The organism is Coprobacter fastidiosus (genome assembly GCF_030296935.1).
In the GTDB taxonomy this organism is placed as follows: Bacteria; Bacteroidota; Bacteroidia; order Bacteroidales; family Coprobacteraceae; genus Coprobacter; species Coprobacter fastidiosus.
Genome location: NZ_AP028032.1, coordinates 1,557,130 through 1,614,800, shown reverse-complemented (window position 1 = coordinate 1,614,800; position 57,671 = coordinate 1,557,130). Strand labels below are relative to the sequence as shown.

The 57,671-nt window shown below is 40.6% G+C and carries 54 protein-coding genes and 1 pseudogene (1 of these 55 running past the window's edge); 35 read left to right on the top strand and 20 right to left on the bottom strand.

Features of this window, described 5'->3' with window-relative positions:
• From QUE35_RS06455 to asnB, 9 genes are all read left to right on the top strand, one after another.
• Positions 1-131: the 3' end of a DUF4922 domain-containing protein gene (locus QUE35_RS06455; RefSeq protein ID WP_022600444.1), read on the top strand. 826 nt of this gene lie to the left of the window's left edge; only the last 131 of its 957 coding nucleotides appear in the window; the start codon falls outside the window, past its left edge; it ends in the stop codon at positions 129-131.
• 8 nt (positions 132-139) lie between these two features.
• Entirely contained in the window at positions 140-2,002 is a 1,863-nt protein-coding gene (locus QUE35_RS13745) for an MFS transporter (RefSeq protein WP_031258277.1), read from the top strand.
• A gap of 84 nt (positions 2,003-2,086) precedes the next feature.
• Positions 2,087-3,373 (top strand): UDP-N-acetylmuramoyl-tripeptide--D-alanyl-D-alanine ligase, encoded by a 1,287-nt coding sequence (locus QUE35_RS06445; protein WP_022600449.1) that lies wholly within the window; start codon positions 2,087-2,089, stop codon positions 3,371-3,373.
• Positions 3,370-4,011, top strand: a complete 642-nt coding sequence (locus QUE35_RS06440) for an HAD family hydrolase (RefSeq protein WP_022600450.1) — start codon at positions 3,370-3,372, stop codon at positions 4,009-4,011. The genes QUE35_RS06445 and QUE35_RS06440 overlap by 4 nt, the downstream gene beginning before the upstream one ends.
• 7 nt (positions 4,012-4,018) lie before the next feature.
• Positions 4,019-5,194: a M24 family metallopeptidase gene (locus QUE35_RS06435; RefSeq protein ID WP_022600452.1), complete on the top strand. Its 1,176-nt coding sequence runs from the start codon at positions 4,019-4,021 to the stop codon at positions 5,192-5,194.
• A 302-nt stretch (positions 5,195-5,496) separates the two neighbouring features.
• Positions 5,497-6,810: an aminotransferase class I/II-fold pyridoxal phosphate-dependent enzyme gene (locus tag QUE35_RS06430; RefSeq protein WP_031258281.1), complete on the top strand. Its 1,314-nt coding sequence runs from the start codon at positions 5,497-5,499 to the stop codon at positions 6,808-6,810.
• Positions 6,811-7,023: 213 nt separating this feature from the next.
• The gene (locus QUE35_RS06425; RefSeq protein ID WP_022600456.1) at positions 7,024-7,254 is read left to right on the top strand and encodes an acyl carrier protein; all 231 of its coding nucleotides are present in this window, start codon (positions 7,024-7,026) and stop codon (positions 7,252-7,254) included.
• Positions 7,255-7,429: 175 nt separating this feature from the next.
• Positions 7,430-8,110, top strand: coding sequence for a glycosyltransferase family 2 protein (locus QUE35_RS06420; RefSeq protein ID WP_122329713.1), 681 nt, complete (start codon positions 7,430-7,432; stop codon positions 8,108-8,110).
• A 174-nt stretch (positions 8,111-8,284) separates the two neighbouring features.
• A complete protein-coding gene (gene asnB, locus QUE35_RS06415; RefSeq protein ID WP_022600460.1) occupies positions 8,285-9,982 on the top strand; it encodes an asparagine synthase (glutamine-hydrolyzing) in 1,698 nt (565 codons plus the stop codon).
• Positions 9,983-10,100: 118 nt separating this feature from the next.
• Here the strand turns inward: asnB and QUE35_RS06410 are convergent, their stop codons facing one another.
• The 5 genes from QUE35_RS06410 to QUE35_RS06390 all read right to left on the bottom strand — a co-directional run bounded on the left by QUE35_RS06410 (position 10,101) and on the right by QUE35_RS06390 (position 13,811).
• The gene (locus QUE35_RS06410) at positions 10,101-10,919 is read right to left on the bottom strand and encodes an aldo/keto reductase (protein WP_284697449.1); all 819 of its coding nucleotides are present in this window, start codon (positions 10,917-10,919) and stop codon (positions 10,101-10,103) included.
• An 8-nt stretch (positions 10,920-10,927) separates the two neighbouring features.
• Positions 10,928-12,007, bottom strand: a complete 1,080-nt coding sequence (locus QUE35_RS06405) for an alpha/beta hydrolase (protein ID WP_022600464.1) — start codon at positions 12,005-12,007, stop codon at positions 10,928-10,930.
• Between the two features lie 21 nt (positions 12,008-12,028).
• Entirely contained in the window at positions 12,029-12,787 is a 759-nt protein-coding gene (locus tag QUE35_RS06400; protein ID WP_244925452.1) for an aldo/keto reductase, read from the bottom strand.
• 476 nt (positions 12,788-13,263) lie between these two features.
• Positions 13,264-13,419 (bottom strand): hypothetical protein, encoded by a 156-nt coding sequence (locus QUE35_RS06395; protein ID WP_022600469.1) that lies wholly within the window; start codon positions 13,417-13,419, stop codon positions 13,264-13,266.
• A gap of 8 nt (positions 13,420-13,427) precedes the next feature.
• A complete protein-coding gene (locus QUE35_RS06390; protein WP_031258286.1) occupies positions 13,428-13,811 on the bottom strand; it encodes a nuclear transport factor 2 family protein in 384 nt (127 codons plus the stop codon).
• A gap of 171 nt (positions 13,812-13,982) precedes the next feature.
• Here QUE35_RS06390 and QUE35_RS06385 point away from each other — a divergent pair, with 171 nt between their 5' ends.
• Complete coding sequence (locus tag QUE35_RS06385; protein WP_022600473.1) at positions 13,983-14,330, top strand: winged helix-turn-helix transcriptional regulator; 348 nt, start codon at positions 13,983-13,985, stop codon at positions 14,328-14,330.
• Positions 14,331-14,428: 98 nt separating this feature from the next.
• On the opposite strand, the pseudogene QUE35_RS06380 reads toward QUE35_RS06385, so the two are convergent.
• The 3 genes and pseudogenes from QUE35_RS06380 to QUE35_RS06370 all read right to left on the bottom strand — a co-directional run bounded on the left by QUE35_RS06380 (position 14,429) and on the right by QUE35_RS06370 (position 16,955).
• A pseudogene (locus QUE35_RS06380) lies at positions 14,429-14,886 on the bottom strand (GNAT family N-acetyltransferase).
• A gap of 31 nt (positions 14,887-14,917) precedes the next feature.
• The gene (locus tag QUE35_RS06375; protein WP_031258290.1) at positions 14,918-15,733 is read right to left on the bottom strand and encodes an AraC family transcriptional regulator; all 816 of its coding nucleotides are present in this window, start codon (positions 15,731-15,733) and stop codon (positions 14,918-14,920) included.
• A 262-nt stretch (positions 15,734-15,995) separates the two neighbouring features.
• On the bottom strand, positions 15,996-16,955 hold the full coding sequence (locus tag QUE35_RS06370; RefSeq protein ID WP_031258292.1) for a DUF3089 domain-containing protein: 960 nt from the start codon (positions 16,953-16,955) through the stop codon (positions 15,996-15,998).
• Between the two features lie 448 nt (positions 16,956-17,403).
• Between QUE35_RS06370 and rfbC the strand changes: the two genes are divergently transcribed.
• Complete coding sequence (gene rfbC, locus QUE35_RS06365; protein WP_022600480.1) at positions 17,404-17,952, top strand: dTDP-4-dehydrorhamnose 3,5-epimerase; 549 nt, start codon at positions 17,404-17,406, stop codon at positions 17,950-17,952.
• An 81-nt stretch (positions 17,953-18,033) separates the two neighbouring features.
• Here rfbC and QUE35_RS06360 read toward each other — a convergent pair whose 3' ends face one another.
• Complete coding sequence (locus QUE35_RS06360) at positions 18,034-18,993, bottom strand: ROK family protein (protein ID WP_031258294.1); 960 nt, start codon at positions 18,991-18,993, stop codon at positions 18,034-18,036.
• Between the two features lie 301 nt (positions 18,994-19,294).
• Between QUE35_RS06360 and QUE35_RS06355 the strand changes: the two genes are divergently transcribed.
• Positions 19,295-20,152: an enoyl-ACP reductase FabI gene (locus tag QUE35_RS06355; RefSeq protein ID WP_009318687.1), complete on the top strand. Its 858-nt coding sequence runs from the start codon at positions 19,295-19,297 to the stop codon at positions 20,150-20,152.
• 87 nt (positions 20,153-20,239) lie between these two features.
• Here QUE35_RS06355 and QUE35_RS06350 read toward each other — a convergent pair whose 3' ends face one another.
• Positions 20,240-22,612 carry a TonB-dependent receptor gene (locus tag QUE35_RS06350; protein WP_022600482.1) on the bottom strand — a complete coding sequence of 791 codons (2,373 nt, stop codon included), beginning with the start codon at positions 22,610-22,612 and terminating at the stop codon, positions 20,240-20,242.
• A gap of 210 nt (positions 22,613-22,822) precedes the next feature.
• On the opposite strand from QUE35_RS06350, the gene QUE35_RS06345 reads away from it, so the two are divergent.
• From QUE35_RS06345 to QUE35_RS06330, 4 genes are all read left to right on the top strand, one after another.
• A complete protein-coding gene (locus tag QUE35_RS06345) occupies positions 22,823-23,374 on the top strand; it encodes an RNA polymerase sigma factor (protein WP_009318689.1) in 552 nt (183 codons plus the stop codon).
• 39 nt (positions 23,375-23,413) lie between these two features.
• Positions 23,414-23,764: a hypothetical protein gene (locus tag QUE35_RS06340; RefSeq protein ID WP_022390330.1), complete on the top strand. Its 351-nt coding sequence runs from the start codon at positions 23,414-23,416 to the stop codon at positions 23,762-23,764.
• A 29-nt stretch (positions 23,765-23,793) separates the two neighbouring features.
• Positions 23,794-24,246 carry a hypothetical protein gene (locus tag QUE35_RS06335; RefSeq protein ID WP_022390329.1) on the top strand — a complete coding sequence of 151 codons (453 nt, stop codon included), beginning with the start codon at positions 23,794-23,796 and terminating at the stop codon, positions 24,244-24,246.
• 379 nt (positions 24,247-24,625) lie between these two features.
• Positions 24,626-25,105 carry an SPOR domain-containing protein gene (locus QUE35_RS06330; RefSeq protein WP_009318692.1) on the top strand — a complete coding sequence of 160 codons (480 nt, stop codon included), beginning with the start codon at positions 24,626-24,628 and terminating at the stop codon, positions 25,103-25,105.
• Between the two features lie 111 nt (positions 25,106-25,216).
• Here the strand turns inward: QUE35_RS06330 and QUE35_RS06325 are convergent, their stop codons facing one another.
• Positions 25,217-26,359 (bottom strand): glycerate kinase family protein, encoded by a 1,143-nt coding sequence (locus tag QUE35_RS06325; RefSeq protein WP_022600485.1) that lies wholly within the window; start codon positions 26,357-26,359, stop codon positions 25,217-25,219.
• Positions 26,360-26,676: 317 nt separating this feature from the next.
• On the opposite strand from QUE35_RS06325, the gene trpB reads away from it, so the two are divergent.
• Genes trpB through trpA form a run of 7 tightly spaced genes read left to right on the top strand, consistent with a single transcriptional unit; the run spans position 26,677 to position 33,036 of the window.
• Positions 26,677-27,864: a tryptophan synthase subunit beta gene (trpB, locus tag QUE35_RS06320; RefSeq protein WP_009318694.1), complete on the top strand. Its 1,188-nt coding sequence runs from the start codon at positions 26,677-26,679 to the stop codon at positions 27,862-27,864.
• Positions 27,865-27,872: 8 nt separating this feature from the next.
• Complete coding sequence (locus QUE35_RS06315) at positions 27,873-29,279, top strand: anthranilate synthase component I family protein (RefSeq protein WP_022390327.1); 1,407 nt, start codon at positions 27,873-27,875, stop codon at positions 29,277-29,279.
• 5 nt (positions 29,280-29,284) lie between these two features.
• Complete coding sequence (locus QUE35_RS06310; protein WP_022390326.1) at positions 29,285-29,854, top strand: anthranilate synthase component II; 570 nt, start codon at positions 29,285-29,287, stop codon at positions 29,852-29,854.
• 13 nt (positions 29,855-29,867) lie between these two features.
• The gene (gene trpD, locus QUE35_RS06305) at positions 29,868-30,863 is read left to right on the top strand and encodes an anthranilate phosphoribosyltransferase (RefSeq protein ID WP_022600492.1); all 996 of its coding nucleotides are present in this window, start codon (positions 29,868-29,870) and stop codon (positions 30,861-30,863) included.
• A gap of 7 nt (positions 30,864-30,870) precedes the next feature.
• Complete coding sequence (gene trpC / locus QUE35_RS06300) at positions 30,871-31,668, top strand: indole-3-glycerol phosphate synthase TrpC (protein WP_022390324.1); 798 nt, start codon at positions 30,871-30,873, stop codon at positions 31,666-31,668.
• The gene (locus tag QUE35_RS06295) at positions 31,658-32,266 is read left to right on the top strand and encodes a phosphoribosylanthranilate isomerase (protein ID WP_022600494.1); all 609 of its coding nucleotides are present in this window, start codon (positions 31,658-31,660) and stop codon (positions 32,264-32,266) included. The genes trpC and QUE35_RS06295 overlap by 11 nt, the downstream gene beginning before the upstream one ends.
• A complete protein-coding gene (gene trpA, locus QUE35_RS06290) occupies positions 32,263-33,036 on the top strand; it encodes a tryptophan synthase subunit alpha (RefSeq protein ID WP_022600495.1) in 774 nt (257 codons plus the stop codon). Before QUE35_RS06295 ends, trpA begins: the two co-directional genes overlap by 4 nt.
• A 141-nt stretch (positions 33,037-33,177) precedes the next feature.
• Here trpA and typA read toward each other — a convergent pair whose 3' ends face one another.
• Positions 33,178-34,974 carry a translational GTPase TypA gene (gene typA / locus QUE35_RS06285; RefSeq protein WP_009318701.1) on the bottom strand — a complete coding sequence of 599 codons (1,797 nt, stop codon included), beginning with the start codon at positions 34,972-34,974 and terminating at the stop codon, positions 33,178-33,180.
• A gap of 330 nt (positions 34,975-35,304) precedes the next feature.
• Between typA and rpsO the strand changes: the two genes are divergently transcribed.
• Positions 35,305-35,574: a 30S ribosomal protein S15 gene (rpsO, locus tag QUE35_RS06280; RefSeq protein WP_009318702.1), complete on the top strand. Its 270-nt coding sequence runs from the start codon at positions 35,305-35,307 to the stop codon at positions 35,572-35,574.
• A 97-nt stretch (positions 35,575-35,671) separates the two neighbouring features.
• Here the strand turns inward: rpsO and QUE35_RS06275 are convergent, their stop codons facing one another.
• The 3 genes from QUE35_RS06275 to QUE35_RS06265 are packed head-to-tail and all read right to left on the bottom strand — an operon-like array spanning position 35,672 to position 37,864.
• Positions 35,672-36,181, bottom strand: a complete 510-nt coding sequence (locus QUE35_RS06275; RefSeq protein WP_022600498.1) for an IbrB-like domain-containing protein — start codon at positions 36,179-36,181, stop codon at positions 35,672-35,674.
• 2 nt (positions 36,182-36,183) lie between these two features.
• Positions 36,184-37,473 (bottom strand): DUF3440 domain-containing protein, encoded by a 1,290-nt coding sequence (locus QUE35_RS06270; protein WP_022390320.1) that lies wholly within the window; start codon positions 37,471-37,473, stop codon positions 36,184-36,186.
• Positions 37,445-37,864: a hypothetical protein gene (locus tag QUE35_RS06265; RefSeq protein ID WP_022390319.1), complete on the bottom strand. Its 420-nt coding sequence runs from the start codon at positions 37,862-37,864 to the stop codon at positions 37,445-37,447. The genes QUE35_RS06270 and QUE35_RS06265 overlap by 29 nt, the downstream gene beginning before the upstream one ends.
• Before the next feature lie 561 nt (positions 37,865-38,425).
• Here QUE35_RS06265 and QUE35_RS06260 point away from each other — a divergent pair.
• A complete protein-coding gene (locus QUE35_RS06260) occupies positions 38,426-39,025 on the top strand; it encodes a YqgE/AlgH family protein (protein ID WP_022600500.1) in 600 nt (199 codons plus the stop codon).
• Here the strand turns inward: QUE35_RS06260 and QUE35_RS06255 are convergent.
• The 5 genes from QUE35_RS06255 to QUE35_RS06235 all read right to left on the bottom strand — a co-directional run bounded on the left by QUE35_RS06255 (position 39,018) and on the right by QUE35_RS06235 (position 44,547).
• Entirely contained in the window at positions 39,018-39,539 is a 522-nt protein-coding gene (locus QUE35_RS06255) for a GNAT family N-acetyltransferase (protein WP_022600502.1), read from the bottom strand. The two genes, QUE35_RS06260 and QUE35_RS06255, sit on opposite strands and share 8 nt — an antisense overlap.
• A gap of 12 nt (positions 39,540-39,551) precedes the next feature.
• On the bottom strand, positions 39,552-40,301 hold the full coding sequence (locus QUE35_RS06250; protein WP_022600504.1) for a glycosyltransferase family 2 protein: 750 nt from the start codon (positions 40,299-40,301) through the stop codon (positions 39,552-39,554).
• Positions 40,302-40,309: 8 nt separating this feature from the next.
• Positions 40,310-41,746 carry a B12-binding domain-containing radical SAM protein gene (locus tag QUE35_RS06245; protein ID WP_022600506.1) on the bottom strand — a complete coding sequence of 479 codons (1,437 nt, stop codon included), beginning with the start codon at positions 41,744-41,746 and terminating at the stop codon, positions 40,310-40,312.
• Between the two features lie 77 nt (positions 41,747-41,823).
• Positions 41,824-42,447, bottom strand: a complete 624-nt coding sequence (gene recR / locus QUE35_RS06240; protein WP_022600508.1) for a recombination mediator RecR — start codon at positions 42,445-42,447, stop codon at positions 41,824-41,826.
• 117 nt (positions 42,448-42,564) lie between these two features.
• Positions 42,565-44,547, bottom strand: a complete 1,983-nt coding sequence (locus tag QUE35_RS06235) for a fructose-bisphosphatase class III (protein WP_031258301.1) — start codon at positions 44,545-44,547, stop codon at positions 42,565-42,567.
• 131 nt (positions 44,548-44,678) lie between these two features.
• Between QUE35_RS06235 and yihA the strand changes: the two genes are divergently transcribed.
• The 10 genes from yihA (at position 44,679) to QUE35_RS06185 (ending at position 57,356) form a co-directional block, all read left to right on the top strand.
• Complete coding sequence (yihA, locus tag QUE35_RS06230) at positions 44,679-45,284, top strand: ribosome biogenesis GTP-binding protein YihA/YsxC (protein ID WP_031258303.1); 606 nt, start codon at positions 44,679-44,681, stop codon at positions 45,282-45,284.
• 155 nt (positions 45,285-45,439) lie between these two features.
• A complete protein-coding gene (locus tag QUE35_RS06225; RefSeq protein WP_087879943.1) occupies positions 45,440-45,910 on the top strand; it encodes a nucleoside deaminase in 471 nt (156 codons plus the stop codon).
• A gap of 435 nt (positions 45,911-46,345) precedes the next feature.
• Positions 46,346-47,494: a hypothetical protein gene (locus QUE35_RS06220; RefSeq protein WP_147404870.1), complete on the top strand. Its 1,149-nt coding sequence runs from the start codon at positions 46,346-46,348 to the stop codon at positions 47,492-47,494.
• A gap of 236 nt (positions 47,495-47,730) precedes the next feature.
• Positions 47,731-51,012, top strand: a complete 3,282-nt coding sequence (locus tag QUE35_RS06215; protein ID WP_022600518.1) for an RHS repeat protein — start codon at positions 47,731-47,733, stop codon at positions 51,010-51,012.
• Positions 51,009-54,329: an RHS repeat domain-containing protein gene (locus tag QUE35_RS06210; RefSeq protein WP_022600519.1), complete on the top strand. Its 3,321-nt coding sequence runs from the start codon at positions 51,009-51,011 to the stop codon at positions 54,327-54,329. The genes QUE35_RS06215 and QUE35_RS06210 overlap by 4 nt, the downstream gene beginning before the upstream one ends.
• Positions 54,330-54,339: 10 nt before the next feature.
• A complete protein-coding gene (locus tag QUE35_RS06205; protein ID WP_122329712.1) occupies positions 54,340-55,032 on the top strand; it encodes a hypothetical protein in 693 nt (230 codons plus the stop codon).
• A gap of 109 nt (positions 55,033-55,141) precedes the next feature.
• Positions 55,142-55,885, top strand: coding sequence for an RHS repeat-associated core domain-containing protein (locus QUE35_RS06200; RefSeq protein ID WP_286262952.1), 744 nt, complete (start codon positions 55,142-55,144; stop codon positions 55,883-55,885).
• 6 nt (positions 55,886-55,891) lie between these two features.
• A complete protein-coding gene (locus tag QUE35_RS06195; RefSeq protein WP_122329749.1) occupies positions 55,892-56,470 on the top strand; it encodes a hypothetical protein in 579 nt (192 codons plus the stop codon).
• A 3-nt stretch (positions 56,471-56,473) separates the two neighbouring features.
• The gene (locus tag QUE35_RS06190; protein ID WP_022602304.1) at positions 56,474-57,118 is read left to right on the top strand and encodes a hypothetical protein; all 645 of its coding nucleotides are present in this window, start codon (positions 56,474-56,476) and stop codon (positions 57,116-57,118) included.
• Positions 57,102-57,356, top strand: a complete 255-nt coding sequence (locus QUE35_RS06185) for a hypothetical protein (protein ID WP_031258861.1) — start codon at positions 57,102-57,104, stop codon at positions 57,354-57,356. The genes QUE35_RS06190 and QUE35_RS06185 overlap by 17 nt, the downstream gene beginning before the upstream one ends.
• Positions 57,357-57,671: the final 315 nt, after the last annotated feature.

The following is a 57,671-nucleotide window of genomic DNA, read 5'->3' as shown; positions in this document are numbered from 1 at the left end:
GAGTCGTTCCGTTACCTCGTAAATCCGATTTCGAACGATTTACAAAAGAAGAGATTATAGATATATTTATGCAAGTGTCTTTAACTTCAGAAGAAACAAACCGAATATGCAAGGAATGGCGTAAAATATAAGAGCCGATATGTCACTGAGAAAAATAAACAGACGGTCACCGTGGTGCTGGATTCCGACGCTTTATTTTGCAGAAGGAATACCTTATGTCGCAGTAATGACTATTGCCGTGATTCTTTATAAGCGCATGGGAGTATCCAATACAGAGATTGCCTTATACACCAGTTGGTTGTATCTGCCGTGGGTGTTGAAACCTTTGTGGAGTCCTTTTGTCGATATTTTAAAAACCCGGCGCTGGTGGATAATAATGATGCAGTTATTGGTCGGTGCCGGACTTACCGGGATTGCATTTACGATCCCCGCCTCGTTCTTTTTGCAGGTTACGCTTGCGTTTTTCTGGTTGCTGGCATTCAGTTCGGCCACCCATGATATTGCTGCCGATGGATTTTATATGATTGCTCTTACACCTCATGAGCAATCCCTTTATGTCGGCATTCGCAGCACTTTTTACCGCATTGCCATGATTACGGGGCAAGGTCTGTTGATTATTCTTGCCGGGTGGCTTGAAATCGTTTCGGGATATTCTCCTGTGGAATTTAAAGTGATGAATTCACCTGTTCCGGAAAATGAACGATTCATTACGAGTCAGAAAGATTTTATCCTTTCATCTTCGACTCTTTATATAGCTCCCGGTACAATTTCGGCAGACAGTGTACAGAATGTGGTATCGAGAGTAAATAATTATAACAGGCAGCAAGGTTTTGTTCCTGCAGAGGAGGTTACGATGTCGCCAAATAAAGCTAAAAGACTTGTGACAGAATCTTGGTGGGAGAATTATGTTTCACGTCCTTTAGGAAATTTTATACGGAAACATTTCGGTGACGAAGAGAATGCGAAAACGGAAAATTCCGTCGTGTCGGGAAATGTCGGAATTATTTCTGTTAAACCGATAAAAATACCTGAACCGGATAGAGAAATCGTGTTGAACACTCATTTACGGCGGGGAGATAACAGTTTTCAATTAATTGCAGGAGAAAGGCTGGTTTTTACCCATTTAAATGGAGATAAGCCTGCTTATATGGTTATTCGGGCAGATGCGATGCTTACCGGAAAAAGTGAGGCTTTGTTCAGGGGATTATCGGGTAATATCCCGTTTGCATGGTCGATTACTTTTTTTGTATTGGCCGGAATGTTTTTGTTTTTATCCGGATATCATAGATGGGTACTTCCTCGTCCCTCCGGAGACAGACAAGGAAATTTTCGTACGGTAAAGGAGGTGTTCCGTGAATTTTGGAAGACTTTTGTCTCTTTTTTTCGAAAAAAAGAAATCGGAATCGGCATTCTTTTTATGTTGACTTATCGATTGGCAGAATCGCAATTGTTGAAACTTGCTTCTCCTTTTATGCTTGATGACCGGGATGCCGGAGGATTGGGATTAACGACCGGAGAAGTCGGGATGGTTTACGGAACTGTGGGAGTCATTGCTTTGACTATCGGTGGAATATTGGGCGGAATAGCTGCATCCCGAAAGGGATTGTATTTCTGGTTGTGGCCGATGGCTTTGGCTATATCTTTACCTAATTTGGTTTATGTTTATTTATCTTATATGCAACCGGAAAGCCTGTTGTGGATAAATATTGCGGTTGCGGTTGAACAGTTCGGTTATGGATTCGGTTTCACGGCTTATATGTTGTACATGATCTATATCTCGGAAGGAGAACACAAGACCGCTCATTATGCAATTTGTACGGCATTTATGGCTCTCGGGATGATGATTCCCGGAATGGCGGCCGGGTGGATCGAAGAGCTTATAGGGTATAACCGTTTCTTTATATGGGTGATGATTTGTACATTACCGGGATTTGCCGTGTTGCCGTTTTTGAAGATAGACCGGACATTCGGGATCAATGAAGATACCGATGAAAAAAGTTGAGACAGAGAGTATAAAGCTTGGCGGATAAGAATCTTATTTTGAAAAAATAGTGTAATTTCGCCGATATAAAAAATTGGTATAAAAGTGACAATAGAAGAATTATATTCGATATTTAAAGAGCATCGTACTATTACGACGGATAGCCGTAGATGCGTCTGTGATTCTATTTTTTTTGCATTAAAAGGTGAGAATTTTAATGGAAATGACTTTGCTTTACGAGCTTTGTCCGAAGGGTGTGCTTATGCTGTTGTAGATGACCCTGAATTGGCAACGGATGAGCGTATTATTTTGGTAAATGACGTTTTGCAGACATTGCAAGCTCTGGCAAAGCTTCATCGTAGGGTGTTGAATATTCCGGTAATTGCTATTACCGGAACTAACGGTAAGACGACGACCAAGGAGTTGACCGCAGCTTGCTTATCTCAGAAATATAATGTTCTGGCAACGGAAGGAAATTTGAATAACCATATCGGAGTGCCTCTTACTTTATTGAAGCTGACGAAAGCTCATGAAATAGCGGTTATCGAAATGGGGGCAAGCCATCCCGGAGAAATTAAAGCATTAGCGAACATAGCCGAACCGAATTTCGGAATTATTACAAATGTCGGGAAAGCGCATTTGCAAGGTTTCGGTTCATTCGAAGGGGTGATAAAAACCAAATGTGAGTTATATGACTATATTCGCCAACGAGGCGGGCACGTATTCCTGCACCATGAGAATATTTTTCTGCAGCCGAAAAGCGAAGGTATCGAGAAAAGCGAGTATGGGGAGACTCCGGGATTATTTGTTTCCGGGAAATTGACGAGCTGTTCTCCGTATTTATCATTTGACCTTATGAGGCAGGGGGGAAGTCCGGTTACTGTTAATACGCATCTTATAGGAAATTATAATTTGTCGAATGCGCTGGCTGCCTCTGCTATTGCGGCGTATTTTAAAGTTCCTGATATGGCTATTAAAAAAGCTTTGGAAGAGTATGAGCCTCAGAACAGGCGTTCGCAACTGCTGAAAACAGGGAACAATACGCTGATTTTAGATGCTTATAATGCTAATCCTACCAGTATGAACGCTGCGTTGGATAATTTTATCGCAATGGATGCTTCCCATAAGGCCGTTATCCTCGGGGATATGGGTGAACTCGGAGCCGACAGCGAAGCCGAACATCGGAAAATTGTTGACAAATTGAGAAATGCCGGATTTGACAAGGTTATTCTTTGCGGCACGGAATTTGTTAAAGTAGCGGGTGGACTGGAGTGTTATCCTACGACAGAAACCTTGACGGATTACCTGAAGTCAGATCTGCTAAAAGGGTTTACTATCTTGGTAAAAGGTTCTCGATTTATGCAACTTGAAAAATGTATTGATCTGTTATGATAGTAACAAAACCGGATGCCCTTGTATTGGATATGGACGGGACTCTTTGGGATGCCGTAGATACTTATACTTTGTGTTGGAATAAGGCTTTTGAAGAAATGGGTGTTTCTACCGTATTGAGGAGAGAAGAGTTGTTGAAACTGATGGGAACGCCTATCGATGAAATTATGCGGGTAATTACTCCCGGAATGATTTCTGAAGATCGAGAAAAGTTTGTAGCTCGGGTTCATGAAATAGAGGCTCGGGAGTTACCTGTACGGGGAGGTAAATTATTCGATGGAGTAAAGATTGGAATTGAAAGGTTATCAACGATATACCGGCTTTTTTTATTGAGTAATTGCGAGAAAGGAGAATTGCAGATTTTTGCTAAATTTGCAGAAATAGAAGAGTGGATATCCGGTTCTATTTCATTTGGAGATACCTATTTGCAAAAAGGAGAGAATATGCGGTTGCTTCAGCAGCGATTTCAATTGAAGAGCCCTGTATATATAGGCGATACTGATGGTGACGGTGTGCAGGCACGTTTGGCCGGTTGGCCTTTTGTTTTTGTCCGGTATGGCTTCGGATCGACCGATCGTTTTGATTTGGCATTTGATTCGTTTTCTGAATTAACCGATTATTTTATGAATTTATCGTAAAGAATATATGTACGCAAAAAATTTTACAACCGAGATTGAATTACGGAAGAGCAAGATACAATCCGTAATATGCAGGAGTGGGGCGGATGCTTTTCTTGTGAGTGATAATGCAAATTTATTTTATACATCGGGAAGAGTATTTTCGGGATATACATACATTCCTGCGGAAGGTGAGATGATTTATTTTGTTCGTCGTCCGGTGGGATTGTCGAGAGAAAATGTCGTTTATATTCGCAAGCCGGAACAAATTCCGGATGAATTGAGTCATTTGGGCATTGCTTTGCCGCGAGTTTTGTTACTTGAAAATGACTCGTTGACTTATAATGAGTCGATACGGCTGAGGAATATTTTTTCTGAAGCAAAAATCGAAAACGGGACTCCTTTGATACGAGGGGTGCGAATGGTTAAAACTCTTTATGAAATAGAATTGATTCGGGAATCTGCAGCGCACCATTCATCTATGTACCGTAAAGCTCCTTCTGTCTATAAGCAAGGGATGTCGGATGTGGAGTATTCGATAGAACTCGAAAGATTAGCTCGATTACATGGGTCTTTAGGTCTGGTGCGTATTTTCGGAAAAAGTATGGAAATATATATGGGAAGTGTTCTTGCTGGAGAAAATGCAGATGAGCCTTCGCCTTATGATTTTGCTCTTGGCGGAGCGGGGCTCGACCCTTCGCTTCCTATTAGCAGTAACGGTTCTATCATGAAACCGGGGAATACCATTATGGTTGATATCGGGGGTAATTTCACCGGATATATGAGTGATATGTCCCGGGTATTTTCTTTGGGAGAAATTCCGGAGAAAGCCAGAGAAGCGCACGATGTGTCGTTAGAAATACAGTCGGAAATTGAGAAGATGGCAAAACCGGGTGTTGCGGCATCAGAGATATATGATCTGGCTTTTGATATTGCAAAAAAAGCGGGATTTGAAGCTAATTTTATGGGTCATCGCCAAAAGGCCGGTTTCATAGGTCACGGGGTCGGTATAGAATTAAATGAAGCTCCTGTATTCGCTCCGCGTTCAAAAGACATTTTAGCGGAGGGAATGGTTTTTGCATTGGAGCCTAAGTTTGTCATACCTCAAGTCGGAGCTGTCGGAATAGAGAATACCTTTGTTGTTACAGCTTCTGGAATAGAAAAACTTACCCAATGTGAGGAGGAAATTTTGCCATTAGATTAAGAGACAGTCTAAACTTTGTTCGGATATTTTTTATTGGAAAATTTAAACGGGATCGAAGGTCTTGTCATAGGAGCAGCCGGTAAACACAAATTTGATTATATATGTTTACCGGCTGCTCCTATAAATATAATTGTGCTTCTGAATCGGTATAATTCATTTCAAAAAGCAGTAGATTTTTTATTAAAATAGGAAAAAAGAAAGTCTATTATTAAATAATTTATATATTTGTTCCTGCACTTTAAATTTTATCCGATATAAAATAAAAGTGTTTGATCTGTGAGAATATCGAAAAATATATAAATATGAAAAATACACCAATTGACTATGATATTGTAAATGAGACTATCGATGAGATGAGTATTCCAGATTTCGGAAAGGCAACTATTCGGGAGGTAGTCGCAATCGCATCACGTCTTGAAGAAAAAACAGGACAGGAATTTATTCATATGGAGATGGGAGTTCCGGGATTGCCTCCTGCCGCTGTCGGAGTAGAAGCTGAGATTGAAGCGTTACGTAACGGAGTTGCTTCGATTTATCCGGTTATAGACGGATTGCCTCGTCTGAAGAAAGAAGCTGCACGTTTTGTAAAAGCATTTATCGATGTTGATGTCGATCCGCAAGGTTGTGTCCCGGTAGTCGGTTCTATGCAGGGTACATTTACATCGTTTTTAGTGGCAGGTCAATGCAATCCGGAAAAAGACACGATTCTTTTTATCGATCCCGGTTTCCCTGTACAAAAACAACAAATAGTGGTACTTGGGTATAAGTATGAAGCTTTTGATGTGTATGATTTTCGAGGAGATAAGCTTCGGGAAAAATTGGAAAGTTATTTGGAAAAAGGAAATATCGCTGCTGTTATTTATTCCAATCCAAATAACCCTTCATGGATATGTCTCAAAGATGAAGAGTTGAGGACAATAGGAGATTTGGCAAATAAATATGACGTAATAGTTTTAGAAGACCTTGCTTATTTTGCAATGGATTTCCGAAAAGAATTGGGAACTCCTTTTCAGCCGCCTTACCAACCTACTGTTGCTCGTTATACCGATAATTATTTATTGTTGATATCGGGTTCTAAAGCGTTTAGTTATGCAGGACAGCGGATAGGTGTGGTCGTGATTTCCGATAAGTTGTATCATCGTGTGTATCCCGGGTTGACCGATCGTTATGGCGGAGGAACATTCGGATCGGTTTTTATTCATAGGGTTTTGTATGCAATATCTTCTGGGGTAAGCCATTCGGCGCAATATGCCATGGCCGCAATGATGAAGGCCGCTTCTGATCGGGATTTCGCATTTTTGGAAGAAGTAAAGGAATATGGACATAGAGCAAAGCGGTTAAAGGATATTTTTCTTCGGCACGGTTTTCATCTGGTATATGATACTGATTTAGGAGAACCTTTGGCTGATGGTTTCTATTTTACGATCGGTTATCCCGGAATGACAGGTGGAGAATTGATGAAAGAATTAATTTATTATGGTGTAAGTTCTATTTCTCTCATTACAACGGGAAGTCGTCAGGAAGGGATTCGGGCTTGTACTTCTTTTATCAAAGATAATCAGTATGATTTGTTGAACGAACGTTTGTCTCTGTTTGCCCGTCATCATAGCATATAAAGTTTTTCTGTCGATAGGATTGATTTAATGTTAATGATCTGCACCCCAAAAGTTAGATAAAAAACTTTTGGGGTGTATTTTTTATGATAACAATTGAGTAAAGCGGGATTTTTTTATTTTATTGGATTAATGCTTTTTCTTGAATTAATCTTTTTTACTTGAACAAAAAAGCTTGCCAACCCGTTTGTTAAGAATATATAGGAGGTTGTTTTTATGGATAAGAAACTTTTTATGAATCATGTTTCTACTTTATTCTTTCGTACTTCATCGAAGGAAATAAAACCGGGGACTCGATTTAAACAATTACGGGAATGGAATATTTTGTTGGCAGTATCTTTTGTAGAAATGGTAAAAGAAGAATATCAGGTAGAATTGAATAAAAAGGACTTTTTATATAATGATACGATAGAAGATTTGTATCGCTGTGTATGCAACAGGCAATAAAAAATTGCTGAGAATTTTATTCGAAATAAAATGATATTCTTCAGATTTTGAACCGTTTGAAAAGAAAGAATGGTCGATTATTTCAGATTAAAAAAATGTGAAAAATTCGAAGGCCATTTGTATTGGACAGAACAATCAAGATTATTTTCATAAAAAATTAAATATGCTCTGAATAATGAAAAAAGAAGTAAGTTTGGTATTTCGGGGGTTGACATTGCACTCGCCTTTAATTTCGGTTGTTTTGGTTACCCGGCAACATGCAGATACTTTACGGCTTCGACTGGATGGCATATTGAATCAGTGTACTACTTTTGATACGGAAGTCGTGATAGTGGATCGGGGATCGAATGATGAGACAGGAGATATTTGTCAGGAGTATAAGGCTCTGTATCCTGATAAGGTGCGGTTTTATACACGTGTTCCGGGAGATTTTCCTGAAAAAAGCCGAATTATACGGCTGAGAGGTGATCTTGGTATAATATGCCGGGATGAGGAGCTCTGGAGTGATATTTTCAAGTTGCAGCGTCAGGGCTCTTTTTTGATGACTCATCCAGAGTATGATCTGTGTTTTCACAATGTGCGGGGTAGTAATATGCAGTATATGCGTTCCCGTGATTATTCTCCCGGGGAAATTACTTCAGGGAGGTTATTCAGGTATTATTCGCCTTTGTTTCGTTTATCAGGACGTCACTCAGCACATCATTTTTCATTGTATGAGAAAATTGGCGGGGATATTTTTACCCGATATTCATTTCGGGGGAAAATACGTTGTCTCGGTAATATTTATTCCGAAATGTTAGATAATACAAGTCGGAAAGCGAATTTACCTTTTCTTAAAAATAATTTTAGCTGGTAAGATGTGATATGAGCTTTGAACTATTTTCTAAAAAAAATGTTTTTTAGAACGTCTTCGACAAATGTTTTGTATGAAGAGATTGGGTGAAATCTGATACCCGATTTTAGGTAAAAGCAATCTTGAGTTTTGTCAGATTGAGGTTCGATATGAGAATCGATAAAATAGAATAATAATATGTGCGGAATTGCAGGTGTAGTAGGAGAAGTTCCTAATATGAAGTCGTTACTAAAAAAGATGTCGCAAGTGCAGCTTCATCGAGGTCCGGATAATATGGGGTCATGGATATCTTGGGTAGTTGATTCTGAAATAGGAATGATTCATAACCGGTTGGCGGTAAAACAGATAAAAGGCGTTTCGGAACAGCCTTATATGGATGAGGATACCGGACTTATTCTGGTTTGCGATGGTAATATATATAATCATGTCGAACTGAGAAAATTATTGAGCCGTTATTATACATTTCATTCCGATACGGAGGAAGAGGTTATCTTGAAGGCTTATCATCGTTGGGGGAGATCATGTCTCGATCGTTTTAACGGAATTTTTGCTATTGTGATATATGATCGGTCGGCAAAAACTCTTTTTATGGCGCGAGATCGGTTTGGAGTAAAACCTCTTTATTTTTCTTTACAGAAAGGGAATTTATATTTTGCTTCTGAGATAAAAGCCCTATTTGCTGCCGGTATTCGCAAACAGATGTCATCCTGTCGCTGGGCTGGATATTTGGTTTATTCTACGTATGGAATGCCTTATGAAACATTTTGGGATGAAGTGTATCAGCTTCCGGCTGGATATTGCTTGTTTTTTAATTCTTCATCTTTGGATGTACGGCAATGGTATGAATTCGATAAAGCAGTACAGTCTGTCGAAATTCCTGACTCGGAGACAGAAGCAGCAGAACGTTTTTTATCATTGGCAGAGGAGAGCGTCCGCTATAATTTAGATGCGGCTGTTCCGGTCGGATTCAATCTGTCCGGAGGAATCGATTCCTCATTTTTGTTAGGTCTTATACATCGGTTATTTCCTCATGATCCGTTTAAAGTATATTCTTATTATGGCGGAGATAAATTTTCAGATGAAATTTTATGGACAGAGGAAATGCTTTCACATACAGAATATCATTTGGAACAGGTACAACTTACTCCTGATATAGTGGTGAAAGAAGCTGTAAAAATCGCCCGAGTACAGGAGGAACCTTATGACGGATTTTCATCATTGGCTTATGCTCGTTTATTTAGGACTGCTCATCGTCAGGGGACTACTGTCTTGTGTGACGGACTCGGCCTTGATGAGGTTTGGGCAAGTTATCCGAGAAAAGGGGATATGGACCAATCCGCAATTTGTTCTTGCTTGAAGTCCGATTTTAAAGAATTGGCGCATTTACCTGAATATCCGCATCCTTTTCGGGATGAAGAAGATAATCTGAGATATAGAGATTTGTTTTATGAACGTATTCCGCATATTCTTCGGTTTAATGATCGGGTGAGTATGATGCATTCTACCGAACTCCGGAAACCGTTTTTAGACCATCGTTTGATTGAATATGCTTTTGCTTTACCGCATTATATGAAAGAACGTTCTTGTCAGGATAAGTGGATGATTCGCCAGATAGCCTCTCGGTTACTCCCGAAAAATGTTCGTTTGGCACCGAAAGGAGAAGCTGGACGTTCTTCTCGATTATGGCTATCGAATGAACTGCAAAATTGGGTAGGAGAATCTATTGACGGTTTGAGAGAAAGTGTTGCGTCTGACTGGATTGACGGGGAACAACTAAACCGACAATGGAACAGTTTTTTGGAAAAAGGAACAACAGCCCCTCAACATTTATGGAAATGGATCAATTTGCATATTATGTTGAATAAGGTCGTTTAGTGCATTTAGATAGGTTTTTAATTTATAAAGTTTCTCATTTAGTGTCTGATTGTTATCCCATCGGCATATATTTGGGCAAGGCGGTAATGGCGATGTGTATGGTTTACAGAAGTTTCAATCACCACCCTGCCAAATGTATCTTGTGCGTAGGAGCCGGAAATGCTTTGTTGATGTCGCTCAAATCTTCTTCCGTCAGAGAAATATCAAGGCTTCGGGCATTGTCCTCCACATGGGCTATGCTGCTTGCCTTGGGTATAGCGATAACATTTTGAGTACGCATCACCCATGCCAGCATGATTTGCGTGGGAGTGGCATCGTGCCTGCGGGCTATCTCTATCAATGTCTTATGGTTACGCAACCGTCCTTCGCCCAAAGGCGTATAGGCCATGATGGGAATATGATGCTGTTCGCTCCACGGGATAAGATCATATTCGATACCTCGGTCTTTCAGGTTGTAGAGCACCTGATTGGCGGCGCAGTCCTTACCGTGTGGCAAGGTAATGATGCGTTCCATATCATCCACGTCCAGATTGCTCATGCCCCATTGCCTGATTTTTCCCTCCTGCTGCAATTCCACCAAAGCACGGACAGTCTCGGAGAACGGGTAACGACCTATCCAATGCAGCAGATAGAGGTCGATATAGTCTGTGCCGAGCCGTTGCAGACTCCGTTCGCAGGCACGTTTGGTTCCTTCATAACTTGCATTGCTGGGCAGCACTTTACTGACGATAAAAGCTTTATCGCGACAATCGCACACGGCTTCGCCCACAAGGTCTTCCGTACCGTACATCTCGGCAGTGTCTATCAGTGTCAACCCTAAGTTGATTCCCCTGCGCAAGGCTTGTATCTCCTCGCTGCGCCTGCGCCCCATCTGGTAGGTGCCTTGCCCGAGCGGGCAGACCTGCTGCCCGTTTCGGAAAGTGATGTGTTTGTCCATACTGCCCATTATTTCAGATTTTCGCGATAGAACGCCACTATCCGGTCGAACGGTATCTTATCGAAGTTGTCGTATAGGTCGGTGTGGCTGGCTCCGGGGACTATCAACAGTTCCTTGTTGCCGCCTGCCAGTTTCTTGTAGGTGTCCTCGCTGAAGTAGCGCGAATGGGCGTTTTCACCGTGGACAAGCAGCACAGCACTACGGATTTCACTTGCGTAGGACAGAATCGGCATGTTCAGAAACGAGAGTGTCGAAGTCTTGTTCCAGCCGCCGTTGGAGTTGAGCGAACGCTTGTGGTAGCCACGTTCCGTTTTATAGTAGGCGAAGTAGTCTTTCAGGAATTGTGGAGCATCGGCAGGCACTACATCGGGCAGACCTCCGGCAAGCTCATACGAGCCGTTGCGGTAATCCGTTGTACGTTGGGTATTCAACTGGCGGCGTAGTTCGTGGCGTGCGTCGGCATTGTCGTCGGCATCGAAATAGCCGTTAGCGTTGACTCGGCTCATGTCGTACATGGTAGCGGCGACGGTGGCTTTGATGCGGGTATCGATGGCTGCGGCATTGACAGCCATGCCTCCCCATCCGCAGATGCCGAGGATGCCTATCTGTTCCGGGTTCACATCGTCACGGGTGGCGAGGTAGTCCACCGCTGCCGAGAAGTCCTCAGTGTTGATGTCGGGCGATGCCACATAGCGGGGCTGTCCGCCGCTCTCGCCGGTGAACGACGGATCGAAAGCTATCGTGAGGAAACCGCGCTTTGCGAGTTCCTGCGCATACAGCCCGGATGCCTGCTCCTTGACAGCCCCGAACGGACCACAGACGGCTATGGCAGACAGTTTGCCTGTTGCCTCTTTGGGGATATACAAGTCGGCGGCAAGCGTGATGCCGTAACGGTTGTGGAACGTGATTTTGGAGTGGCTCACTTCGTCACTTTGCGGGAACACCTTGTCCCACTCCTGCGTTAAATTCAATTTTTCTTCTATCATGTTATTCGTATTAAGTTGATTTTCCTGTGCCGTGAGGCCGCTTGTGCCGCAGAGGCAGGCGAGCAGGGCCGTGCAGATTGATTTCATTGCAGTTGTTTTCATTTTCTATATCATTTTACATTGTCAATACCAGTCATTTTTCTCGTTCCGGTCGAGCGCGTCAATGCGTGCCATTTCCTCCGGGATCAGCTCGAAGTCAAATACGGAGATGTTCTCTTTCTGGTGGCCGGGATTGCTCGAACCGGGGATGACTGCCACACCGTGCTGTAAGTCCCAGCGCAGGATGACCTGTGTAGGAGATTTGCCGTGTGCCTCGGCTATCTTTTTAAGGGTTTCGTTGCTGAACATTGCCTTTGTATAGCCTCTGTCGCCGAATGGATACCACCCTTCGATGACGATGCCATTGCGGTGCATGTATTTCCTGACCTCTTTTTCCTGATAGTAGGGATGTATCTCGTTTTGCGTCATTACGGGCTTGATGCTCACTTTCGGCAGGAATTCCGTCATCTCCTCGATATAATAGTTGGACACGCCGAGCGAGCGTATCTTGCCTGCGGCCATGGCACGCTCCATTACTTTGTAGGCTTCCACGTCGTTACGGCCCGGATGGTGAAGCAGCATCAAGTCCACATAGCCTATGTCGAGTCTTGCAAGGGAGGCTTCGATGGCTTCCTCTGCGTGGCCGAACTCGTTGGGATAGAGTTTGGTACAGATGAAGAACTCCTCACGTGGCACTCCCGAACGGAGTATGGCTTCGCCTACTTCTTCCTCGTTTCCGTAGAAAGTAGCGGTATCGAACTTGCGGTAGCCTAATTTGATGGCAGAGAGTATGACGTTGATGCACTCGTCTCCGTGCAGGCTGTACGTTCCCAATCCGAGCATAGGCATGGCATATCCGTTGCTAAGCGTGATGACGGGTGGCTTGTCGTTCTCGCCTTGGGGTCAAATCGAACAAACTTCATCACTTTCCACCGTGTCGTTTTCGTTCTCGCCGTTGTTGTTGGCAGTCTCATTTTTTGCCGTCGGCTGATGCGTCCCGTTCGTGCCGCAAGCGTTCGCTGAAAACGCCAGACAACACAACATCGTGAATAATAACAGTTTTCGCTTCATAATATCCTAATCGTTTGATTTCTTGTCACGATGCGAAGGTAAAGCAAAAGCCTCACAGCGGGGTTGCTGTGAGGCTCAAATAGTATTGCTGAAAAGGTCAAATATAAGACGAATATAGTTGCATCTTGAATTTTACTCGTATTTGTCCTGAATGAAGTGCGTCCGCATCCTCGGCTCAGGCGGTATAGGTGCAGCCCGCTTGGTTCGGGCTGCCGTTAATCAACAATACTTTCATGCGTTCCTCCTTTTTAGATGTTTTTTCCCAAATTGTATGCTTTCTCCAACGAGGGATGTCCGGCAATGTCGCCTGCCTGCTCCGCGCCTTTTACAAATGCTTCTATAAGTCCCACCGTATTGCCTTTCGGTCTGGGACTGCCGTTCAATATGACAATTTTCTTTCCCATAGCTCCTATTATTTTTGAATGGTGTTTGAGTTCTGATTATACGCTTTCGCCACACACCGCCACTTGCCGTCCATCTTCATCAGCAGCAAGTAGTCGGTGAAGCCGATGCGGCCTCCCCATTTCTCTTCCAACACGCGGACCACGGCCAGGGTCTCTTCCACGTCCACCACGTCGATGCGTGCCTTGAAGTCATCGCCTGCTCCTACGGTGTCCACATTCTTATAAAACTGCTCGATGCTGTCATGCTCCAACTGTCCGTCTAAATAGCCAAACAGGACGGCTTCGTCAGTGAACAACTCGCGGGCGTGTTTGCTATTGCCTTCAGCCACGCTTTTCACAAATTTCATGGCAGCGGCTTCCACAGCCTTGTACTCTTCGATATTCGCTCTCATGATGCTAATGTTTAATTGATTATCTTGTTTTGATGATGCAAAGGTAGGCGATGCTTCCTGCTTCCGCAAGTACCGAAAAATTATTCATATACTGAAAAATTATTCGGTATATCCCCGTTCCGGCATATTATCATTACCTTTGCAGACATAACATTCAATAGCGATAGAACCATGTACGAAAGAAAGATACCCGTCGATTTGGGTTGCCCTTTGCGGCTGACCATGAGCCTGATTGATTCCAAGTGGAAGTCGTGCATCTTGGACGAACTGCGCCACCGCGCCCTGCGCCCCAGCGAACTGCACAAGATATTCCCCGAAGCCACGCCCCGCGTGCTCGACTTGCAACTGAAGGAGCTGGTGGAGGACGGACTGGTGTCGAAGACTATCTTCCCCGAGCTGCCTCCGCGCTCGGAGTATTCCATCACGCCATTAGGCATGACGCTAATTCCTATCATCGACGCCATGATTGACTGGGGAAACCGCAATACGGGACTGTTCGAGAAAAAGTACGGTGGATGAATGTCCGTTTTAACTGACAACAACCGAAGGGACAGAGACAAAGAGCTCTTCAGATTTTGTTACCCTTCCAGTATCAGTTCATAGTCCGCCACATCGAGTTACTGCCCGAACTTCAGTCCGACTTTCTTGAAGCGGGACACCTGGACACCTGCCTGAAGCCTAAACTTTCATGTAGGGCGTTGCTTGCCGCATTTCCCTCCGTGATGCAGGCTATCAGCACTTTCAGCCCCATTTCCTTGCATTCGGCGATGAGCCGCCGCATAAGGTCAGCCTTGATGTCCCGTCCGGTGATGTCGGACGACAGATAGACAGTGGTCTCCGCCGTGTAGCGGTAGGCCGACCGTTCTTTCCATGCATGGGCGTAGCAATATCCTTTCACCGCACCGTCCTCCACCCAGATAAGGTACGGGAAACCCGCCGAAATCCCGGCGATCCGCGATGTCATTTCCTCCACCGTGACTGGCTCTTCCTCGAACGTGATGTTGCTGCCGGTCACATAGCCGTTGTATATTGACGCGATGGCTGTCGCGTCATCTGTCCGTACTTGTCTTATCATATTCAACCGTTTTGACAACGAACTAATTCAGCTACAAGGCCGCCACAGCCGTCGGCGCAATGCCGTACTGCTTCTTGAACGCCGCCGAGAAATGCGATTGGTTTCTGAATCCCACTTTGGTGTAGACATCTACAACCTTGTTTCCTCCCTCTTTCATCAAGTTGTAGGCGACCTCCAGTCGCTTGCGTATAAGCCACTTTTCGGGTGTCAGATCGCTTATCTTTTTAAAATCGCGCTTGAACGTGGCAAGGCTTCTTCCAGTATAGTGCGCCAAATCTTCCATCGTGAACTCGTACATATAATTCTTGTTCAGGAAGTCCAAGATGTCGATTTTCCACGGCTCGTTGAAATCGAACAGCGTAGGCGCAAACCGTTTGTCAATATGAAGTAAGGCAAGCAACCCTTCTTGCAGTTTCAAGTGCATGAAATCGTCCTGCGGCTTAACCTCTGGGTCGAAAAACGGTGTCAGCGAGGCGAAAAGGCTGGTTATTTCCGCTGTCTTGGGCAACTTAATGACCCCCGATTTGAGTTTGGGCGTATTGGCCGGAATCTTGTACTGTTCGAGTTTCGTGTACATCTCCCGCAAAAAATTACGGGTAAAGTTCAGGAAAATACCGCAATAGCGTTCCCCATTCAGAGGCTTTTTATACATGGTGATATGGTGGTCGCGTGGAATAAAGACACATTCTCCCTTTCCGACATGGATTTGTTCCTTACCATTGTCCAGTATCATTTCACCCGAATACACGTAATTCATCGCATACTCCCGCGAGCGATGGATGCAACCGCTGGTGTCATCGTAAAAGAAACTGTAGAACACATCCTCATAATTGAATATGAGTTTCATCGGACCGATATTTTCTTCTATCTGTTTCTGTTTCATATTCGTACATTCTTTCTCTTGCTGCAAAGGTATAAAATTAAGCCCACATCTTTATTGTTCTACGGCTCATTTATTTTGTATAAGAGGTATAGAAATGTATAGATATTAAAATGGTACTAAATTACATATTATGTTGAATAAGGTTGTTTAGTGCATTTAGATAGGTTTTTAATTTATAAAGTTCCTTATATTAATGTCTGATTGTATCTGGTATTTTTTGTTTGGTTTATGGATATAGTTTTCGATAGGCCTTTATACGCTGTTGGATGTTTTTAGCAAGGCATTCGCTGTAAAGCCATGGTTCTGCGCCATGAAAGTCTCCGGTGTTGATGATCCCGAGAATAGGAGTATATTCGCTGCCGCTATAACCGGATAGGACAAGAACATTGTGTTCTGGAGATAAGGTGACGGTAATAGTATCATGAAGAATTGCCGGAGTAGCATCGGTTTTCCAGTTGACCGGATTTATGCACATAGCGGACGGAACACTTATTACAGGCTTTATATATTTTATATCAGAAACTGAGTTATAACAGATTGTAACACCGAGGTCGAGAGAATCTTTTGCAGCTCGGAGGTTCTTACATTCTGTCGTGTCTTGGGGAGTGACTTTGTAGCCGAGAACATAGGCGGCAACCATCCGTTTCTTGATATCATCGGGCATCGTTTTTATGAGTTCGACAACCGATTTTCCTCCCTGACTGAACCCGGCTAAGATGAACGGGCGATTATTATTATTTGTGTTGATGAAATATCGAAATGCTTTTTGGACATCGTTGAATGAAACCGTATGATAGCGCCGATTGATGGTGTCTTCATTGCATGTAGCCCAAGAGTTAAGAGTAATGTGCCGGTAATATGGAGCATAAAAGTTATTTTTCTGTCCCATATATTGGGCTATTTGGGAGATTTCGATAGCCATATCATCTCGGTGATCTTTAATATTGACCGGATCGGCATAGTGGCATATTTGTCCGTCATTGGTGTACCAGTCAAATTCCCATGTTGAAACTATATAGAATATATCTGCACCGGAATCATCCGTATCATTGAGGTTTATGTACCACATCTTGCTGTCTGTATAATCCGGTTCAGAAAGAATATAGGCATTTTCGATATTAGAATGACGAGAGTTGCAAGCACTCCATATCATCATTAATAAAATTGTATATATGATTTTATACATAAAGACTCTTTTATACACAGTTTATATTACATTAGATTATGTTTGCTCTATAAAATAAGGGCTCTTGAAAGATTTGTTTATTTAATTTTGAGGATACGTAGATATTTGTTAAAGTAAAATTTTCAATAGACAAAGGTATTATAATTTTTTATAAGAAAAAAGAGTTGATATTTTGATTATTGTTGCATACTTTCCCACAAACATTTTCTCTTTTTCGCTTCGGCTTTTTATATAGTTTTGCTTTTATCACTATCTTTGTGACTGAGACCAGTCTGAATTTTGCACGAATCAGGCTTGGGAATTTCTTTTGAGGATATTGGGGAGTTTTTGTGGGGATAATAGCCAGATAAATGAAAACGGGAAAACAGTTCGGAAGATAACATAAAAATGACCTGACAGGATTTCTTTATTGGAAAATTTAGACAGGTTTTAAAACAGAAGAAGATTTATGAAATTTACGGAGCAAGAAATACAGGGAGTATTTGTGATCGAGCCTCAAAAATTCGGAGATGCTCGGGGTTATTTTATGGAAACTTATCGGAAAGAAATATTTGATCGTTATGTCGGAGAGATAAATTTCGTGCAAGATAACCAGTCTCATTCTACGTATGGAGTGTTGAGGGGATTACACTATCAAAAAGGTAACTATTCGCAAGCAAAACTGGTAAGAGTTTTGAATGGTCGGGTACTCGATGTCGCGGTCGATTTGCGAAAAACCTCTCCTACTTTCGGAAAATATGTAATGGTAGAACTATCGGAAGAAAATAATAAACAATTGTTTATCCCTCGTGGATTTGCTCACGGTTTTTTGGTATTGAGCGATACTGCGACGTTTGCCTATAAAGTCGATAATGTATATGCGCCTGATCAGGAAGCAACATTAATGTATGATGATCCTTCAGTCGGTATAAAATGGCCGTTGGCAGCGGAGAAATTACTACTTTCTGCTAAAGATTTGAACGGGAAATATTTGGCTGATGCCGACTGCTTTGAATAGAACAGAGGATTTGTTTGTTTTGCGAAAATAAGAAACAGGGTGTAAATTTACACCCTGTTTCTTATTTTGGAAATGTCATTATCATTTAGCTTCCCAGCCTAATGCGCTGGCACCTAATACTGCAGCATCGCTCTCTTTCAATTCGGAGAACATGATTTTCACCTTACCTTTATAAATATTTAGCGTGTTGCGATCCATAGCTTCTTTGATCGGTTTCAAAATGAGATCGCCGGCTTTAGCCAAACCTCCGAACAATATGATTGCTTTCGGACTTGAGAATGCAATGAAGTTGGCAAAAGCTTCCCCTAATATTTTGCCTGTATAATCGAAGATTTCCAAAGCCAACTTGTCTCCGGTAATGGCAGCATCATATACGTCTTTAGAAGTAATATCTTGGATAGGAATTTGGCGCAGACTGCTTGGGTCGTTGCGAACTTCAAGAAATTCCCTTGCCGTGCGTGCAACACCGGTAGCTGAAGTATAAGCTTCAAGACAGCCCGTACGGCCGCAACCGCAGAGTCTTCCGTTATTCGGACGAACGATTACGTGTCCTAATTCTCCGGCAAATCCGTCGTGCCCATATACTAATTGTCCGTTAACAACGATACCGCTACCTACTCCTGTACCTAAAGTGATCATGATAAAATCTTTCAAACCTCGGGCTGCTCCATAAGTCATTTCTCCGATAGCTGCCGCATTAGCGTCATTTGTCAAAGAAACTGGAATACCGAAGCGATCAGTCAACATTTGGGCTAAAGGAATAACTCCTCTCCAAGGTAGATTCGGCGCAAATTCGATTGTTCCGTTAAAATAGTTACCGTTCGGAGCACCTACTCCGATTCCCATGATCTTGTCCGTCGCATTGTTTTGTTCCAACAAACGGAAAAGCTCAGTATGAAGTTCGTTGACGTAATCTTCTACTTCATTAAATTTATTTGTTTTAATAGAACCGCTTGCAATAATGGTTCCGCGGGCATCTACAATGCCGAATACGGTGTTGGTTCCACCAATGTCAATACCAACTACATAGGGTTTACTCATGGTCATATTGTGTGTTAAATGTTATATGATTATTTCACAAAGGTAATCGAAACTTTTTATTTTCCTTTTTTTACTGATAAAAATGCGTCAAAAAAGAGTGAAATTTTCTTTATCCTCTATTGATGTTTCAGAAAAGTGATAATCTGATTATAATTATAAAATGATTAATTTGCTATGTGGAGATAGCAATTTTGATATTAATGATTGGCAGATCAAAAAAATATAGTATCTTTGCTCCCCGAAAATGGCACAAAAATAGGTAAAATGTGCATTTTCGAAATTCAATTAATGAGAACAAATTATGAGTAATAATTTATTGAAAGGAAAAAGAGGTATCATTTTTGGTGCTTTGAATGAAATGTCTATCGCATGGAAAGTTGCCGAGAGGGCTGTTGAAGAAGGTGCGGTTATTACGTTGACCAATACTCCGGTTGCAGTGCGTATGGGACAAGTTTCTGAATTAGGAGAGAAACTTAATGCCGAGATTATTCCGGCAGATGCTACCAATGTTGAAGATCTCGAAATGGTATTTGCCAAATCAATGGAAATTTTGGGTGGAAAGATCGATTTTGTTTTACATTCGATCGGTATGTCGCCCAATGTTCGGAAAAAACGTCCTTATGATGATCTTGATTATGATCTTCTGAACAAAACTCTCGATATTTCGGCTATCTCGTTTCATAAGATGATACAGGTGGCTAAAAAGATGGATGCTATTGCAGAGAATGGTTCTATATTGGCATTGAGCTATGTTGCTGCACAACGTACTCTTTTCGGTTACAATGATATGGCCGATGCCAAAGCATTGCTTGAGTCTATAGCTCGCAGTTTTGGTTATATTTATGGACGTGAAAAGGGGGTACGTATCAATACTATTTCTCAATCTCCGACTATGACTACTGCCGGTAGCGGTGTGAAAGGAATGGAGTCGCTGATGGATTTTGCTAATCGTATGTCGCCTCTGGGAAATGCAAGTGCTGAGGAATGTGCCGATTATTGTATCGTGATGTTCTCGGATCTTACTCGTAAAGTGACTATGCAAAATTTGTATCATGACGGCGGATTCTCCAGTATGGGAATGAGTTTGCGTGCGATGACACAATACAATAAAAGTTTTGACGAATATAGAAATGAGAACGGAGATATTTGTTATGGATAATTTCCGTATTCTTGAGTAAGGATAATAATGAACAAGGAAAAGTAAATAAAAGAAACTTTTCCTTGTTTGTTTTTATATTGTCGGAGTCTAAAACTTTAAAGTAATATCAACACCAAAGGTTATCGGACGTCCTAATTGCATAAATCCGTTGTTCTCTTTTAGATTTTCTGCATTCATTGTTTCGAAATAAAAAGCCTGGTAGCGCTTATTCAAGAGATTTTTTCCCCATATACTTAGATCGATGTTATTTTTTTGGAATGTCAAATCTCCGTTTAATAATCCGTAGAAATTTTGTGCTACATCATTAGATTCTGTCCAAAAAGTTTTTCCTCGTCCTGCGTATTCGGCATTGATAAAAATATAGTCGAGCCAGTTTTTCTTTATTTCTATAGTATAATTTCCCGCAAGGGCTAAAGTATGTTTAGGAGCAAACGGAACGTAATTCCCTTTGTTACCATCTTCATTTGAAATAAATGTAGCATGGGTATATCCGTAAGCTGCCGTAAGTTGGAGATTATTTACAGGTGACAGGCGGACAGAAATTTCAGAGCCTTTACTGGCAGAATGTCCGGAGTTTTTTGTCGTACGTCCGAATCCATCTACGATAGAAATTTGCTGATTCCGACAGTCTATATAAAATACGGAAAAATCGATACCCAATCTTCTGTTCCATAAATCGGCACGGCCTCCGATTTCATAGTTCCAGCTGTGTTCGGGTTTGTAACGGATTGAATTATTGACATCGGTCTGATTGTTTGTCAGATGACTTAAATCGGGTAACATCGGTTTAAACCTCTGTGGGACTTTATTGAGGATTTCTGTAATCATTTTACTTCGGAGTTGTTCCTGAACGATATTAGAGAACATTTGAAAGTTGTATCCTCCTGAGCGGTATCCTCGAGCGACGGAAGCATATATAAAATATCGGGAATTGAATTTGTATTTTAATTCAAATTTCGGTAAAAGTTCCCATGTATTCATTTTGTCCTTTCCGTCGACAGATAAAGGTACGGATACAGGAATCGAAATTGCTCTTCCTCCCATTGAGGGGGGAAGGATAATATTGAAGTCTGATATAAACGGTTCATCGATAAATGTATGGTGGTTTATTTTCGTGTGTTCATAGTCGAGTCTCAATCCGATTGTCCCGGAAAGGTTTTTTATAAATAAGTTGTTGTATGTCATCTGTTTAAAAACAGCAAGCCCGAATGTCGGAGTTTTATATATTCCGTTTATATATAAATTGGGACTTTGTACTTTTAAACCTAATTGAACGGGTAGCCCGTTGATGTTTTCGAATATTGAATTTACATTATCCTCGATCATGTATTTTAATCCGTCTTCTTTAAAATTTACCGGTCCGTCGGTTCGTAAGTGGGAGTAAAATCCGAAAACTCCGGCAACCCATTGCAAATTTTTGTCGGTTGTCGATTTAAAAGTTATTTCCTGAGTAATGGCGTCCTGTTTTTGTTTTTGTTGTAAGGTGAAAACAGATAAAGGGGTGAAATCCTGATCCATGTGCATATTGTCTTTCAGGAACTGATATCCGGTAATCGAGTTCATAATGTACCGGTCATGTATATATTGTAATAAAATACTGCTGGTCGATAATTTCCGGTCATAGGAAGAGCGGTCGTTATAATTGATCGGATATCGGATGTCTTTTTTTTTGTCGAACATTTGGTAAGGATAACCATCCTGATCGTTATATTCAAAATCGGAAGTAAGATTTATTTTCAGACGGGGATTGATTTTTATGTAGATTTGAGCTCGTCCTCCAGCAACTTCTGTTGATCCCGAATTTTTTCCCGTTGCGATATTTTTAAAATATCCATCGTTTTTCCGGTATTTTCCGCTGACGGAGAACGCTACATATTCATTTATTTTATGACTATGGGAGAGGGCTGCATTCCATGTATTATAGTTACCGTATCCGGCTTTTATCTTCGTTCCTTGGTAATCAAAAGGAGATTTTGTGTATATATTGATTAATCCTGCCATAGTATTTCGTCCATATAAAGTACCTTGCGGACCACGCAGAATCTCTATTTTTTCAATATCCATAAAATCGAAATCGAACGAACTTTTGTCCAGATACGGAACATTATCGACATTTAATCCTACTGCCGGAGAATTGATTCGTGAACCGATCCCTCGTATATATATTGATGAAATCAGCTTAGAGCCGTAATCCGGAATATATAGATTAGGGGCTATTGACGAAAGACCTTTTAATGACATGATATGCTGTCGCTCCAGTTTTTTTTCTCCGATAATCGATATAGAACCGGGAAATTCAAAGAACCGAGTTTCTGATTTGGGAGATGATATCACCTCTATTTCGTTCAGATTCACGTTCTTGTAAATCGTACTATCCCGGTCAGATTGTTCTTTATCTATTCTGGCAAGAACCGGAAGTACCTCGGTTGCGATTAATAGAAGCAGTAGTAATTTTTTCATCCTTTTTACCTTATTTTTTGAACATACAAATTAAAGCCATAATGGTGGAGGAGGCAATCACTATATGTAGTGATTTTTAAGAAATAAAAAATTGCCGAATTCTGTATTTTGTGTAATTTTACCGAATCGAAGAGATTTTTTGTTTTTCATCATATTTATAGTAGTTGAAATTGTTTATCCGCCTGTTTGCTAATTTGCCGGTCATATATTATGCAACAATACAATGAAGACACTATCGTAGAGCAATTGCAAGATCCTCTTAAATGCAGAGAGGCGTTTGCGCAGGTTGTCGCTCATTATAGCGAGCCGTTATATTGGCAGATACGTAAAATGGTATTTTCTCATGACGATGCTGACGACCTGTTACAAAATACCTTTCTTAAAGCATGGAACAGTATTGCTTATTTTCGAGCCGAAGCCCGTTTATCTACTTGGTTGTATCGCATTGCAGTCAATGAGACGATTACATTTTTAAATAAGCAACGTCAACAGAATCATGTCCCGTTAGAAGGAGAAGACTTGTTCTTGCTTGATAAACTGGAGGCGGATGAATGGTTTGACGGGAATAGATTACAAAAACGTTTGCAGGAAGCCATATTGAAACTTCCCGAAAAACAACGTCTTGTTTTTAATATGCGTTATTTTGACGATATGAAATACGAAGAGATGTCTCACATTTTGGGGACATCGGTAGGAGCATTGAAAGCTTCGTATCATCATGCGGTTCGTAAAATCGAAGAATATTTAACATCAGATGATTAAACCTTATTGTCCGATTATAGTCTAAAAGGCAAAGATATTATGGAAAAAGATAAAGACATATTAAAGCAGGTGGGGCGTGATACAGGCATGAGAGTTCCCGATGGGTATTTTGAAAGTTTTACGTCTCGAATGGTAAGTCAATTGGACAATTTTGAGGTTGTCGAACCTGAAAAGCCGACTGTATGGCAACGTGTCAGACCTTGGTTATATATGGCGGCAATGTTTGCCGGAATAGCTTTGATGGTGCGTTTGTTCGTTCCGGAAAAAAGATCTTCCTCTGTTGTGGCGGAAACGGAAGTTTCAATAACAAATGAGAATGTAGAAGACTATTTATTTTACAGTAATGTAGATGAATATTCGGTATATGAGTATTTGGCGTTAGGAGAATAAGAGATCTGATACTTATTGTATATAAAGAGATGAAAAGAATAATTACTGCATTTTTATTTTTCGTTTTGATTTTGCCTGTATGCAAAGCGCAAGGCACTTCTCCGGAAGATCGTTACAAGAGTTTTCAAACTTATAAAAAAGAGTATCTGAAAAAGCAAATCGGTCTTACAGATAAGGAGGCTGCACATTTTTTTCCGTTGTATGATGAAATGCAGTTGAAAAAATATCGGTTGAATCGCCAAGTGCGCAGCGAGGCGAGGCGTATTGCACATTCGAAAACTCCTGTTTCGGAAAAAGAATATGCAGCATCAGCAGAAGCTCTCTCTCTATTACCGCTTAAAGAAGCTCAGATAGAACGTGAGTATTTTATTCGTTTCAGAGGAATTCTCTCCCCGAGAAAGCTTTTTCTGTACCGTCGTGCTGAAAATTCTTTTGCAAAAGCTATGTTGCAGCATAGAGATCAAGGAAAGCAAAAGAAATAACATCTTAAAGCCGGTTTGAATTTTCCGATAAAATTATATATTCTGATTTTTGAAACTGTTTTCCTATTTTACACATCACGTAGCTCGTTATCTTCTTCGTCAGAACAGAAAAATACTTCAAAAATAGTTCTCGAAAAATGTCCGTACAAAATTTGTACAAGTTCTTAAGATTCATGAAATCCGTTTATTAATTATTATAAGTTGAGTAGTCCGATGCTCTTACTATGTTTAATATAATTGGAAAAATTTATTGCTCGATAAAATGTACAGTTTTTTTATAAAGCTGTATATATCTCTGATTTATTTTGTACATTTGCCTTTCAATATAAGGCAAACCGTTCGAAGAAAAGGTATTAAGTAACATATAAATAAAAAAGATATGAAAAAAAACTGGGTGTTAGTTGTGGCCGTAGCTGTAGCCATAGGCTTTGTTTCTTGTAAAGCTAAAGAAAGTTCATATAAAGCGGCATACGAAAAAGCGCAGGAAAAGCCTGTTGCAGAGCAGACTTTAGCTCCGGAACCTGTCGTGACCAAGCCGGCCTCATCTTCAGATACAAGTTCTTCTCCGGTAAGGGTAAGTACAGAGAAAATTACAACGGTAAATGCCGGGGATGCTTCTAAACTGAAAATGTTCAATGTTGTTGTCGGAAGTTTTACTATCAAAACCAATGCCTCTAATTTGCAGGAGTCTTTAGTCGCAGACGGATATAATGCTTTTTTAGCACAGAATGCAAAAGGTATGTATCGTGTTATAGTCGGCAGTTTCGATGACAGACCTTCTGCTACCGAGTTGCGTGAAAGTGTGAAAGCGAAGTATCCGAATCGGTTCTCGGACGCTTGGTTGCTGATTAACGAATAAAATAAAGAAATATATTATAATAGAAAAGAAAGTGTTCTCATTGCAAGAATACTTTCTTTTTTTTGTACAATAATATATAGCCATTCTATTTTATGGGGTATATGATTGGTTTTATTGAGTTTGATTCTTAATAATTCGCATTATCTGTTCTGTTGTATTGGCAATATTGCAAAGAGTAAAGTCTTTCTGCATGGCTTGTTCCAAAGTGACGGGATATGGGAGTATAGAGAATGTCGCAAGAAATCCGGCATCTATGAGTTCTTTCGTATTTTCTACACAGCCGCCTAAAGCGATGACGGGAATGTGGTGTTTTCGGGCGGCAGCGAGAATGCCCGAAGCTGTTTTCCCCATAATGGTTTGTCGGTCGAGCTTTCCTTCTCCGGTAATGATCAAATCTGCTTCGACAATGAGTTTGTCAAAACCGATTATTTCGAGTACCGTTTCTATTCCCGGTTTTAACTGGGCGTGAAAAAATGCAAGACATGCTGCTCCCATTCCTCCTGCAGCTCCTGCCCCCGAAACTTTACTGATATTTATGCCTTTCTCTTGTTTGATTATATGGGAGAAATTTCTTAGCCCTTTGTCAAGAAAACGTACTTGTTCACGGTCGGCTCCTTTTTGAGGAGCATATACATAGGCCGCACCGTTAGGACCGAAAAGCGGACTGTTTACATCGCATATTATTGTGAACCGGCAATCTTTCAGTTCCGGTAATACTCCAGACTCATCGATGGAGGCGATCCGGGTTAATATTTTTCCTCCATATCCTAAGATTGTGCCGTTTTCATCTCTGAACCGGATTCCGAGAGCTTGCAACATTCCTGTGCCGGCATCATTAGTCGCACTTCCGCCTATGCCGAGTAGGATATTCCGACATCCTCGCCGGATAGCATTTTTGATCAGTTCTCCTGTCCCGAATGTCGTTGCCTCCATCGGGTTACGTTTTTCTTTAGGTATCAGTGCTAGACCGTTGGCTGCTGCTGTTTCTATAACGGCTGTTTTCCCATCTTCTGATAAGATGTAGCCGGCATTGATCGTTTCCATTTGGGAATTATGTGCGGAACATATTATTTGTTTTCCTTTTAATTGTTGCAGTAATGTTTCGTACAATCCCTCTCCACCGTCAGAAACGGTTAGGCAGATAACTTCACATTCCGGAAATACACGGAGTATTCCCTCTCTTGCGCTTTGGGCAACGTCGGCAGAAGATACCGAACCTTTGAAAGAGTCGGATGCTATGACTATTTTTTTCATAAAGATGTATTTGGCTTACAGATTGGGTGAAAAAGTACAGTCTTTATTTCGAAAAAACAAATTATTTAAAATTTTTCCTCGAATATTTGTTTTTTCAAATTCATTCTATACATTTGCACTCAACAAACAGAGTGAAATGTAAAGATGAATACGATTTTAGTAAATACATATTGGTGGCAATTCTTACAACTCCCGTAGTCGTGAGAAGCAACCTTATGTAATTAAAAATATATACCGTATAAAGAGGTTTGCCAACACGGCAAACCTCTTTTTTTATATCCCGAAAACAGATAGTGAAAACGAAAAAATAAGACAATATGAAAGATTATCAAGTAAATGATGACGGTTATTATGGAGAATTTGGAGGGGCGTACGTTCCTGAAATTCTTTATGGATGTGTAGAGGAGTTAAGGAAGAACTATCTTCCCATTATTCAAAGCGAGTCATTCAAAAACGAGTTTGACGGTTTGTTGCGTGACTATGTCGGTCGTCCCTCACCTCTTTATCTTGCCCCTCGGCTATCCGAGCGGTATGGTTGTCGCATCTATCTTAAACGAGAAGATCTTAACCATACCGGAGCACATAAGATCAATAATACTATAGGACAGATCTTGATTGCCAAACGAATGGGTAAGAGACGTATTATTGCCGAGACCGGAGCGGGACAACACGGTGTCGCAACGGCTACGGTTTGTGCTCTTATGAATATGGAGTGTGTTGTTTATATGGGAAAAACCGATGTCGAGCGGCAGCATATTAATGTACAGAAAATGGAAATGCTCGGTGCTACGGTTTACCCGGTGACATCAGGCAATATGACGCTAAAAGATGCTACGAATGAGGCGATACGAGACTGGTGCTGTCATCCTTCGGATACCTATTATATAATCGGATCTACAGTAGGACCGCATCCTTATCCCGATATGGTAGCCCGCTTGCAGTCGGTGATTAGTGAGGAGATACGGAAACAACTCTCTTTGCAAGAAGGACGGGATTATCCTGATTACCTTATTGCCTGTGTCGGTGGCGGCAGTAATGCTGCCGGAACGATTTATCATTATGTTAATGACGATCGGGTAAAAATAGTTCTTGCGGAGGCCGGAGGAAAGGGTATCGATACCGGTATGTCCGCAGCTACTATACAACTTGGCAAAATCGGGATTATTCATGGCAGCAAGACTCTTGTTATGCAGAGCCAGGACGGGCAAATTGAAGAACCTTATTCTATTTCTGCCGGACTCGATTATCCCGGTATAGGGCCTATCCATGCAAACTTGGCGACAAATAAACGTGCAACGGTTTTAGCTATAAATGATGATGAGGCATTAAACGCCGCATTTGAGTTGACAAGACTTGAAGGCATTATTCCGGCACTTGAATCGGCACATGCTTTGGGAGCTCTCGGAAAACTTCGTTTCCGTCCTGAGGATGTGGTTGTGCTTACCGTTTCGGGCAGAGGGGATAAAGATATGGAAACTTATATTCGTGAAATGAAAAATAAATGAAAAGTCAGATGAAAACATTCGATTATACAACACGAAGTAAAAAAGTATTAGGAGATCTGCATACGCCTGTAAGTATCTATCTTAAAGTTCGTGATATTTATCCTCAGTCGGCACTTATGGAAAGTTCCGACTATCATGCAGGGGAAAACAGCCTTTCGTTTATAGCTCTCTGTCCGTTGGCGAGTATCGGGGTAAACAGCGGAGTCTGTACAATGACATTTCCCGATGGATGCAGAGAAAAGAGGATGATCGATGAATCATTTACCGTAGAAAAGGCTATAAACGATTTTATCTCCCGATTCAGAGTATCCGGTGACGAGAGCCGGGTATGTGGGTTATATGGTTACACGACATTCAACGCTGTGAAATATTTCGAGAATATTCCCGTAAAAGAGAGCCATGATGAATGCAATGATGCTCCGGATCTGCTTTATATTCTTTATAAACAGGTGATTGTATTTAACCATTTTAAAAATGAATTGACTTTGGTTGAGATGCTTTCTGAAGGAGAGGGCACTACTCTTAACGAACTGGAGTCGGTTATCGAAAATAGAAATTTCGCTTCATATAATTTTTTTCTTACCGCGCCTGTATATAGCACTGTTACCGATGAACAACACAAGGCTAACGTGCGTAAAGGTATAGAGCATTGTTTGCGTGGCGATGTTTTTCAAATTGTTCTTTCCCGTCGTTTTATCCAGCCTTTTTCGGGTGATGACTTTAAGGTGTATAGAGCGTTGCGTTCTATCAATCCGTCTCCTTATTTGTTTTATTTCGATTTCGGAGGGTATCGTATATTCGGGTCTTCACCCGAAACGCATTGCAGGATAGAAAACGGTAAGGCGTACATAGATCCTATTGCCGGAACGACCCGACGTACAGGAGATATTTGCAAAGACAGGGAGCTTACCGAAACGCTTCTTGCCGATCCGAAAGAGAATGCCGAACATGTGATGCTGGTCGATCTGGCAAGAAATGATCTCAGCCGGAATTGTCATGATGTGAATGTTCTGTTTTATAAAGAACCTCAGTATTATAGTCATGTGATACATCTCGTTTCTCGAGTGTGCGGACAACTTGATTCGGAAGCTAATCCGGTCGGGACGTTTATCGATACTTTTCCGGCGGGAACTCTTTCCGGTGCTCCTAAAGTACGGGCCATGCAACTGATTTCTGAGATAGAGCCTCATAACCGAGGTGCTTATGGCGGTTGTATCGGGTTTATCGGATTCAACGGAGATCTTAATCAAGCGATAACGATACGTACTTTTGTAAGTCGTAACCATGAATTGTGGTATCAGGCAGGAGGCGGAATTGTAGCGCACAGCAAAGAAGAGAATGAATTGCAAGAAGTGAATAATAAGTTGGGAGCTTTGAAAAAAGCCATCGATATGGCAGTAACTTTGAAAAATTAGAAGATATGGAAAAGATATTGATATTTGATAATTATGACTCGTTTACCTACAATTTATTGCATCTGGTGCACGAGTTAGGAGAGACCGATGTCGAGGTGTGTCGGAATGATAAAATTACGCTTGACGAAATAGAACGTTTCGATAAAATTATACTTTCGCCCGGTCCTGGCGTTCCGGAAGAAGCGGGGTTATTGTTGCCATTGATACGACGTTATGCTCCTACGAAGAGTATTTTAGGAGTTTGTCTCGGTCATCAGGCTATTGGTGAGGCTTTCGGCGCAGTATTGGAAAATCTGAAGGAGGTATATCATGGGGTGCAGACTTCTGTGGAAATTATTACGGACGACTCGCTTTTTACGGGATTGCCCCGAGAAATACAAGTAGGTCGTTATCATTCTTGGGTGGTCAGTCCTGATGGATTTCCGGCAGAGCTCGAGATCACGGCGAGAGATGCTTCCGGACAGATCATGGCGCTTCGACACAGAAAATATGATGTACGTGGCATACAGTTTCATCCCGAATCGGTATTAACACCTGAAGGGCATACGATTATTCGCAATTTTCTTTATCATTAAAATAAAAACGGAAATGAAGCAAATTCTATATAAGTTGTTCGAACATCGGTATCTTGGGAGAACCGAAGCTCGGGATATACTTCAAAATATCGTACAGGGTAAGTACAATGATGCGCAGATAGCCTCTTTAATTACAGTATTCTTAATGCGGAACATCTCAGTCGAGGAACTGACAGGATTTCGGGATGCTTTACTCGAAATGCGTATTCCGGTCGATCTTTCCGAATATGCTCCTATCGATATAGTCGGTACTGGAGGTGACGGAAAAAATACGTTCAATATTTCTACTGCGGCATGTTTTGTCGTAGCAGGAGCAGGTTATCCCGTTGTGAAACATGGAAACTACGGAGCTACTTCGGTAAGCGGGGCAAGTAATGTTATGGAGCAGCACGGTGTACAATTTACTTCTGATATGAGTCGTCTTCGTAAGAGTATGGATATGTGTAATATTGCCTATTTGCATGCACCTCTTTTCAATTCGGCCATGAAAGCCGTTGCTCCTGTTCGTAAAGCTTTGGGGGTACGTACGTTTTTCAATATGCTCGGTCCGCTGGTCAATCCGGCCTTGCCGAAATATCAGTTGCTCGGAGTTTATAATTTGCCGCTATTGCGTCTTTACAATTATGTCTTTCAGGAGAGCGATACTCGTTTTGCCGTAGTGCATGGTCTCGATGGATACGATGAAATTTCATTAACGGGAGAGTTTAAGGTTGCGACTTCTACTACTGAGACGATCTATACTCCTGAAAGTATAGGTTTTAACCGTTATTGTGAGCAAGATCTCGATGGGGGAAAATCTCCGGATGAAGCTGCTCGTATATTTGATCGTGTATTGCAAGGTGAAGCTACACCGGCGCAAACCGACTGTGTGATTGCTAATGCAGCGTTTGCTATTCGGGTAATTGAGCCGGAAAAATCTCTGGCAGACTGTATCGCCTTAGCTCGTGAATCTATGGAAAGTGGAAGAGCATTAAAGACATTGAAAATGTTTGTCGAACTTAATTCTTGATTCGAAGATGAATATTCTGGATAAAATAGTTGCAGATAAACGAATCGAAGTGCAGCGACATAAAGAAGCCTATACTGTGGATATGCTTTTAGGAAGCGAACAAATGATGCGCAGTACTGTTTCCCTGAGCCGTGCATTGTCAGAATCTTCTTCAGGTATAATAGCTGAGTTTAAACGTCGTTCTCCTTCAAAAGGGTGGATACATCGGGATGCCGATGTCGAAAGAGTTGTGCTTGATTATCAACGGGGTGGAGCATCTGCATCTTCTATATTGACTGATTATACTTATTTTGGTGGAACGGTTGCCGATTTGTGTAAAGTCCGGAAAAGCATTGATATACCTCTTTTACGTAAAGAGTTTGTAATCGATGAATACCAGATTTATCAAGCAAAAGCGATAGGTGCGGATGCCGTGTTGCTCATCGCTGCAGTACTCGATCGGAAGACTTGTCGTCGTTTTACCGATTTGGCTCACAGCCTCGGAATGGAAGTATTGCTCGAGTTGCATGAAGAAAAAGAACTCGACTATTTGGATACCGGAGCTGATATGATAGGAGTTAACAATCGTGATTTGACGACCTTTGAAACTCGAGTGGAACACTCGTTCGATATGGTTAGGTATTTGCCTTCGGATAAAATCTGCATATCGGAAAGCGGGATTTCTTCCCCCGATACGGTTAGAGCTTTGCGTCGGGTGGGATTCAGAGGATTTTTAATGGGAGAGAATTTTATGAAAGAGGTTCGACCCGGTGCAGCTTTGAGCTGGTTTGTGAAGCAGTTAAACGGTGGAGAAGATGTTGGTTAAAGTATGCGGTATGCGTGATGGGGAGAATATTCGGTTGGTGGAGAATCTGTCGGTTGATCTCATAGGTTTTATTTTTTATCCCCGTTCTCCTCGTTATGTAAATTCCTTGCCTAAGTACCTGCCGCGATCTGCAGGACGAGTAGGGGTTTTTGTAAATGAAAAGCTGGGCGTGATCGAAGATGCGGTAATCCGATACGGACTTACACATGTGCAGTTGCATGGGAGTGAAATCCCTTCTGTGTGCGTGGCATTGAGGCAACAAGGAATACAGGTGATTAAAGCCTTTTCTGTATCTGTTCCAGATGATTTGATGGCTGTCGGGAGATATGACGGGTGTTGTGATTTTTTCTTGTTCGATACTTCTACGTCCGGTTATGGCGGTTCAGGATGTTCATTCGATTGGGGTATATTGCAACATTATACAGGGAACATTCCTTTTTTGATAGCAGGAGGTATAGGAGAGAATGATGTGGAGAGAGTTTTGAATTTTAAGCATCCACAATTTGCAGGGGTGGATTTGAACAGTTGTTTTGAAATTTCTCCCGGAATAAAAGATATAGAAAAATTAAACCGATTTATAACAAAATTAAAGAGATGAATCGAATACAACAATTGTTTGGCCGTAAAGAAAAAAATATTCTTTCGGTCTATTTTACAGCCGGATATCCGGCGTTTGATATTACTCGTGAGATTATTGGAGAATTACAACGTCAGGGAATCGATATGGTAGAAATAGGAATCCCTTTTTCAGATCCTATGGCCGATGGAATCGTGATTCAGAATGCGGCTGCAAAGGCTTTGCAGAACGGTATGTCATTGAGTAAACTCTTCGGGCAGCTTCGAAATATCCGTTCCGAAGTAGATATTCCGTTAATCTTGATGGGGTATCTTAACCCTATAATGCAATATGGTTTTGAGAACTTTTGCCGAAGTTGTCATGAAGTAGGAGTAGATGGAGTAATAATCCCGGACTTGCCGTTCAAAGATTATCTTGAAGAGTATAAGCCCGTAGCAGATCGTTATGATCTGAATGTAATAATGCTTATTACCCCTGAAACTTCCGAAGAACGTATCCGATTTATCGACCGGAATACAGAAGGATTTATCTATATGGTATCTTCTGCGGCGACGACCGGTGCGCAGCAGTCGTTCGATGAAGTTAAGCAGGAATATTTCCGTCGTATAGCTGCGATGAATCTTCGTAATCCCCGCCTGATAGGATTCGGTATATCTAACCGGGAAACATTCGATTCAGCTTGTCGGAATGCTTCCGGTGCGATTATCGGTAGTCAGTTTGTTAAGTTGCTTGCACAGGGGTCTCCTGCAAAAGCCGTTTCTCGATTATTGGAGATGATTGGGAAAAAGTAGGTTGAGAATTTATATGGATTTAAAAATCACGATAATATATTTATCGAAAAATTTAGATAGCATCTTGTAGATTGCGGATGCGGTAGAGAGTATAAAAATAACGGTTGATCAATTGATCAACCGTTATTTTTATTAAATATGTTATTTATTGCTTCGTTTACGTTCCGTCTCATCCAAAATAATTTTTCGGAGACGAATATGATGCGGAGTAACCTCTACATATTCATCTTCTTTAATGTATTCGAGAGCTTCTTCGAGGCTAAATACGACAGGAGGAATAATTTTTGCTTTATCATCAGCTCCTGAAGCACGCATATTGGTGAGTTTTTTCGATTTGGTTACATTCACTACGATATCGCCCTCTTTGGCATTTTCACCCACAACCTGCCCTGCATATACTTCTTCTTGCGGAAAGATGAAGAATTTGCCTCGATCTTGCAGTTTATCTATTGCGTAAGCATAAGCAGTTCCTGATTCCATAGCAATCAGCGATCCGTTTGTACGGCGGTCAATATCGCCTTTCCATGGTTGATATTCGAGAAAACGATGAGCCATGATCGCTTCACCGGCCGAAGCGGTCAACACATTATTCCGAAGGCCGATGATACCACGAGACGGAATTGAAAATTCCATGTGTATGCGGTCTCCTTGATTATCCATGCTTAGAAGATCTCCTTTGCGGCGTGTTACCATATCGATAATCTTGCTGGAATATTCTTCAGGTACGTTAACGGTTAATTGTTCTACCGGTTCACATTTTACACCGTCGATTTCGCGGATGATTACTTGGGGTTGACCTACTTGCAGTTCGTAACCTTCACGACGCATGGTTTCGATTAAAATAGATAAATGGAGAACTCCACGTCCATATACAGTCCATACTCCATCTTCAGGAGCTTTTTCTACACGTAAAGCAAGATTCCGGTCCAGCTCTTTTTCAAGTCGTTCGGCAATATGTCTGGATGTGACGAATTTACCGTCTTTACCGAAGAACGGAGAGTCATTATTGGTAAATGTCATCGACATGGTCGGTTCGTCGATGGCGATTCGTTTCAGCGGTTCTGGATTTTGAATATCGGCGATCGTATCTCCGATCTCGAAACCTTCGATACCGATCAGAGCGCAAATTTCACCTGATTGGGCAGATTTCACTTTGGTTCGTCCCAATCCTTCGAAAATATGTAATTCCTTAATTCGTTGCTTTGAAATAGAACCGTCTTTTTTACATAAAGCGACATCTTGTCCCTCGTGTAATTCTCCTCGGTGCACGCGTCCTATGGCAATACGACCTACATAGGACGAGTAATCTAAAGATGTTATAAGGAGTTGGGGTGTTCCTTCTAAATAAGCTGGTTCGGGAATATTCTCGATAATGGCATCTAATAAGGGTGTGATGTCTTCTGTCCGATTTTTCCAATCAGTTGACATCCAATTTTGTTTTGCAGATCCGTAAATTGTCGGGAAATCGAGCTGTTCTTCTGTTGCATCGAGACTGAACATCAGGTCAAATACCATTTCCTGCACTTCATCGGGACGGCAGTTCGGTTTATCTACCTTATTGATTACTACGATAGGTTTCAAACCCATTTGTATTGCTTTCTGCAATACGAAGCGGGTTTGAGGCATCGGGCCTTCAAAAGCGTCTACGAGCAATAGACAGCCGTCGGCCATATTCAATACCCGTTCGACTTCTCCCCCGAAATCGGCATGTCCCGGAGTATCTATAATATTTATCTTATAATCTTTATATCGTATTGATACGTTCTTGGAAAGAATTGTTATTCCTCGTTCACGTTCCAGATCGTTATTGTCGAGTATTAACTCGCCGGAGTTTTGATTCTCGCGAAATAGTTGTCCGGCCAAAAGCATTTTGTCGACCAGAGTCGTTTTCCCGTGGTCAACATGTGCAATGATAGCGATGTTTCTGATTTTTTGCATATAATCTATTTTGAGTGGCGCAAAGGTACGACAAAAATTTTTATGATGTTTCTCTTTAATTTAAGTTTTCTTCCTTTGTCATTAATATTTAATATTCTGATCCTTTTTATGAATTTTTTTTCATGTTTTTAGAACCTGTTTGGGTTTTCCGATAATATAAAAGGAATATGCGGCAAAGAGTCAAACAAGGCTAAAATGGGAAATACCAGAATCTTTTCAGAAGAAAAAGCGTTCGGATATTTAAAAAAGCTTGCAAAAATATGGTAAATCAAAAATGAATTTATACCTTTGCCCCCTCAAAGAATTTATTAACAACAAAATCGCAGAAAAATGTATTTAACTTCTGAGAAAAAAAGAGAAATCTTTGAGAAATACGGAAAGTCTAATACTGATACTGGCTCACCTGAAGCGCAGATAGCATTATTTTCATACCGTATTGCTCATTTGACTGAACATTTAAAGTCAAATCACAAAGATTATAGTACTGAAAGAGCTCTTAGAATGTTGGTTGGTAAACGTCGTCGTTTACTTGACTATTTAGTAAAAGTCGATATCGAACGATATCGTGCTATTATTAAAGAGCTTGGCATCAGAAAGTAAGGAATTGCTTCAGCCCAAAAACGGCTGTCCGTATTTACGGACAGCCGTTTTTGCATTTTTTCAAGTAAAAACTTGTTGTTTAAAGAATTTCTGATTTTTAATCTTTTGCCAGACTGAATTCTTTATCGGCAAATAATTCTGCCAGTCCCGAAATTTGCTTTAGGCGCAATAACTCGTCTTTATCCATTCCTATATTCTTTTGTATCCAGTTGTCAGACATACCGGCTTTTACGAGTTCCGATACAATATTACTCATCAATTCAATATTGTGGGTTCCTCTTGCCCGGTTGTGGCGTATTGTAGATGCCATTCGGTTAGATAGATCTTTTTCTATTACGACAACCGGTAATTTCCCTTCTTCTCGCTCATAAATTCGTTTCGAGGTTTTCATTACCTGATATCGGTGATATCCATCTACCAGTTCATAAATGTCCTGTTCGGGGATATAATAACATACACAGGGCATCGTGTACCCATCTTCCCAGATCGAAACCTCCAGAAGTTTCATTTCCGGAGGAGCGACTATATTTGGATTGTAACTATTGGCTACGATCTTTTCGATCGGAACGGGCAAAACTTTGTATACAGGACTTTGGTATTTTTCCATAATTAAAATAAGGATTGGTATTTTTTCATGACGTTTTCCCTTAATTCTTTTTCGTGTTTATTAGGGGAGAACCCCATGTATTTACAACAATGGTCGTTTTTCAAAATGCAAATGCAAATTCGTTTAAAAGTCGGGATCTCTTTAAATTCAGGAATATCGATGTCATCGAGATAATCCATTCTCACTGGTTTTTTCGAAGTTTTATAGTTACTTTTTTCTCCGACAGTGATCGAGATACCGGCATCTTCCAACTTCTTTATTGTTTCATTAGCAAGACAGCCGCCTTTATTTTTCCAAAAAGCCACGCTCACCGATAGTTTTTCAAGATAATTGTTTCTTGTCTCTTCGGGAAGTGTACTTAGTAAAAATTTCATATAATCTGCCCATGTCATATTCTTAGGCAATTTTATAGACTGCCATCCTAAAGCCGTTGTACCGCCATATATCCCGGCAAATCCGACTCCGTTTACTCGGTTTATCATACGCCCCCACATGTCAGGATCGATAGCTCGGTATAGTTTTAAGCTCCCGATTGCTTGAGAAAGAAAAGGACTGGCTACACGTTGTTTCTCCAAAGAGACGCCGGCTTGGTAATACAAATCATAGAGATGGTTATAGTCCCATTTGAATTTTCCGTTTGCAGTCCATACATCCGTTGTCTGCCAATCATAGATCGGATATGCATTGTAGATGTATTCTCCACACCGTCTTGTCCATTTCAGACCTCTATATTTCTGATAATTTTTCGAGCTGTATATCGTTCGCCAACGATTATAGCTTTCTTGAGTTCTTATCCCAACGAGACAGCAAGTTCGTTGCGCTTTTTTTTGGATGTGCAACCAGTGAGCGAATTTGTATTGGAACTCATAGTCCCACATGTCTTCTGTGTAAAATGGAAAATCTTCTTTTCGGTAACAACCTTCAGGCATCTCACGGACCCAGATGTCTTGGCATGTATCGTCCCACGGTCGCCAGAATTGTTGGTACATAGAGGTGCAGGTTATAACTTTGAACGGTACGCAGACCCGGTAAACATCCAGAATGTCCGCATTAGATTTGAATACTCGTTCTACGTACTCTATTGTTTCCTGATATTGTACCTCATAGTCCATATGGAAGACCGTCAGTTTCCGATCGAGCTTATGTTTCCGAATGTAATCGATGCAGAGATTCAATAATACTCCGCTATCTTTCCCGCCGGAGAAAGAGACGTAGACATTATCAAATCCGGAAAAGATCTTTTCCAGGCGGTCTTGGGTCATATCATATACATTCTTTCGGGTTGTTTTCATCTCCTTTCCATTCCATTTTTACATAAAGTTTCCATTCTTTGACTGGAGAAAAACCTTTCTCCTGAAATATATTTACGTGTCGGGTATGTGTAACGGAATATATCGGATAATCTTCTCCGAAAGTGGTTACAACTTTGTCTATCATTTGGGAAAGCAATTTTGCATTATCTCCCGAAATATAATAGTTGTCTATTGTGACGTTGTGTGCTTTGATTTCGACTGGAATGAATCCTTGAACAGTATTGTTTTCGGTCGTGACAAACCAAATGTGGTGTATTGAAGTTTTAAAAGGATAATTGTTGTTTTGTCTCAAGATTCCCGGACTCATAACCAAAGGGGCGACAAGCTTATATAACTGGGGATCGGTTCCTGAAAATTTTTCTATCTTCATAAAAACAAACTTTTAAATCCTATGTGATGCCCGATGAATTATAAAAATCATCAATACTTATTAATTTGATCTTCTCTTCTTAAAGTCTTGTTTTAACTAAAAATGTACTTGAATAAAGCATTGTATTTTTAGCGATAATACTATTTTATGACAATAAATATTAGCAATTTGTCATCTTTTGTGCATATAAAAAATAAATAAAGAAAATCATATTCACAAAATTATAAAATTAATTTCTGATTTGCACGAGATTTTAATTCATAAATGATTATTTTTAAGATAAATAAACTTTAGTAAATATGTGAATAATTATAAAATTTAAACTTTAACGAGAATCGGAATTTAATAACCTGTCTAATTTTATTCGAGCAAAGTTTTAGCGAAATCCACAAGAATAGTCAGACGCCCCGAGAGGATACTTGGTTGTGTTTTTGATTACTTTTATTATTTGATTCTTTCTTGTTTTGAAGTTGGGAATAACTGATTTGAAAATATTTGTTTCGGAAGTATTTGGATTTGTCGAATAGTTTTTTTACTTTAGATTATTAATTGGTAATACGGATGAGATTAGGAACGGAAATATTTCAGGTGAACCGTAGTTTGAAAGACCCCTATACCGGTTGTTTACTGGTTTCAGAACCATGCTTGAATGAGGTATATTTCCAGCGGTCGGTTATTCTCTTGGTTGATCATGACCCGTTAATCGGAAGTATGGGATTGGTTCTTAATAAGTCATCCAATCTAATGTTGAATACCGTAATCGAAGGTTTGGAAAATGTTCCGGAGATTCCTGTCTTTTGCGGAGGGCCTATGGAGAGCGATCATTTGTTTTATATACATACATTGGGGCGATTAGTACCCGGATCGATAGAGATAGCTGAAGGATTATATATCGGAGGTGATATAGATGTGATATTGTCTTATATAAGAAGTGGAAATACCGTAGAGGGGCATATAAAATTCTTTTTAGGGTATAGCGGTTGGGAGGCCGGGCAATTAATAGATGAGATTGCCAATATTTTTTGGATCGTATCCGAAAAAGTATCGCCTTTATTTTGTATTTGCGGTGATGGGGAACAGAGTTGGCGTAAAGCTGTCGTAGATTTAGGAGAAGATTATAAATCATGGCTCAAATATCCTCGTTTGCCTATTCTCAATTGATCCGTTGCATGACAACTACGTTTTTATATCCGTTTTCAGTTTTTACCCATTCTTTAAAAAGTCCGCAAGATATGAAACCGTTTTCAGAAAAGAGTTTCAAACTGTTTTTATTTTCTTGAAGGATGTGGGCATAAAGTTGGTGCAGATGCAAAAAACCGAAAGCGTATGAACACATTAGTTGCAAAGCTTCATTGCCGAAACCTTTCCTTTGATGATCCGGCGCTATAAGAATACCTACCGCTCCTCTTTCGTGATGTGGGTCGATCTCGAACAAATCTACCATTCCGATTGTTTCGTTCGTTTTTTTTAAAGTAATCATCATTCGTAGTTGTCGGGTCTGATAAATATCGTAACAACTGTTTTGAATATATTCACGAAGAGTGAATTTTGAGAATGGAGCTAATGTACATCCATGAACCCATAGAGAAGAGTCGTTTTCCCATTGATATAAAATGTCGAGATCTTCGGGTTCGATAGCTCGTAAATAGATATTTGTTCCGGATAGGTATGACATACTTTTTACAGTTTAAAGATAACGGTGATGTTTTTTGTAGAAATAGAGGAGTGCCTGAATATGCCGGCATGCCAATTTTGAAAAAATTTTTCGGTTGGTTACCCGTTTCCAATGATGGATAATTGAAAATTGGGGTAGATAGATGATTTTGAAGCCATTATTCCGTACTCGTATACAAAAATCTGCATCTTCCGGACCGTAAAAAATATTTTCATCCAAAAGACCTGTCAAATCAAGTACTTCACGACGGATCATTTGACAAGCTCCGATTAAATATTCCGGCTCATATTCAACTGTATGAAAAATCTCTTTATTTTTTCTTCGTATAAAAGTGTAAAAAATGTTTTTGAATTTTATACCGAGTCCCGGATATTCCTTATCGCTTTTTTGAGTTTCTTTTTGTGTATTTGTCAGTTTGCAACCGCAGATTCCTGTTTCGGGATGAAAGTCCATATAAGCAACCATGCCGTATATAGCATTCTCGTTAGCGATAGTGTCATCATCGAGGAGCAGAATATATTTGCCCGATGCTTTTTCTATTCCCCGGTTACGGGCGTATGCTACACCTTGGTTATAGGGAAGTGTGACCGTCTGTATTTGAGGATAGTTTTCCTTAACATATCGTGATGCACCGTCTGTTGATCCGTTATCTACCCAGATGATCTCGATATCTTCTTTCTGCAGTGTATATGAAAGAGATGCAAGGCACTCTTTAAGATGTACCAGAGAATTCCAAGATATGAGGATGATTGATAACCGCATAAAGACTATTATCCGAATAATTTTATTTTTAAGGCTCTTAGAGCATATGAAAATTCTTTGACCGAAGTGAAGCGTCTGAGTTGTGTCGAAATAAAATAGTATGAAAAGAAATATTTCAAATTGCTCCGGAATAATATCCTTTCCATTTCGTGAGATGAAAGATGAGGATAATTTAATATTGACTCTCGTTGAACATCGGTAGGGATATATTCTCCACCTTTAATCCATCCGTTTTCTTTTGCCATAGCATAAAATTCCGTACCGGGAAAAGGGGATACGATGTTGAACATAATCTGATCGACTTTCAGTTTTTTTGCTCGTCGTAAAGTATCTTTAAGAGTTTCTTTGGTTTCTAACGGACTTGTCCCGATTAGAATATTCAGCTTGACCGGAACATTATACTTTTTTAGATACCCGATTGCGTCATATATCTGTTTTTGTGTAATTCCTTTTTTAATGAATTTAAGAATATCTTCATTGAATGATTCTACGCCTAAATCAACATATTTACAGCCCGACATACCTAAAGCTCGAGCTATTGTGTCGGTAATCGCATCTACTCGGGCTTGACATCCCCATGAAAAGCCGTATTTATGCATAATATTACAGATTGCCAGTGTTCTTTCTTCATTCCAAATGAAGTTGTCGTCCATAAATCCAATAGCAGTATATCCTTGTTCGTGCAATATCTTCATCTCTTTTTCAATGCTCTCTATTGAGCGAAAAGAGATAAACGGCTTCTTTTTAAATTCCCGGCGGTTCTCTATTTCCCGAGCGAAAGTTAACGAGCTCGGTACGCAGTAAATGCACTGATAAGGACAGTTTCGTGAAGTGATTGCTGTCGTATAAGGTGATATTTTTAATTTGGGATTGTGATAATCCCGATCTGCAATATGATGGCGTGCAGGAAAAGGAAGAGAATCTAAGTCTTTTAATAACAAATGGAATTTGTTGTGTATGATTTTCCCGTTTTCCAAATATGAGATGCCTTCGGTCAGTTTCCAGTCTGTTCCATCTCGTAAAGCATTTGTCCATTCTTTTACAATGACTTCCGGTTCTCCTCTGACGATAACGACTTTTTCATCTGTAAAAAAGCGATCTGTAAAATAAGTAGGTCCAGGACCCATAAACACGACAAAGGCGTCCGGCCGATATTTCCGGATCAGGGATAATGCGATCAAATCGTTCTCTATTGACAGATTTACAGTCCAGATATAATAAATATCGCTGTCGTCTTCTTTAAGGAACTTTTCGAATTTTTTTCGTGAGGTTTTGTAATAGACAAAGTCTCTATATATCGGAGTATATCCTTCTTGTTCTAAGACTGCGACAACGGTCAATTCGTATATATTCGGTGCAGCATACACGATACGGGTGCACCCCGCAGTTCGTTCGGCTGGTTTATTATGGTCTAATACAGGTGGAACTAAGAATGTTAATTTCATGGACCTTAATTTAGCGATAAATTCAATATATATAAACGATCTATTGACGGTATTTCGTATATTTATATCCCGTTTTTTTATGGTTTGAATGTCTCATTAAACGGCATTCTGTTAATAATAGATCTGCCGAGAGTGATTTCATCAGTATATTCCAGTTCGTCACCGACCGATACACCCCGTGCTAAAATAGAAATTTTTATGTTGTGAGGAGCGAGTTTTCTGAAAATATAAAAATTGGTCGTGTCTCCTTCCATCGTAGCGCTGAGGGCAAGAATAATTTCCTGTATCCCTCCTTCCGATACCCGTTTTACCAGACTGTCTATTTCCAAATCTGAGGGACCGATCCCGTCCATGGGAGAAATGACACCGCCTAAAACGTGATACCGTCCTTTGAATTGATGGGTATTTTCAATTACCATCACTTCTTTGATATTCTCTACGACACAAATGATAGAATCGTCCCGGTTGGGGTCGGAGCATAATGAGCAAGTATCCGAGTCGGAAATATTATGACATACGTGACAATATTTTATCTCTTTACGAAGTTTTATAATGGCATTTCCGAAATTTTCTACTGAAAGCTCTTCCTGCCGGAGCAGGTGTAATACTAACCGCAAGGCAGTTTTTCTTCCGATACCCGGTAGTTTGGCAAACTCATTTACCGCATTTTCAAGTAATGCAGAAGAGTAAGGTTGATTCATCTGAATATTGTTTTTTGTGTTTGTCTGATTCTCTATGAATAATACTGTTTTTGTGATGACCGAAATGAAAACAGTCTTAAAAGAGACTCGATATTAAAAAATATTTTTGCTACGAAATTAAGATTTTTCTTTAATAAAGCCGTTACGGTAGGCGGTCAATAATTTTTTTAAATCTTTTATCTGAGTTTCGAGTTCTTTTCCTATATCGGTGTCGCGTACCATCATTCGTTGCGAACTGAGTTCGAGGATAAAACTGGTCGAAATAATATCGATACCTTCTTCTATTGCTTTTTGTGCTGACTGAAAAGGTTCATGTTGTGTCAGTTGTAATCCTCGCGAGTGAAAAATCAACGTATAGCCTGCGATTCCGGTTTCCGGTTGGTAAGCTTTTGAAAAGCCTCCGTCGATTACCAACAATTTTCCGCCGGCTTTTACCGGTTTTTCTCCTTTGATCGTTTTTACCGGAACATGTCCGTTGATAATATGGGAATGAATGTCATTTATTCCGAATTCTTTCAGTATCATGTCGCAGACACGCTCTTCATTCCTTAATGTATAATAATATCCCTTTTTCTCTTTCCAAAGCTCTTTATCATCGGTAAAGTAGCGTTCGAACGTCGCCATTTTGTCTTTGTCGAATGGAGGTGCATCTTCTCCGCACCAGAGATACCACATATAATCCCGTGCAAATTTTTTCTCTTCAGAACCCTCTTCATCAAAATAAGCGATTCGTATTATTTGGTCTATCCGATCGAGTAATGCTTTTCCCTTATATTTTTTGTCTCGTATCGTTATCTCTTTAAAAGATCCATCGGCATTCAACGGTATAGAGGCATGATACAGCAGATTAGAGTTGCGTACCAGATATATGCTTCCGTAAGAAAACAGGCATCGCATGTGTTTTCTCAGTTTTTCGCTATTGACAAAAGAGTAACGTAATCGACGCATCAGTTCTTGCTCTTCATCGGTAAGTTTATAAGGATCTTTAGGATTGATAGTCGGGAAATAAGTGTCCGTTAAAGGATATTCTTTTCCATACAGAATCAATTTCCCCTGTTTATAGTCGATCTTGTCGAGCAACAGTCGATTATCCATATTATATTCAGGATGAGCTTTGATGAGTTGAGCCTCCAGTTTAAACTGTATGATCGTAATTGCTTTATGCATTTGAGCGATCAGTTTTTGGGTCTTTTCGCTATGTACGTTATCTGTCCCTACTTTAGGCATGAAAAGCGAGCAAGGGTCATCTTTATAACGTTCTATGGCGAATGTCGCCAATGGCAGCAGGTTTATTCCGTACCCGTCTTCGATCGTAGTCAGGTTTCCATAACGCATTGCCATTCTTACGACGTTGGCGATACAGCACATGTTACCCGATGCAGCCCCCATCCATAATATATCGTGATTGCCCCATTGTATATCGAAATTATGATAATTACATAATGTATCCATGATAATATGAGCCCCCGGTCCTCGGTCATATATGTCGCCTACGATATGCAATGTGTCTATCGTGAGTCGTTGTATGAGGTTGCACATGGCGATGATAAAACAATCAGCTCGCCCTGTCGATATGATAGACGAGATGATACCGTTTACATAAGCCTGTTTGTTCGGGTCTATCTGCGATTCATGCAGCAATTCCTGTAAAATATAGGAAAATTCTGTAGGGAGAGCCTTCCTTACTTTCGATCGGGTATATTTCGAAGAAACATTTTGACATACTCTGATCAGTTGGTGAAGCGTGATTTTGTACCAATCTTCCATGTCCGGTTCATGGGATTTTATCAGCTCCAACTTATGATCGGGGTAATAGATGAGTGTACATAACTCTTTTTTTTCGCTCTCCCGAAGAGTTTGTCCAAAAATTTCGTCGACTTTACGACGTACTGTTCCTGATGCGTTTTTCAGAACATGTTGGAAAGCTTCATATTCTCCGTGTATGTCTGTCAAGAAATGCTCTGTTCCTTTTGGTAAATTCAGAATCGCTTCCAGATTGATGATCTCGGTACATGCGTCCGATATGGTCGGGAATTGTTTTGAAAGCAGTTGTAAATATCGCAGGTCTTGCAATGCGGTCTCTACAGATATATTGTTCATAGGATCATAATTTTCCATGTAAAGCAATAGGTTTAGTAATTCAAAAATAGCCTTTTTTTTAGATCCGGGCAAGATTATCGGCAGATAATCCTTATATTTGTCATAATAACTGTCGATTAACTAAAATGATTATGGAGATAAAAAGTGCACGTTTTATAATAAGTAATACTGATGTAACGAAGTGTCCTTCGGGAAATTTACCGGAATATGCCTTTATAGGTCGTTCTAATGTAGGAAAATCGTCGTTGATCAACATGCTTACCAATAAAAAAGGGCTGGCGATGACTTCCTCTATGCCCGGTAAAACGCAGCTTATCAACCATTTTCTGATCAACGATGCTTGGTATTTGGTCGATCTCCCGGGATACGGATATGCACAGCGCGGTAAAGAAGGACGAGAAAAAATACGCAGCATTATAGAGAGCTATATCCTGAACCGTTATGAGATGACTTGCCTGTTTGTTTTGATAGACTGCCGACATGAACCGCAGAAAATCGATGTCGAGTTTTTAGAATGGCTCGGAGAGAACGAAATACCCTTTTGCATAGTATTTACCAAAGCCGATAAATTAGGACCTGTACGTTTTAAGGAAAATGTCGAGGCTTATAAGAAACGTTTGCTTGAAGATTGGGAAAAACTTCCCCCGGTATTTTATACTTCTTCGGAGAAAAAGCAAGGAAGAACGGAATTACTCGATTATATCGGGAGTATAAACGATTCGCTGGAGAACAGTTAAGGTGTTGTCTGTAGGCTCTTAACCTGCTTCTAAATTACGTTAAATAATATATTGTCATGAAAAGAAATGATATATTTGTAAAAGCCCTTTGTTCACTGCTTGTGATCTGCGGGCTTTTTTTATCAGGTTGTAAACAAAATAACAAAGATCATAATATGGCGACAAAAGATGATTTTATGCGGGAAGCGATAGCGCTTTCTATTGAGAATGTGAAAAATGGAGGAGGTCCTTTCGGTGCGGTGATTGTAAAAGACGGAGAAATTATTGCAAGAGGAGTGAATCGAGTTACGGCATCCAATGATCCTACCGCTCATGCTGAGGTGAGTGCGATACGTGAAGCTGCCGGAAAATTGGGTCGGTTCAATTTGAGCGGCTGTGAAATATACACGTCATGCGAACCTTGTCCTATGTGTCTGGGTGCGATTTATTGGGCTCGACTCGATAAAATGTATTATGCCAATACGAAAACCGATGCTAAGGATATAGGATTTGATGATTCGTTTATTTATGATGAGCTTGAATTAAAACCTGCAGATCGTAAGCTTCCTTCTGAGACTTTGTTGCGGAATGAGGCGATAAAAGCTTTTGAAATGTGGAATATAAAAGCGGATAAAATAGAATATTGAGTCTTTTGTTTGAAGAGATTCGTGATGAAACGGGATGGCAGAGTTGTCGTTCCGTTTTTTTGTGCGATTTCGATTTTTTCAGAATTTACAAAAATAATATTGGGGTTTAGACAAGCTATTAGGCAAATTATGAAATTGTGAATATATGTTTTTAAACAGAATGAAAATTTTTGATTTAATGATATAAGTATATAATTTTATACATCTTATTTTTATTTAAGAGTGTTTTTGTTTTGAAAGAATACTGAATATGGAGAATTGTGAGAGTGAAATTTTGTTTGGTTAGGACCAATTTAGACTTTATAAAAATATTTCTTTAACTTGTTATTCTTGTTGCAATAGAAAGTTTCTTTTAGAGATAAAGATAAATTCTTATAAAATGTAGGGTGATATAGCGTAGTATAATTTTTTTTGATCTTAAATCGGTACATGAATATGAAATCTTATTTAGTGTTTTTTATTCTTTTCCTTTCCGGTAACTTTATCGGACTCAAGGCTCAGTCGTCATTATTGATGGAGACTTCTTTACCTCGAGATAGAGATACTTTAATTATGCAGCAGGTGACTTTTTGTGCTCCGGGAGACAGTGGAACTAATGTTACATGGGATTTTCGGGATTTGGAATATTTAGATGTCGAGAAACGTGTGTTTTATAAAGGAAGATTAGACTCGATTCTTTGTATGTATCGAAATAAAACAGCATATAAATATAGGTTGTCAGGGGATTCTCTTTTGTTCTTAGGTTATGAAAATCCTGTGACAAAGATGTGTTTTGTGTCACCTGTGCCTGTGCTTCGTTTTCCTTTCTATTACGGAGATACGATAGCTTCTCCCTTTATAGGAAACGGAGGATATTCCCATGTTTATTCTCTCAAATCATACGGTTATTCCGAGACGGTTGCTGATGCGTCGGGTATATTGTTTCTGCCGGGAGAAGATACGCTTCGAAATGTAATTCGATTACATAGTAAAGAGCGTGTGGGTTTGCGGTTTATCGATTTTGACATATTCGGCCGGCAAGATTCTTTATTTACGGTTTCTTCGATCGGAGATCGGTTGACTGCTGATAGTGTTATATGGCAAGTCGATACATATCGGTGGTATTTGCCGGGATATCGTTATCCGGTATTGGAAACCATTGAAAATACGATTGATTGGAAAAGTAAGTCGGTGCGACATTTTTTTATCAGTATGCTATATTCTCTTGAAGAGCAAAGGTCGCTTGACAGAGATTCGGAGAATGAGCAGGTCAGGGAGCGAATATTTTTATCAGACAAAAAATACCAAGGGTGCTCCGAACGTTCCGGAGCGTTGTCAGATATGTCTGATCTGTTTTCTCTCTCATGTAAAATAGATCCGGTCGGCAATAGGGCTACAGTTTATGCCGGCCTTAATCGATCCTCGAGGATGGAGATATTGCTTGCCAATATGTCAGGAACGGTACTTTATCATGAATCGCCGCGAACCGTAGAGCCGGGATATTATGTCTCGGATATAGATTATGACCGATATTCTGAAACGGAGTTTATCATTACCGTTATTATCGGAGATAAACGAGAAAGTTGGAAAATAAAGAAAAGATAACCTTTGCTTAGAGCCGGTCTGAATTTTTCAATAAAAAATACGATCAGGACATCTTTTCCCGGGCTGTTTTCCCGTTCTTGTTTGTCAGATAACAGGCTATCTTTCTCATAAGACAGAAAAACATCCTCGAACGAAACTCTCAAAACCGATCCGGGCAAAATTCAGACAGCATCTTGTTTGGTTATAGTGAGAATTATTGATTGAAGGATGCGTAACTATTATGATCTTTTTATATTATGAAAAACATCGATAAGTATTTGTTTTTGCCGTTTGTTTTATGCTTGTTTGTTTTTTCCGACCTTAAGGCTGACGAATCTCCTGCAGATTATAGAATAAATGTACCGTCACCGCAAGCCTACGCTTTTGCACAGTATGCCGATATGCCAGTAAGCTTATACACCGGAATACCTTCGATCGAGGTTCCGCTTTTTACAATTGAGATGGGGAATTTTACCTTTCCGATAACATTGAGTTATCATGCGTCCGGAATAAAAGTTTCACAAGAAGCCAGTTGGGTGGGGTTAGGCTGGAACCTGAATGCCGGGGGCAATATAAGTCGTACGGTCAGAGGCCTTGATGATCTTATGGGCGGTTATTATTATCAAGATGCGCAGATTCCTGATCAATTCGATAATTCAAGAGATGATATAGTGTCCTTGGTAGGGGTAGATGCTTATGATCATGTTGTTAGAATCAATGCGGATACGGAACCGGATGTGTTTTACTACAATTTTGCGGGATATAGTGGAATTTTTTATGCTAAAAATTCAGGATGTAAAGAGGAAAACGGTTTTTATCTGAGCGATCCCGAACAGAATCTGAAAATGTCGTTTACTTATAAAGATCAGTCATTCGGTATTATCTCACCGGACGGTACACGATATTTATTCAAGCCGTCCGCCTCCACCGGTTCGGCGACAGTGGTATTGGAAGGATTCAGAATGCCTTATACAGATATGACCCGGTTTCCGTTTTTTGAAGATCGTGTACAAAATATGATTACGAGTTGGGATTTGTCGGAGATTATACTTCCGAATAAGGAAAAGATAGAGTTCGAGTATATTACGGTGGCATATCCTTTTCTTCCGTCAAGTGCCAGTATCATACAGAAAAAATATTTGCCTGTATATGCGGTAAAGAATACCGGATTTCCGGTTTACGCGACAGAAAAATATGAAACCGTTTGTTCGATGAGTATGGTAAATTACCAGAAGTTTCTGAAAAAGATTACATGGAGTTCGGGATATATTATGTTTGAGACAAGTTCTCGGAAAGACTTTGCCCGCAATACATTCAAGCCGGGAGGGGAGAATCTGAAGCTCGATAAGATGTCTTTGTTCCGAACGGGCGACAGTGCGCCCTTTAAGGAGGTCGTTTTTCATGAAAGTTATTTTAGTAACCCTGACGAACCGGAAGATCAGTATAATCTTCGGCTTCGATTAGACTCTCTTTCTGTTTGTTCGGGACAGATTCGGGAAATCCATCGTTTCGGCTATGACGTCCGTCATTCGTTGCCACCCAAATACAGTTTTGCCCAAGATATGTGGGGATATTATAATGGGTTGAATAATACGATATTCTATCCCGAAATTTCTGTATCCCGCAATTATTATAAGGCTGACGGGAAGACGATTGTATATAAAAAAGGAGATATATTGCGGGGGGCGGATCGCAAACCTCGTGCCGAATATATCACCACCGGTATGTTGACTTCTATGGAGTCGCCCGAAGGTGGAGTGACGACATTCGAGTATGAGCCGAATGATGCGATAAGCGAGTATTCCGAGATTGTTTTCTTGCATAAGGACACTCTTTATAAGCCGTATAATGTCGAGGTCGATACATTTCATTTTACATTACATACTGACGGCTGGATAAAACTGGACTTTTTATATAATGAAGGAGCGATGGGTGCTGGAGGCAGTGCGTATAAAAATAATATGATCTCTATCTATAACTCTGCCGGAAAGGAGGTCAAGACATGGGGTAGTCAGAATTTTCCGGATATACCGTTTACATATACGATCAAGGATTCGAGCAAATATGATAAAGGAAACTATTATTTGGTATTCAGAACCGATAATTATCTCAACCAGAATCTGAAACTGGCTTTTTACGGACACTTTAACAGGATCGGCCTTGTACAGGGCGGAGGGGTGAGAATATTCCGGATAAAGTCTCCCGTAAATACGAGAGAGTTTACTTATACCGACGCGACAGGACATGCCTCTTCCGGGATCTTTATACGCAAACCTTTTTATGAAAGTATGCAGACTTATGCTACATATAGTACTTTCCTTGATAACGATGGAAGTATTCGGCCGGTTCGGGATGGTTTTAAGGAGTATATAGTTCAGCAGTCCGAATCGGTATATCCGCTTGCCGGTCCGTCGATAAACGCTGCGGTGGGTTATAGTCGTGTTTGTATGACGACCTGTTCTGACGATAAATTTTTCAAAGAAGATTACTTTTATCACAATGAAGAGGAGGCTGTAGATTTCAGATATGTCGGGATGCCTGGTGAATGTATATATATGAACGGGAAGTTGCTGACGCATAATATTTATGAAGACTCTCAATTGATAAAAAATATCAAGTATGAATATAAATGCGATACCATAGCCGTTTTGAACGCGTGGTTTCAGGATTATTGCAATATGGGAGATATAGGAACATATCATGTGCCGATAGGGCATTGCCGGATCGAGCGGGAGACCGAAGGCTGTTTCGATACTCGTTTTTTGACTAAATATTGGAAGACGACCCGTTATAAACAATATAATCCGCATAATTATTTGCCTTCGGAAATCTCGGTCGACGATGGGTTGAAAGAGAAAACCGTGCGCACTATTTATACGGTCGATTTGAATCATATACCGCTTTATAGCGAAATGTGCGGTAATACCGGTAACCGGATAACCGATCCGGTCGAGATTCGCACTTATGATAATAGCGGACTGATACAAAAAGAGCTGCATACTTATAAAAAAAATGAGAAAAACGGGAGTTTCGTACCTGATGCTGTGTATAACTATTACAGGGGATCTCCGAGACCGGCAAGCGATTTTGACGGGAGTAATATTTCTCAGTACGGGTTACCCGACTATATGTTCTCTTGTTATGATAAATATGATAATGTTATCGAAGTGAAGAGCCGGACGGGAGAAAGCGAAGTTTATATATACGGATACGGCGGTCGGTATGTGATTGCCCGCATTCAGAACGCTACGCTCGAAGAAGTGGAAAAAGCGGGTATAGGAGCGGTTGATTCTTTTGCGACCGGGACGGAACCGAGCGAGGAGGAATGGAACAAGCTGAATGCGCTCCGAATATTATTGCCCCGTGCGTTGGTATATGTTTATAAATATGAACCGATGGTCGGGGTGATATCGATTACCGATCCCAAAGGAATGACCTTGTATTACGAATACGATGCCAAAGGAAGGTTGGCCGTTGAACGGGATGGGGACAATAATGTGATCAGAAGTTACCGTTATACTTTAAAGAACGAAAAATGAGGACACGTGCAGTATTTTTATCGATATTGATTTTTCTGTCGGTCGTTTTTCCGGCCGGTGCTCAAGAAAACAGCGTTATGATCCGTACGTTTACAAGTGCGGTGCAAGATCCGTCGCAAGGATCAGATGAAAATACGATAACCGTCGTCGGATATTACGATACGGCGGGAAGACTTCGTCAGACTTTACGCAAGGGATTTGCTCCGGACGGTTCAGACCTCGTGGATTATATCGATTATGACGCTTTGGGCCGGAAGATCGCCGAATATGATCCTATACCCGTTACCGGTAATAATGGGAGGTTTGTAGAAAAAAGCGTATTTCAGCAGGGTTCTGCATGGAAACGGGAATATGATTATGCCTTGTCGGCACAGAATCGTATGACATCTGCGGCGGGTTTGCATTACGGAGGAGGAAACATCGCGTGCAAATACGGTCTGAATTCAGATGTTTCGACAGAATATACGCTTCATTCGCTTATCCCTGTTTCTGTCGGTTTCTGTCGTTACCGGATAAGTTGCACTTCGGCAAAAACCGGGAATTTTCATGTTACGGAGATTCGGGATGAAGATGGCAAGCGGTCGTTGCGTTTTACCGCCCCCGACGGCAAGACGGTACTCGAACGGGTTATTGCAAATGATGGTTTTCATGACACTTACTATCTTTATGACGCGCTGGAACGTCTTGTCGGAGTAATTCCTCCGGAAGCGGCATCCGTATTGTCAGACGGATCGACCTATTATTCGGATGATCAAGTCATGGCATATTATGGTTATTGGTATGCTTATGATCATAGGAATCTGAAAACCGGCGTAAAACTTCCCGGGGCGGAGATACATTATATCGTATATGACGGAGAAGGACGTCAGATACTCCGGCAGGACGGGAACCTGCGTAAACGCGGTGCATGGATGTTCTTGAAATATGACCGGTTGGGAAGGCCGGTTTTGCAAGGTATTGTCGAAGATACTCGGGACAGAGCGGCGATAGCGGCGATATGGGAAGACCGTGCGGTTACCGAGACCTTTTCTGGAGAAGATTTTTTCTGTGTGGGATATACCGATGACTGTAAGCTGGGACAAGGGGAGTATTCCGTTATTTCCGCATGGTTTTACGATACATACGATTTTACCGGTCAACTGCCTATCGGAACAGATTATTTCCCGACAGAGTTACCTGAAAACACGCGCGGGCTGCAGACCGGAATGTATGAGGCCGTGCTGAACCGTCCCGAGACAGGCCGCACGACTCTTTTTACATACGATGACAAAGGCCGCCTGAAAGAAACCTATCGGTCTGACTTTTCCAGCGGAAATAACAGCCGACACGCATTACACTATGATTTTCAGGGATTGGTAACCGGGGAGGATAACCGCTATGAGGGCATCGCCAACGTAAATTTTCGGTATATATATGACCATGCCGGCAGAAAGACGGCCACCCGTTACCAATATATAAATCCTAAACTGACCTCTCCCGACTTCTTGCCGCTATCGAGCATGCAGTATGACAGCTACGGGAGACTTCGGAGCGAACGCGCTCTTCACGACAGTATCACGGTAAACTATGATTACTATCTCGATGGTACGCTGAAACAGATAGATAATCCCGGGCGTTTCTCGGAACTGTTGTGTAAATCGTCGGCCGTGACGACACCCTATACAAAACAGCGGTGTTTAAACGGAAATATCAATGATATCCGGATCAGTCAGATGGGCAGGTCTTATTTCTGGCATTACGAATACGACCTTGCCGACAGGCTTACGCTGGGTATGATGTATGATGCCGAAGCGTTTAACCGGCAATCGGGCGAAGGTGAACGGTTCGCTTACGACAAGATGGGGAATATTACACTGCTCCTGCGAAGGCATAACGGGGCGGATGTGGATTGTCTCAATACGGTTTACCGTGGAAACCAGATACAAAGAACCGGGAACGTAGGAGGAGGCAATTATGATTACGACTTTCCCGGTTATACGGATGCCGCCGATGAAGAGACAGAAGTGGCGTACGACGCCAACGGAAACGAGATATTTAACCTCGATAAGGAAATCGTCGCGATTCGGTATAATGTACTGAATCTGCCCGACACGATACAATTCTCCAACGGAAACCGCATCGTCAATTATTATTTTGCGGGCGGGGAGAAATCGGGGAGCGTATCGCGCACATATCTTACTCCGTTGTCGGTACCGTTAGACGAAGTAACCGACAGCAAAGATCCCCACAAAGATGTTTCGGAGTCCAAGGCCGGGAACTTGGTGTGTAAAAACGGTTCGCTGAGCCATATTTTGTTCGACGGAGGATATTTCTCCCTCTCGAGAAATTACGGCGGCAGTATGACGAATCCGAAAATTTATACGTATATTCGGGATCATTTGGGCAGTATCCGTTTGGTTTGCGAGGGCAATACGGGAGAAGTGGTGCAGAGCCTCGAATATTTCCCGTCGGGTCTGATATTCCGAAGCATGTGTTTCGAATGGCAACCTTACCGTTTTACAGGAAAGGAGTTGATAACGGAACACGGTCTCAACCGGTACGACTCGAAGGCGAGAATTCAGGATTTTCAGATACCCGGATTCACGACATTAGATCCGCTATGTGAGAATTACTACGGAATATCACCGTATTCGTATTGTGCCGGGAATCCGGTAAGTCGGGTTGATCCGAACGGAATGAAGTGGGATGATCCTGAAGAAGCAAAAAAGTTAAAAAAACATATTGATGATAAAATTACGTCTCTCAATATGGACATAAATAAAAATCAAGCTAAACTAAATAAAGGAGGACTTAAAGAAAAACAAATTACAAAATTGAATAAAAAAATTTCTGAAGCACAAGATCGAATATCTAACCTTAACGTCAGTAAAGGAGATATTGACAGATTGGATGCCGATCAAAATAATATTTATTCTTTAAGTTATATATCCGGCGGATTACATACTGTCAGACAAGGTAGAGACAACAAAATATGCATTGAAACTTCCTCTGATGCTCTATCCATACATGAAATAACCCATGTACGACAATCATTGGATGCAGGGGGACTGAGGTTTTCATCAAATGGAGAACTGTTAAATGCAGGAATAGGAATAAGAGGAGTCGGAAAAATGGAAATAGAAGCATATCAAATGCAATATTCCTTTGATAAATCTTTTCCCGGCAGCACAGGAGGTAAAGGCCTTCAAGGTATCGATTTCCATTCTGTTGGAAATATCCGAAATGGGGGGACATTGGTTTATCCTATAATATACCAATACTCTCAAGACTTAATACAATTTCAAAAAGAACAAAAAAGAATATTTGGAATTCCATAAACAAAATCTTATGAAAAGAATAATTTTATTTTTAATAGTTTACGCATTCTACATTGTGGAAGTCTCGGCTCGAAACAATTTATCTGGTCGCTATTATGCAGAGTCTGGAGTTTATATAGAAATAAAAGACAAAAATTTTAAATTAATTATGCCTAATAATGCTATAAACGGATGGAACTCAGAAATAATGGCAGAAGGTACTATCAATAAAATCGGGGATTCTTTTTTAGAATTAAATACAAATAAAAATCCCATTATCGAAGCTCTTAAAAACTTAAATATCACTCAAACACAAGAATCCATTTCCATTCCAAACGACAGTATCAAAGTGAAATTCTTAATTCCTTATCAAAGAGGAAAACTTAAAATATTAGTATTTACCAATACTTCAAAAATTTTTAGCCTGAATTATTCGATGACTGTTAATGAAATAAATATCCCTAAAGATACAAAATCTATTTCATTTTATATTAGTCCTGATTTCATAAAAGCGCATACAACAGATGGGATATTTTATGGTATAGTGGGACTTGATTCTATGCAAGAATATCAAATACAAAAAAATATCAATTTCATTAAAATAGAAATACCAGACATAACTAACTCCTTTTTTGAAACTTATTACATAAGAGGCGATTATGCACGAATGACTAAAGACGGTATAATATGGAAAGGAATAATATACAGAAAATCCCTCAAATAGGATCAATATGTAGTTCGATAAATTCAGTATCCGTTTGGTTTGCGAGGGCAATACGGGAGAAGTGGTGCAGAGCCTCGAATATTTCCCGTCGGGTCTGATATTCCGAAGCATGTGTTTCGAATGGCAACCTTACCGTTTTACGGGAAAGGAGTTGATAACGGAACACGGTCTCAACCGGTACGACTCGAAGGCGAGAATTCAGGATTTTCAGATACCCGGATTCACGACATTAGATCCGCTATGTGAGAATTATTACGGAATATCGCCGTATGCGTATTGTGCCGGAAATCCGGTGAGGTATATCGATTCCACAGGTCGATGGATAGAGTCTCTATGGGATGTCGCCAGTTTGACGATCGGAGCTAAAAGTTTTGTGGAAAATGTCCGTCAGGGAAATGTTAAGGCTTCGGTAGTCGATGGTTTGGGAATGCTCGTAGATTTGGGTGCCGTCATATTGCCGGGAGTGCCAGGAGGGGCAGGTGTTGCGATCAAGACCGGACGAACGGCAGATAAGACAGCAGAAACGTTAAAAGCCATGGAACGGGGGCGGCAAAGTGAAAAGCGGGTATTGCAGGAGATGAGAGCGACAAAAAATACCAAACGGGAAATGACAACTTTGGAAACGGGAGAAGACATAACAGTAATCCTGAATATAGTAACCCCAAAAAACATAATGGAGATAAAAGATGTAAAAATAGTAAATAATACAAAACAAATTAGGGGAGAACGGCAAGTAGCAAAAGATACAGGAAAGGAGTTTAAAATCATTACGGGAGAGAAAACACATGTGTCCGGAAATATTCCGGAAAGAGAGATAATCAGGCGAAAAGATTTAGGACCACAAAAAAAATAAAATATTATGGGTAAATTTGATTACAAAAACATCTGTGTGCAGATAAAAGTACGGGAAAACCTTACGGATCAGAGATTCGTAGAGTTTATGAAAACGTGGAATTTTACGAGATTAGAATTTGCTAATTTTTTCGATTCTATTAAAGGAACGATTTGCAATGAACAAGCCAAAAGAATTGTGGAGTTTTTTGTCACATACAAGAATGAAGCTATTCTTCCAGACAAATACAATCTAGCCGAGCCAATAAAAATTGCATTTGACAAAAACGATATTTCTATTCCAGTGGCATGGTTAAGTTTTCCGGGAGGAGGAATATATTTAAAACAAAAATACAAATTCGAGGCCTATATTGAGAATGAATATTGGGGGCTTGTATGGTCTGATGGAAAAATCGTAAAACCGGTGAGGGTACTACCGGAGTATATGGGAGTTATAACCTTTTGGTTCAGTAAGCAGCGAAAGATAGATATGGAATTTCTGAAACGGCTGTTGAAAGATTTTTGCGAGTATCTGAATACCGATTACGGGGTGATATTCGATCAGGAAACGCATGAGGTATTGTTCGATCTTTTTGAAAGAAAATAAATTATGGGAAATTATGTCAGAAATGTCGGTATATTTATTAAAGTACGGGAAAATTTGACAGACCCGAAATTTGTAGAATTTATTCAAGACTGGGATTTTACGGAAGACGAGATAAGTACTTTTTTAGAATCGATATGGGAAAAGTCCCGCAATGAAAACTCATCCAAGATAGTAAAGTTTTTTATTGAGTATAAAGATGGGATTCTACATCCCGATAAGTGTGACATAGTCTGTCCGGCCAAAAAGCCATTTGATGAAAGAGGGTACACTTTGTCTGTTGCATGGCTTAGCTATCCGGGCGCGAGGCTGATTCTAGAGAAAAAATATAAGTACAAGGCTGTGTTGGAGTGTAAATATTGGGGAGCCCTGACATCAGGAGGGGAGATTCTGAATCCCAAAAAGATTTTTCCCCGATATATGGGCATTGTTACCTCTACCTGTATAACCTCGAAAGAGCAAATAACCCGTCCACTGCCCGAGTATATGGGATTTATTACTATTTGGTTCGGCAAGTATCGGAAAATAAATATTGAGTTTCTGGTGCAATTACTGGAGGATTTCTGTATGTACTTGAATACTGATTGTGGGGTGTTATTCGATCAGGAAACACATGAGGTATTGTTCGATCTTTTTGAAAAAGAGAAATAGAAAAAAGGTATTTTCCCGTATTTACCGGACGGATCGGAATTCTACGACTTCCTCTATATTGGCTACTCAAGGCGTCTCTTCCAAAACCGTAAGTACCGCTGTAAACAGCATTACAAAAGGAATGGGGACAGCCGGTGTCAATACGACGAAATCTATGGTAAAAATAGAAACCGCTGCTACAACGACGTCTGAAGTATCGATAAAAACAGCAGAAGATAAATTTAAAACAAAAAAATAAGGTTATGAAGACATTTGTAAAAATAATTTTTTATCTGAACTTTTTACTAACGGGAGGAGCGTTTATGTTCTCTTTTTGCCAATTCGTGCTTCGGGAATATGTTCGAATACAAGATTGCCGAACAATTCGTTATAAATAGGGATACAGTACCCGAACCTTCTAGATTAATTTATGAGTATGTAGCAAATGGAAAGAAATACCATAGTTTTCAATATTTTTCACCGGATATTGCAAAATCTGCTGATCTATCCTAATTTACTGTTATATATAATACCACATTCAAAAATATCAGCGTTATCAAAGAATCGAACATGC

Bases quoted from the DNA above. Each gene is read 5' to 3' on its own strand.
- QUE35_RS06210 (WP_022600519.1), top strand. From the start codon at position 51,009: ATGAGGACACGTGCAGTATTTTTATCGATATTGATTTTTCTGTCGGTC.
- QUE35_RS06345 (WP_009318689.1), top strand. From the start codon at position 22,823: ATGCAACAATACAATGAAGACACTATCGTAGAGCAATTGCAAGATCCT.
- typA (WP_009318701.1), bottom strand. From the start codon at position 34,974: ATGCAAAAAATCAGAAACATCGCTATCATTGCACATGTTGACCACGGG.
- QUE35_RS06260 (WP_022600500.1), top strand. From the start codon at position 38,426: ATGAGATTAGGAACGGAAATATTTCAGGTGAACCGTAGTTTGAAAGAC.
- QUE35_RS06405 (WP_022600464.1), bottom strand. From the start codon at position 12,007: ATGAAAACAACTGCAATGAAATCAATCTGCACGGCCCTGCTCGCCTGC.
- QUE35_RS06195 (WP_122329749.1), top strand. From the start codon at position 55,892: ATGGGTAAATTTGATTACAAAAACATCTGTGTGCAGATAAAAGTACGG.
- recR (WP_022600508.1), bottom strand. From the start codon at position 42,447: ATGAATCAACCTTACTCTTCTGCATTACTTGAAAATGCGGTAAATGAG.
- QUE35_RS06245 (WP_022600506.1), bottom strand. From the start codon at position 41,746: ATGAAATTAACATTCTTAGTTCCACCTGTATTAGACCATAATAAACCA.
- QUE35_RS06325 (WP_022600485.1), bottom strand. From the start codon at position 26,359: ATGAAAAAAATAGTCATAGCATCCGACTCTTTCAAAGGTTCGGTATCT.
- QUE35_RS06255 (WP_022600502.1), bottom strand. From the start codon at position 39,539: ATGTCATACCTATCCGGAACAAATATCTATTTACGAGCTATCGAACCC.
- QUE35_RS06315 (WP_022390327.1), top strand. From the start codon at position 27,873: ATGAAAACATTCGATTATACAACACGAAGTAAAAAAGTATTAGGAGAT.
- QUE35_RS06190 (WP_022602304.1), top strand. From the start codon at position 56,474: ATGGGAAATTATGTCAGAAATGTCGGTATATTTATTAAAGTACGGGAA.
- QUE35_RS06235 (WP_031258301.1), bottom strand. From the start codon at position 44,547: ATGAACAATATATCTGTAGAGACCGCATTGCAAGACCTGCGATATTTA.
- QUE35_RS06395 (WP_022600469.1), bottom strand. From the start codon at position 13,419: ATGGGAAAGAAAATTGTCATATTGAACGGCAGTCCCAGACCGAAAGGC.
- QUE35_RS06350 (WP_022600482.1), bottom strand. From the start codon at position 22,612: ATGAAAAAATTACTACTGCTTCTATTAATCGCAACCGAGGTACTTCCG.
- QUE35_RS06370 (WP_031258292.1), bottom strand. From the start codon at position 16,955: ATGTATAAAATCATATATACAATTTTATTAATGATGATATGGAGTGCT.
- QUE35_RS06275 (WP_022600498.1), bottom strand. From the start codon at position 36,181: ATGGAAAAATACCAAAGTCCTGTATACAAAGTTTTGCCCGTTCCGATC.
- QUE35_RS06420 (WP_122329713.1), top strand. From the start codon at position 7,430: ATGAAAAAAGAAGTAAGTTTGGTATTTCGGGGGTTGACATTGCACTCG.
- QUE35_RS06205 (WP_122329712.1), top strand. From the start codon at position 54,340: ATGAAAAGAATAATTTTATTTTTAATAGTTTACGCATTCTACATTGTG.
- QUE35_RS06215 (WP_022600518.1), top strand. From the start codon at position 47,731: ATGAAAAACATCGATAAGTATTTGTTTTTGCCGTTTGTTTTATGCTTG.
- QUE35_RS06335 (WP_022390329.1), top strand. From the start codon at position 23,794: ATGAAAAGAATAATTACTGCATTTTTATTTTTCGTTTTGATTTTGCCT.
- QUE35_RS06310 (WP_022390326.1), top strand. From the start codon at position 29,285: ATGGAAAAGATATTGATATTTGATAATTATGACTCGTTTACCTACAAT.
- QUE35_RS06295 (WP_022600494.1), top strand. From the start codon at position 31,658: ATGTTGGTTAAAGTATGCGGTATGCGTGATGGGGAGAATATTCGGTTG.
- rfbC (WP_022600480.1), top strand. From the start codon at position 17,404: ATGAAATTTACGGAGCAAGAAATACAGGGAGTATTTGTGATCGAGCCT.
- QUE35_RS06410 (WP_284697449.1), bottom strand. From the start codon at position 10,919: ATGGACAAACACATCACTTTCCGAAACGGGCAGCAGGTCTGCCCGCTC.
- QUE35_RS06375 (WP_031258290.1), bottom strand. From the start codon at position 15,733: ATGAAACTCATATTCAATTATGAGGATGTGTTCTACAGTTTCTTTTAC.
- QUE35_RS06250 (WP_022600504.1), bottom strand. From the start codon at position 40,301: ATGCGGTTATCAATCATCCTCATATCTTGGAATTCTCTGGTACATCTT.
- trpA (WP_022600495.1), top strand. From the start codon at position 32,263: ATGAATCGAATACAACAATTGTTTGGCCGTAAAGAAAAAAATATTCTT.
- QUE35_RS06425 (WP_022600456.1), top strand. From the start codon at position 7,024: ATGGATAAGAAACTTTTTATGAATCATGTTTCTACTTTATTCTTTCGT.
- asnB (WP_022600460.1), top strand. From the start codon at position 8,285: ATGTGCGGAATTGCAGGTGTAGTAGGAGAAGTTCCTAATATGAAGTCG.
- trpC (WP_022390324.1), top strand. From the start codon at position 30,871: ATGAATATTCTGGATAAAATAGTTGCAGATAAACGAATCGAAGTGCAG.
- QUE35_RS06270 (WP_022390320.1), bottom strand. From the start codon at position 37,473: ATGAAAACAACCCGAAAGAATGTATATGATATGACCCAAGACCGCCTG.
- QUE35_RS06430 (WP_031258281.1), top strand. From the start codon at position 5,497: ATGAAAAATACACCAATTGACTATGATATTGTAAATGAGACTATCGAT.
- QUE35_RS13745 (WP_031258277.1), top strand. From the start codon at position 140: ATGTCACTGAGAAAAATAAACAGACGGTCACCGTGGTGCTGGATTCCG.
- QUE35_RS06225 (WP_087879943.1), top strand. From the start codon at position 45,440: ATGGCGACAAAAGATGATTTTATGCGGGAAGCGATAGCGCTTTCTATT.
- QUE35_RS06355 (WP_009318687.1), top strand. From the start codon at position 19,295: ATGAGTAATAATTTATTGAAAGGAAAAAGAGGTATCATTTTTGGTGCT.
- QUE35_RS06385 (WP_022600473.1), top strand. From the start codon at position 13,983: ATGTACGAAAGAAAGATACCCGTCGATTTGGGTTGCCCTTTGCGGCTG.
- trpB (WP_009318694.1), top strand. From the start codon at position 26,677: ATGAAAGATTATCAAGTAAATGATGACGGTTATTATGGAGAATTTGGA.
- QUE35_RS06435 (WP_022600452.1), top strand. From the start codon at position 4,019: ATGTACGCAAAAAATTTTACAACCGAGATTGAATTACGGAAGAGCAAG.
- QUE35_RS06330 (WP_009318692.1), top strand. From the start codon at position 24,626: ATGAAAAAAAACTGGGTGTTAGTTGTGGCCGTAGCTGTAGCCATAGGC.
- QUE35_RS06360 (WP_031258294.1), bottom strand. From the start codon at position 18,993: ATGAGTAAACCCTATGTAGTTGGTATTGACATTGGTGGAACCAACACC.
- QUE35_RS06265 (WP_022390319.1), bottom strand. From the start codon at position 37,864: ATGAAGATAGAAAAATTTTCAGGAACCGATCCCCAGTTATATAAGCTT.
- QUE35_RS06340 (WP_022390330.1), top strand. From the start codon at position 23,414: ATGGAAAAAGATAAAGACATATTAAAGCAGGTGGGGCGTGATACAGGC.
- rpsO (WP_009318702.1), top strand. From the start codon at position 35,305: ATGTATTTAACTTCTGAGAAAAAAAGAGAAATCTTTGAGAAATACGGA.
- QUE35_RS06200 (WP_286262952.1), top strand. From the start codon at position 55,142: ATGTGTTTCGAATGGCAACCTTACCGTTTTACGGGAAAGGAGTTGATA.
- QUE35_RS06440 (WP_022600450.1), top strand. From the start codon at position 3,370: ATGATAGTAACAAAACCGGATGCCCTTGTATTGGATATGGACGGGACT.
- trpD (WP_022600492.1), top strand. From the start codon at position 29,868: ATGAAGCAAATTCTATATAAGTTGTTCGAACATCGGTATCTTGGGAGA.
- yihA (WP_031258303.1), top strand. From the start codon at position 44,679: ATGGAGATAAAAAGTGCACGTTTTATAATAAGTAATACTGATGTAACG.
- QUE35_RS06390 (WP_031258286.1), bottom strand. From the start codon at position 13,811: ATGAGAGCGAATATCGAAGAGTACAAGGCTGTGGAAGCCGCTGCCATG.
- QUE35_RS06400 (WP_244925452.1), bottom strand. From the start codon at position 12,787: ATGCTCGGATTGGGAACGTACAGCCTGCACGGAGACGAGTGCATCAAC.
- QUE35_RS06220 (WP_147404870.1), top strand. From the start codon at position 46,346: ATGAAATCTTATTTAGTGTTTTTTATTCTTTTCCTTTCCGGTAACTTT.